The organism is Streptomyces sp. NPDC006339 (genome assembly GCF_040612775.1).
Taxonomy (GTDB): Bacteria; Actinomycetota; Actinomycetes; order Streptomycetales; family Streptomycetaceae; genus Streptomyces.
The window spans coordinates 1-55,389 of the sequence record NZ_JBEXQW010000005.1 but is presented as its reverse complement, the minus strand read 5'-3'; the positions used below and the strand labels follow the sequence as shown (position 1 = coordinate 55,389).

The 55,389-nt window shown below is 72.9% G+C and carries 55 protein-coding genes, 1 tRNA gene and 1 pseudogene (1 of these 57 only partly in view); 36 read left to right on the top strand and 21 right to left on the bottom strand.

Annotated features, from left to right (window positions below):
• The 8 genes from ABZ135_RS05405 to ABZ135_RS05370 all read left to right on the top strand — a co-directional run.
• Positions 1 to 136, top strand: partial view of an ABC transporter ATP-binding protein gene (locus ABZ135_RS05405; RefSeq protein ID WP_356692016.1) — the 3' portion only. 923 nt of this gene lie to the left of the window's left edge; only the last 136 of its 1,059 coding nucleotides appear in the window; the start codon falls outside the window, past its left edge; it ends in the stop codon at positions 134 to 136.
• Positions 129 to 1,235, top strand: coding sequence for a dipeptide ABC transporter ATP-binding protein (locus ABZ135_RS05400; protein ID WP_356692014.1), 1,107 nt, complete (start codon positions 129 to 131; stop codon positions 1,233 to 1,235). The genes ABZ135_RS05405 and ABZ135_RS05400 overlap by 8 nt, the downstream gene beginning before the upstream one ends.
• A gap of 143 nt (positions 1,236 to 1,378) precedes the next feature.
• Positions 1,379 to 3,004, top strand: a complete 1,626-nt coding sequence (locus tag ABZ135_RS05395) for an ABC transporter substrate-binding protein (protein WP_356692012.1) — start codon at positions 1,379 to 1,381, stop codon at positions 3,002 to 3,004.
• Positions 3,005 to 3,109: 105 nt separating this feature from the next.
• Entirely contained in the window at positions 3,110 to 4,033 is a 924-nt protein-coding gene (locus ABZ135_RS05390; RefSeq protein ID WP_356692010.1) for an ABC transporter permease, read from the top strand.
• Positions 4,026 to 5,030, top strand: coding sequence for an ABC transporter permease (locus ABZ135_RS05385; RefSeq protein WP_356692008.1), 1,005 nt, complete (start codon positions 4,026 to 4,028; stop codon positions 5,028 to 5,030). The genes ABZ135_RS05390 and ABZ135_RS05385 overlap by 8 nt, the downstream gene beginning before the upstream one ends.
• 4 nt (positions 5,031 to 5,034) lie before the next feature.
• Positions 5,035 to 6,018, top strand: coding sequence for an ABC transporter ATP-binding protein (locus ABZ135_RS05380; protein ID WP_356692006.1), 984 nt, complete (start codon positions 5,035 to 5,037; stop codon positions 6,016 to 6,018).
• On the top strand, positions 6,011 to 7,150 hold the full coding sequence (locus tag ABZ135_RS05375) for a dipeptide ABC transporter ATP-binding protein (protein WP_356692004.1): 1,140 nt from the start codon (positions 6,011 to 6,013) through the stop codon (positions 7,148 to 7,150). Before ABZ135_RS05380 ends, ABZ135_RS05375 begins: the two co-directional genes overlap by 8 nt.
• 201 nt (positions 7,151 to 7,351) lie before the next feature.
• Positions 7,352 to 8,302 carry a hypothetical protein gene (locus ABZ135_RS05370; protein WP_356692002.1) on the top strand — a complete coding sequence of 317 codons (951 nt, stop codon included), beginning with the start codon at positions 7,352 to 7,354 and terminating at the stop codon, positions 8,300 to 8,302.
• On the opposite strand, the gene ABZ135_RS05365 is transcribed toward ABZ135_RS05370, so the two are convergent.
• The gene (locus ABZ135_RS05365) at positions 8,303 to 10,486 is read right to left on the bottom strand and encodes an alpha/beta fold hydrolase (RefSeq protein WP_356692000.1); all 2,184 of its coding nucleotides are present in this window, start codon (positions 10,484 to 10,486) and stop codon (positions 8,303 to 8,305) included.
• A gap of 167 nt (positions 10,487 to 10,653) precedes the next feature.
• Here ABZ135_RS05365 and ABZ135_RS05360 point away from each other — a divergent pair, with 167 nt between their 5' ends.
• From ABZ135_RS05360 to ABZ135_RS05340, 5 genes are all read left to right on the top strand, one after another.
• A complete protein-coding gene (locus ABZ135_RS05360) occupies positions 10,654 to 10,848 on the top strand; it encodes a hypothetical protein (protein ID WP_345485825.1) in 195 nt (64 codons plus the stop codon).
• A 41-nt stretch (positions 10,849 to 10,889) separates the two neighbouring features.
• Entirely contained in the window at positions 10,890 to 11,816 is a 927-nt protein-coding gene (mshB, locus tag ABZ135_RS05355; protein WP_356691998.1) for an N-acetyl-1-D-myo-inositol-2-amino-2-deoxy-alpha-D-glucopyranoside deacetylase, read from the top strand.
• Positions 11,813 to 12,193 (top strand): DUF6113 family protein, encoded by a 381-nt coding sequence (locus ABZ135_RS05350; protein WP_356691996.1) that lies wholly within the window; start codon positions 11,813 to 11,815, stop codon positions 12,191 to 12,193. Before mshB ends, ABZ135_RS05350 begins: the two co-directional genes overlap by 4 nt.
• Positions 12,194 to 12,367: 174 nt before the next feature.
• Complete coding sequence (locus ABZ135_RS05345; RefSeq protein ID WP_356691994.1) at positions 12,368 to 14,452, top strand: hypothetical protein; 2,085 nt, start codon at positions 12,368 to 12,370, stop codon at positions 14,450 to 14,452.
• 170 nt (positions 14,453 to 14,622) lie between these two features.
• Positions 14,623 to 14,700: transfer RNA gene (locus tag ABZ135_RS05340), tRNA-Trp, on the top strand.
• Positions 14,701 to 14,720: 20 nt separating this feature from the next.
• Here ABZ135_RS05340 and ABZ135_RS05335 read toward each other — a convergent pair.
• Positions 14,721 to 15,560 (bottom strand): transglutaminase-like domain-containing protein, encoded by an 840-nt coding sequence (locus tag ABZ135_RS05335; protein ID WP_356691992.1) that lies wholly within the window; start codon positions 15,558 to 15,560, stop codon positions 14,721 to 14,723.
• Complete coding sequence (locus tag ABZ135_RS05330) at positions 15,557 to 16,558, bottom strand: GNAT family N-acetyltransferase (protein WP_356691990.1); 1,002 nt, start codon at positions 16,556 to 16,558, stop codon at positions 15,557 to 15,559. The genes ABZ135_RS05335 and ABZ135_RS05330 overlap by 4 nt, the downstream gene beginning before the upstream one ends.
• A 112-nt stretch (positions 16,559 to 16,670) precedes the next feature.
• Here ABZ135_RS05330 and fdxA point away from each other — a divergent pair, with 112 nt between their 5' ends.
• Entirely contained in the window at positions 16,671 to 16,991 is a 321-nt protein-coding gene (gene fdxA, locus ABZ135_RS05325; RefSeq protein ID WP_010474859.1) for a ferredoxin, read from the top strand.
• A gap of 82 nt (positions 16,992 to 17,073) precedes the next feature.
• Positions 17,074 to 18,168, top strand: coding sequence for a succinyldiaminopimelate transaminase (gene dapC / locus ABZ135_RS05320; protein WP_356691988.1), 1,095 nt, complete (start codon positions 17,074 to 17,076; stop codon positions 18,166 to 18,168).
• 198 nt (positions 18,169 to 18,366) lie between these two features.
• On the opposite strand, the gene ABZ135_RS05315 is transcribed toward dapC, so the two are convergent.
• Positions 18,367 to 18,780 carry an ATP-binding protein gene (locus ABZ135_RS05315; protein ID WP_356691986.1) on the bottom strand — a complete coding sequence of 138 codons (414 nt, stop codon included), beginning with the start codon at positions 18,778 to 18,780 and terminating at the stop codon, positions 18,367 to 18,369.
• A 376-nt stretch (positions 18,781 to 19,156) separates the two neighbouring features.
• Positions 19,157 to 19,708, bottom strand: coding sequence for a PadR family transcriptional regulator (locus ABZ135_RS05310; protein ID WP_356691984.1), 552 nt, complete (start codon positions 19,706 to 19,708; stop codon positions 19,157 to 19,159).
• 112 nt (positions 19,709 to 19,820) lie between these two features.
• Here ABZ135_RS05310 and ABZ135_RS05305 point away from each other — a divergent pair, with 112 nt between their 5' ends.
• On the top strand, positions 19,821 to 21,461 hold the full coding sequence (locus ABZ135_RS05305) for a carboxylesterase family protein (RefSeq protein WP_356691982.1): 1,641 nt from the start codon (positions 19,821 to 19,823) through the stop codon (positions 21,459 to 21,461).
• A gap of 107 nt (positions 21,462 to 21,568) precedes the next feature.
• On the opposite strand, the gene ABZ135_RS05300 is transcribed toward ABZ135_RS05305, so the two are convergent.
• Positions 21,569 to 22,498, bottom strand: a complete 930-nt coding sequence (locus ABZ135_RS05300) for a hypothetical protein (RefSeq protein ID WP_356691980.1) — start codon at positions 22,496 to 22,498, stop codon at positions 21,569 to 21,571.
• A gap of 38 nt (positions 22,499 to 22,536) precedes the next feature.
• Between ABZ135_RS05300 and dapE the strand changes: the two genes are divergently transcribed.
• Both dapE and ABZ135_RS05290 read left to right on the top strand, forming a co-directional pair.
• Positions 22,537 to 23,643, top strand: coding sequence for a succinyl-diaminopimelate desuccinylase (dapE, locus tag ABZ135_RS05295; RefSeq protein ID WP_356691978.1), 1,107 nt, complete (start codon positions 22,537 to 22,539; stop codon positions 23,641 to 23,643).
• Positions 23,644 to 23,727: 84 nt separating this feature from the next.
• Positions 23,728 to 24,477 carry a TIGR00730 family Rossman fold protein gene (locus ABZ135_RS05290; protein WP_356691976.1) on the top strand — a complete coding sequence of 250 codons (750 nt, stop codon included), beginning with the start codon at positions 23,728 to 23,730 and terminating at the stop codon, positions 24,475 to 24,477.
• 72 nt (positions 24,478 to 24,549) lie between these two features.
• On the opposite strand, the gene folP is transcribed toward ABZ135_RS05290, so the two are convergent.
• Entirely contained in the window at positions 24,550 to 25,410 is an 861-nt protein-coding gene (gene folP / locus ABZ135_RS05285) for a dihydropteroate synthase (RefSeq protein WP_356691974.1), read from the bottom strand.
• A gap of 113 nt (positions 25,411 to 25,523) precedes the next feature.
• On the opposite strand from folP, the gene ABZ135_RS05280 reads away from it, so the two are divergent.
• The gene (locus tag ABZ135_RS05280) at positions 25,524 to 25,844 is read left to right on the top strand and encodes a hypothetical protein (RefSeq protein WP_356691972.1); all 321 of its coding nucleotides are present in this window, start codon (positions 25,524 to 25,526) and stop codon (positions 25,842 to 25,844) included.
• Complete coding sequence (locus ABZ135_RS05275; RefSeq protein ID WP_356691970.1) at positions 25,841 to 26,431, top strand: DNA-3-methyladenine glycosylase I; 591 nt, start codon at positions 25,841 to 25,843, stop codon at positions 26,429 to 26,431. Before ABZ135_RS05280 ends, ABZ135_RS05275 begins: the two co-directional genes overlap by 4 nt.
• Positions 26,432 to 26,446: 15 nt before the next feature.
• Here the strand turns inward: ABZ135_RS05275 and ABZ135_RS05270 are convergent, their stop codons facing one another.
• On the bottom strand, positions 26,447 to 27,250 hold the full coding sequence (locus ABZ135_RS05270; protein WP_356691968.1) for an enoyl-CoA hydratase-related protein: 804 nt from the start codon (positions 27,248 to 27,250) through the stop codon (positions 26,447 to 26,449).
• A gap of 43 nt (positions 27,251 to 27,293) precedes the next feature.
• Here ABZ135_RS05270 and ABZ135_RS05265 point away from each other — a divergent pair, with 43 nt between their 5' ends.
• The gene (locus tag ABZ135_RS05265) at positions 27,294 to 27,437 is read left to right on the top strand and encodes a hypothetical protein (RefSeq protein ID WP_356691966.1); all 144 of its coding nucleotides are present in this window, start codon (positions 27,294 to 27,296) and stop codon (positions 27,435 to 27,437) included.
• Between the two features lie 93 nt (positions 27,438 to 27,530).
• Positions 27,531 to 27,698, top strand: coding sequence for a DUF3117 domain-containing protein (locus ABZ135_RS05260; RefSeq protein ID WP_006346801.1), 168 nt, complete (start codon positions 27,531 to 27,533; stop codon positions 27,696 to 27,698).
• A 134-nt stretch (positions 27,699 to 27,832) separates the two neighbouring features.
• Here ABZ135_RS05260 and ABZ135_RS05255 read toward each other — a convergent pair whose 3' ends face one another.
• Positions 27,833 to 28,513 (bottom strand): class I SAM-dependent methyltransferase, encoded by a 681-nt coding sequence (locus ABZ135_RS05255; protein WP_356692320.1) that lies wholly within the window; start codon positions 28,511 to 28,513, stop codon positions 27,833 to 27,835.
• Positions 28,514 to 28,654: 141 nt separating this feature from the next.
• Here ABZ135_RS05255 and sigE point away from each other — a divergent pair, with 141 nt between their 5' ends.
• The 5 genes from sigE (at position 28,655) to ABZ135_RS05230 (ending at position 33,277) form a co-directional block, all read left to right on the top strand.
• Positions 28,655 to 29,413 (top strand): RNA polymerase sigma factor SigE, encoded by a 759-nt coding sequence (gene sigE, locus ABZ135_RS05250; RefSeq protein ID WP_356691964.1) that lies wholly within the window; start codon positions 28,655 to 28,657, stop codon positions 29,411 to 29,413.
• The gene (locus ABZ135_RS05245) at positions 29,410 to 30,117 is read left to right on the top strand and encodes a zf-HC2 domain-containing protein (RefSeq protein ID WP_356691962.1); all 708 of its coding nucleotides are present in this window, start codon (positions 29,410 to 29,412) and stop codon (positions 30,115 to 30,117) included. Before sigE ends, ABZ135_RS05245 begins: the two co-directional genes overlap by 4 nt.
• A gap of 85 nt (positions 30,118 to 30,202) precedes the next feature.
• On the top strand, positions 30,203 to 32,065 hold the full coding sequence (locus ABZ135_RS05240) for a trypsin-like peptidase domain-containing protein (RefSeq protein WP_356691960.1): 1,863 nt from the start codon (positions 30,203 to 30,205) through the stop codon (positions 32,063 to 32,065).
• Positions 32,066 to 32,156: 91 nt separating this feature from the next.
• Positions 32,157 to 32,600: a sec-independent translocase gene (locus ABZ135_RS05235; RefSeq protein WP_356691958.1), complete on the top strand. Its 444-nt coding sequence runs from the start codon at positions 32,157 to 32,159 to the stop codon at positions 32,598 to 32,600.
• Positions 32,601 to 32,674: 74 nt separating this feature from the next.
• Positions 32,675 to 33,277, top strand: a complete 603-nt coding sequence (locus ABZ135_RS05230; RefSeq protein WP_356691956.1) for a hypothetical protein — start codon at positions 32,675 to 32,677, stop codon at positions 33,275 to 33,277.
• Between the two features lie 78 nt (positions 33,278 to 33,355).
• Here ABZ135_RS05230 and ABZ135_RS05225 read toward each other — a convergent pair whose 3' ends face one another.
• From ABZ135_RS05225 to ABZ135_RS05215, 3 genes are read right to left on the bottom strand one after another with little or no spacing between them, the layout of a single operon-like run.
• Positions 33,356 to 34,489: an Mrp/NBP35 family ATP-binding protein gene (locus tag ABZ135_RS05225; protein ID WP_356691954.1), complete on the bottom strand. Its 1,134-nt coding sequence runs from the start codon at positions 34,487 to 34,489 to the stop codon at positions 33,356 to 33,358.
• Between the two features lie 44 nt (positions 34,490 to 34,533).
• Positions 34,534 to 35,112, bottom strand: a complete 579-nt coding sequence (locus tag ABZ135_RS05220) for a DUF1003 domain-containing protein (RefSeq protein ID WP_356691952.1) — start codon at positions 35,110 to 35,112, stop codon at positions 34,534 to 34,536.
• The gene (locus ABZ135_RS05215; protein WP_356691950.1) at positions 35,105 to 36,385 is read right to left on the bottom strand and encodes a CBS domain-containing protein; all 1,281 of its coding nucleotides are present in this window, start codon (positions 36,383 to 36,385) and stop codon (positions 35,105 to 35,107) included. Before ABZ135_RS05215 ends, ABZ135_RS05220 begins: the two co-directional genes overlap by 8 nt.
• 221 nt (positions 36,386 to 36,606) lie before the next feature.
• Here ABZ135_RS05215 and ABZ135_RS05210 point away from each other — a divergent pair, with 221 nt between their 5' ends.
• Positions 36,607 to 37,440 carry a hypothetical protein gene (locus ABZ135_RS05210; RefSeq protein WP_356691948.1) on the top strand — a complete coding sequence of 278 codons (834 nt, stop codon included), beginning with the start codon at positions 36,607 to 36,609 and terminating at the stop codon, positions 37,438 to 37,440.
• 39 nt (positions 37,441 to 37,479) lie between these two features.
• Here ABZ135_RS05210 and ABZ135_RS05205 read toward each other — a convergent pair whose 3' ends face one another.
• The gene (locus tag ABZ135_RS05205) at positions 37,480 to 37,992 is read right to left on the bottom strand and encodes a hypothetical protein (RefSeq protein WP_356691946.1); all 513 of its coding nucleotides are present in this window, start codon (positions 37,990 to 37,992) and stop codon (positions 37,480 to 37,482) included.
• Positions 37,993 to 38,138: 146 nt separating this feature from the next.
• On the bottom strand, positions 38,139 to 39,281 hold the full coding sequence (locus tag ABZ135_RS05200; RefSeq protein WP_356692318.1) for a magnesium and cobalt transport protein CorA: 1,143 nt from the start codon (positions 39,279 to 39,281) through the stop codon (positions 38,139 to 38,141).
• 435 nt (positions 39,282 to 39,716) lie between these two features.
• Here ABZ135_RS05200 and ABZ135_RS05195 point away from each other — a divergent pair, with 435 nt between their 5' ends.
• From ABZ135_RS05195 to ABZ135_RS05180, 4 genes are all read left to right on the top strand, one after another.
• Positions 39,717 to 40,307, top strand: coding sequence for a suppressor of fused domain protein (locus ABZ135_RS05195; protein WP_356691944.1), 591 nt, complete (start codon positions 39,717 to 39,719; stop codon positions 40,305 to 40,307).
• Positions 40,308 to 40,516: 209 nt separating this feature from the next.
• On the top strand, positions 40,517 to 41,155 hold the full coding sequence (locus ABZ135_RS05190) for a DUF6758 family protein (protein WP_356691942.1): 639 nt from the start codon (positions 40,517 to 40,519) through the stop codon (positions 41,153 to 41,155).
• Between the two features lie 214 nt (positions 41,156 to 41,369).
• A complete protein-coding gene (locus ABZ135_RS05185) occupies positions 41,370 to 42,230 on the top strand; it encodes a PHP domain-containing protein (protein ID WP_356691940.1) in 861 nt (286 codons plus the stop codon).
• Between the two features lie 198 nt (positions 42,231 to 42,428).
• Positions 42,429 to 43,034 carry a MarC family protein gene (locus ABZ135_RS05180; protein ID WP_356691938.1) on the top strand — a complete coding sequence of 202 codons (606 nt, stop codon included), beginning with the start codon at positions 42,429 to 42,431 and terminating at the stop codon, positions 43,032 to 43,034.
• 141 nt (positions 43,035 to 43,175) lie between these two features.
• On the opposite strand, the gene ABZ135_RS05175 is transcribed toward ABZ135_RS05180, so the two are convergent.
• Positions 43,176 to 43,328 carry a hypothetical protein gene (locus ABZ135_RS05175; protein ID WP_356691936.1) on the bottom strand — a complete coding sequence of 51 codons (153 nt, stop codon included), beginning with the start codon at positions 43,326 to 43,328 and terminating at the stop codon, positions 43,176 to 43,178.
• A 204-nt stretch (positions 43,329 to 43,532) separates the two neighbouring features.
• Here ABZ135_RS05175 and ABZ135_RS05170 point away from each other — a divergent pair, with 204 nt between their 5' ends.
• Positions 43,533 to 44,366, top strand: coding sequence for an NYN domain-containing protein (locus tag ABZ135_RS05170; protein WP_356692316.1), 834 nt, complete (start codon positions 43,533 to 43,535; stop codon positions 44,364 to 44,366).
• On the opposite strand, the gene ABZ135_RS05165 is transcribed toward ABZ135_RS05170, so the two are convergent.
• Complete coding sequence (locus ABZ135_RS05165; RefSeq protein ID WP_356691934.1) at positions 44,284 to 45,228, bottom strand: alpha/beta hydrolase; 945 nt, start codon at positions 45,226 to 45,228, stop codon at positions 44,284 to 44,286. The two genes, ABZ135_RS05170 and ABZ135_RS05165, sit on opposite strands and share 83 nt — an antisense overlap.
• Before the next feature lie 642 nt (positions 45,229 to 45,870).
• Positions 45,871 to 48,717, bottom strand: a complete 2,847-nt coding sequence (locus tag ABZ135_RS05160; RefSeq protein ID WP_356691932.1) for a DEAD/DEAH box helicase — start codon at positions 48,715 to 48,717, stop codon at positions 45,871 to 45,873.
• A 492-nt stretch (positions 48,718 to 49,209) separates the two neighbouring features.
• Between ABZ135_RS05160 and ABZ135_RS05155 the strand changes: the two genes are divergently transcribed.
• Positions 49,210 to 49,941 (top strand): ferritin-like fold-containing protein, encoded by a 732-nt coding sequence (locus ABZ135_RS05155; protein ID WP_356691930.1) that lies wholly within the window; start codon positions 49,210 to 49,212, stop codon positions 49,939 to 49,941.
• Between the two features lie 56 nt (positions 49,942 to 49,997).
• Here ABZ135_RS05155 and ABZ135_RS05150 read toward each other — a convergent pair whose 3' ends face one another.
• The 4 genes from ABZ135_RS05150 to ABZ135_RS05135 form a co-directional block, all read right to left on the bottom strand.
• Positions 49,998 to 50,267, bottom strand: coding sequence for a hypothetical protein (locus tag ABZ135_RS05150; RefSeq protein WP_356691928.1), 270 nt, complete (start codon positions 50,265 to 50,267; stop codon positions 49,998 to 50,000).
• 179 nt (positions 50,268 to 50,446) lie between these two features.
• Positions 50,447 to 50,674, bottom strand: a complete 228-nt coding sequence (locus tag ABZ135_RS05145; RefSeq protein WP_345485791.1) for a DUF3107 domain-containing protein — start codon at positions 50,672 to 50,674, stop codon at positions 50,447 to 50,449.
• A 183-nt stretch (positions 50,675 to 50,857) separates the two neighbouring features.
• A complete protein-coding gene (locus tag ABZ135_RS05140; RefSeq protein ID WP_356691926.1) occupies positions 50,858 to 51,517 on the bottom strand; it encodes a TetR/AcrR family transcriptional regulator in 660 nt (219 codons plus the stop codon).
• Between the two features lie 243 nt (positions 51,518 to 51,760).
• Entirely contained in the window at positions 51,761 to 51,979 is a 219-nt protein-coding gene (locus ABZ135_RS05135; RefSeq protein WP_356691924.1) for a hypothetical protein, read from the bottom strand.
• Positions 51,980 to 52,122: 143 nt separating this feature from the next.
• On the opposite strand from ABZ135_RS05135, the gene ABZ135_RS05130 reads away from it, so the two are divergent.
• Entirely contained in the window at positions 52,123 to 53,112 is a 990-nt protein-coding gene (locus tag ABZ135_RS05130; protein WP_356691922.1) for an alpha/beta hydrolase, read from the top strand.
• Positions 53,113 to 54,398: 1,286 nt separating this feature from the next.
• A pseudogene (locus ABZ135_RS05125) lies at positions 54,399 to 55,205 on the top strand (DUF3152 domain-containing protein); the annotation flags it as partial.
• Between the last annotated feature and the right edge of the window lie 184 nt (positions 55,206 to 55,389).

Genomic DNA, 55,389 nt, shown 5'->3' with positions numbered 1-55,389 from the left:
CCCGCGCTGCCCCAAGGCGACCGACCTCTGCCGTACGGAGATCCCGGCGCTCGCGCCGGTCACCGAGCAGGACGGGGCCGAGCTGCCGGGCCGCAAGAGCGCCTGCCACTTCTGGAAGGAGACGATCCATGGCTGAGCTGAGCAAGACGAACGAGGCCGGGGGCGTGTCCGAGGCGGAGGCCGTAGCCGCCATCGAGGCTCCGGTCGAGCGCGGTGAGCCGATTCTCCAGGTCCGCAACCTGAAGAAGCACTTCCCGCTCACCCAGGGCATCCTGTTCAAGAAGAACGTCGGCGCGGTCAAGGCCGTGGACGGGGTCTCCTTCGACCTCTACCAGGGCGAGACCCTCGGCATCGTGGGCGAGTCCGGCTGCGGCAAGTCCACCGTCGCCAAGCTCCTGATGAACCTGGAGAAGGCCACCGCGGGCGAGGTCTTCTACAAGGGCCAGGACATCACCCGGCTGTCCGGCCGCGCGCTGAAGGCCGTGCGCCGCAACATCCAGATGGTGTTCCAGGACCCGTACACCTCGCTGAACCCGCGCATGACGGTCGGCGACATCATCGGCGAGCCCTTCGACATCCACCCCGAGGTGGCCCCGAAGGGCGACCGGCGCCGCAAGGTGCAGGAGCTGCTCGACGTCGTCGGTCTGAACCCCGAGTACATCAACCGCTACCCGCACCAGTTCTCCGGCGGTCAGCGCCAGCGCATCGGCATCGCCCGCGGCCTCGCGCTCAACCCGGAGATCATCATCTGCGACGAGCCGGTCTCGGCCCTGGACGTGTCCGTCCAGGCCCAGGTCATCAACCTGATGGAGAAGCTCCAGGACGAGTTCAACCTCTCCTACATCTTCATCGCGCACGACCTGTCGATCGTCCGGCACATCTCGGACCGCGTGGGCGTGATGTACCTGGGCAAGATGGCCGAGATCGGCACGGACACCCAGATCTACGACCACCCGACCCACCCGTACACGCAGGCGCTGCTCTCCGCGGTGCCGGTGCCGGACCCGGAGGCCCGCGCGCACCGCGAGCGGATCATCCTCACCGGTGACGTGCCCTCGCCGGCCAACCCGCCGTCGGGCTGCCGCTTCCGCACCCGCTGCTGGAAGGCGCAGGACAAGTGCGCCACCGAGGTCCCGCTGCTCGCGGTCCCGGAGCGCTTCGTCGGCCAGGACACCCCGGCCGCGCACGAGTCCGCGTGCCACTTCGCCGAGGAGAAGGCGGTTCTCGCCGTCTGATCCGGCCGGTCCGTCAGGGCCCCCGGCACCCCGTGAGGGTGCCGGGGGCCCTTGCGTTCATCCGGACGCCGTAAAAGTGCACTCCCCTCCATATCGGGTGATATTGGGCCCTAAGTCAGACTGAGGACATCGGGAGGCACTCCATGCGCGGAGCCACGCACGCCAAGTGGGCCGCTCTGGCCACCGCCGTCGCCCTCGCGGCGACCGCCTGCGGCGGGGGCGGCGACAGCGGCGGCGGGGGCGCGGACGGCGTCGTGTCCTCCTCGTGGGGCGACCCGCAGAACCCGTTGGAACCGGCGAACACCAACGAGGTGCAGGGCGGCAAGGTGCTGTCCATGATCTTCCGCGGGCTCAAGCAGTACGACCCGAAGACCGGCGAGGCCAAGGACATGCTCGCCGAGAGGATCGAGACGACCGACTCGACGAACTTCCGCATCACCCTCAAGGACGGCTGGACCTTCTCCAACGGCGAGAAGGTCACCGCGAAGTCCTTCGTCGACGCCTGGAACTACGGCGCGCATCTGAAGAACAACCAGAAGAACGCCTACTTCTTCGGCTACATCGAGGGCTACGACAAGGTCCACCCCGACAAGGGGCAGCCGACCGCCGACACCATGTCCGGCCTCAGGGTCGTCGACGACCGGACCTTCACCGTCAAGCTGACGCAGAAGTTCTCCACCTTCCCCGACACCCTCGGCTACGCGGCCTTCGCCCCGCTGCCCCGGGCCTTCTACGACGACCACGCCGGCTGGCTGTCCAAGCCCATCGGCAACGGCCCGTACACCGTCGACTCCTACTCCAAGGGCTCGCAGATGGTCCTCAGGAGGTGGGACGCCTACCCCGGCACCGACAAGGCCCAGAACGGCGGCATCACCCTCAAGGTCTACACCGACAACAACACCGCCTACACCGACCTGACGGCCGGCAACCTCGACCTCGTCGACGACGTCCCCGCCTCCCAGCTCAAGAACGTCTCCGCCGACCTCGGCGACCGGTACATCAACACCCCCGCCGGCATCATCCAGACCCTCGCCTGGCCCTTCTACAAGCCGGAGTTCAACAAGCCCGGCCAGGAGAAGCTGCGCAAGGGCCTGTCGATGGCCATCGACCGCAAGCAGATCACCGACACGATCTTCCAGAAGACCCGCACCCCCGCCAAGGACTGGACCTCCCCGGTCCTCGGCGCCGACGGCGGCTACAAGGAACTCTGCGGCGAAGCCTGCGAGTACAACCCCACCGAGGCCAAGAAGCTCGTCGCCGAGGCCGGCGGCATCCCCGGCGGCACGCTGAGGATCTCGTACAACGCCGACACCGGCTCCCACAAGGAGTGGGTGGACGCCGTCTGCAACTCCATCAACCGCGCCCTCGGCAACAACAACGCCTGCGTCGGCAGCCCGGTCGGCACCTTCGCCGACTACCGCAACCAGGTCACCACCCAGAAGCTGAACGGGCCGTTCCGGGCCGGCTGGCAGATGGACTACCCGCTCATCCAGAACTTCCTCCAGCCGCTCTACTACACCAACGCCTCGTCGAACGACGGCAAGTACTCCAGCCCCGAGTTCGACAAGCTCATCGACGACGCCAACGCCGAGACCGACACCAAGAAGGCCGTCGAGCTCTTCCAGCGCGCCGAGGAAGTCCTCCGCGACGACATGGGAGCCATCCCGCTCTGGTACCAGAACGGCAGCGCCGGCTACTCCGAGCGCGTCGAGAACGTGTCCCTGAACCCCTTCAGCGTCCCGGTCTACGACCAGATCAAGGTCAAGTGACGCCCCGGCGGGCCGAGCGGGCCTGACAGGTCGGCGGCGTACGGCCCGGCCCCGCGGACCCCCGCGCCGGGCCGTACGCCTTCCTCGCCCTCTTTGGAGGTTTCCGTGGGTCGTTACGTGATCCGGCGGCTGCTGCAGATGATCCCGGTCTTCTTCGGCGCCACCCTGCTGATCTTCCTGATGGTGAACGTGATGGGCGACCCCATCGCCGGGCTGTGCGGCGACCGCCAGTGCGACCCGGCGACCGCCGCCCAGCTCAAGAAGGAGTTCGGCCTCGACAAGCCGGTCTGGCAGCAATACCTGACCTATATGGGCAACGTCTTCACCGGGGACTTCGGCACCGCCTTCAACGGCCAGCCCGTCACCGAGCTCATGGGCAACGCCTTCCCGGTCACCATCCGGCTCACCATCGTCGCGATCCTCTTCGAGATCGTCATCGGCATCACCCTCGGTGTCGTCACCGGCCTGCGCCGCGGCCGCCCCGTCGACACCACGGTCCTGCTGCTGACCCTGGTCGTCCTCTCCGTCCCCACCTTCGTCACCGGTCTGCTCATCCAGCTCCTCCTCGGCGTGAAGTGGGGCTGGATCAAACCCGCCGTGTCGCCGGAGGCCGCCTTCGGCGAGCTCATCGTCCCCGGCCTCGTCCTCGCCTCGGTCTCCCTCGCGTACGTCACCCGGCTCACCCGGACCTCCATCGCCGAGAACAAGCGCGCCGACTACGTCCGCACCGCCGTCGCCAAGGGACTGCCCCGCCGCCGGGTCATCACCCGCCACCTGCTGCGCAACAGCCTCATCCCCGTGGTGACCTTCATCGGCGCCGACGTCGGCGCGCTCATGGGCGGCGCCATCGTCACCGAACGGATCTTCAACATCCACGGCGTGGGCTACCAGCTCTACCAGGGCATCGTCCGCCAGAACACCCAGACCGTCGTCGGCTTCGTGACCGTCCTCGTCCTGGTGTTCCTCCTGGCCAACCTGCTGGTCGACCTCCTGTACGCCGTACTCGACCCGAGGATTCGCTATGCCTGAGCAGCCGCACGACCCGTACCACGAGGAGGGGGCCGCCATCGCCGCGACCGGAGCGGGCGGGGCCGTGGACCTCGCCATGGACGAGGGGGAGACCCTCGAACAGCGTCCATCAGCCGCCTCCGGCGGCCCGCAGGGCACCGGCGCCGACAAGAAGCCGCGCTCGCTGTGGTCCGACGCCTGGCACGACCTGCGCCGCAACCCGGTCTTCATCGTCTCCGCCCTCGTCATCCTCTTCCTGGTCGTCATCTCCCTCTGGCCCTCGCTGATCGCCTCCGGCGACCCGCTCGACTGCGACCTGTCCAAGGCCCAGGAGGGCTCCCAGCCCGGCCACCCCTTCGGCTTCAACGGCCAGGGCTGCGACGTCTACACCCGCACCGTCTACGGCGCCCGCACCTCCGTCACCGTCGGCGTCTGCGCCACCCTCGGCGTCGCGGTCCTCGGCAGCGTGCTCGGCGGACTCGCCGGCTTCTTCGGCGGCGCCTGGGACGGCTTCCTCTCCCGCGTCACCGACGTCTTCTTCGCCATCCCCGTCGTCCTCGGCGGCCTGGTGCTGCTGTCGGTGGTGACCAGCTCCACCGTCTGGCCCGTCATCGGCTTCATGGTGCTGCTCGGCTGGCCGCAGATCTCCCGCATCGCCCGCGGCGCCGTCATCACCGCCAAACAGAACGACTACGTCCAGGCGGCCCGCGCGCTCGGCGCCTCCAACTCCCGGATGCTGCTGCGCCACATCACCCCCAACGCGATCGCCCCCGTGATCGTCGTCGCCACCATCGCGCTCGGCACCTACATCGCCCTGGAGGCCACCCTGTCGTACCTCGGCGTCGGCCTGAAGCCGCCGACGGTCTCCTGGGGCATCGACATCTCCTCGGCCTCGCAGTACATCCGCAACGCCCCGCACATGCTGCTGTGGCCGGCCGGCGCGCTCGCCGTCACGGTGCTCGCCTTCATCATGCTCGGCGACGCGGTGCGCGACGCCCTCGACCCCAAGCTGAGGTAGGGCCATGCTGCTCGAAGTCCGCGACCTGCACGTGGAGTTCCACACCCGCGACGGGGTGGCCAAGGCGGTCAACGGCGTCACCTACTCCGTGGACGCGGGGGAGACCCTCGCCGTGCTCGGCGAGTCCGGCTCCGGCAAGTCCGTCACCGCCCAGGCCGTCATGGGCATCCTCGACATGCCCCCGGGGCGGATCACCGGCGGCGAGATCCGCTTCCAGGGCCAGGACCTGCTGACCCTCAAGGAGGAGGAGCGGCGGAAGATCCGCGGCGCCAGGATGGCGATGATCTTCCAGGACGCGCTGTCCTCGCTCAACCCCGTCATCAGCGTCGGCGACCAGCTCGGCGAGATGTTCGAGGTGCACCGCGGGATGTCCCGCAAGGACGCCCGGGCCAAGGCCGTCGAACTGATGGACCGGGTCCGCATCCCCGCCGCCAAGGAGCGGGTCGGGCAGTATCCGCACCAGTTCTCCGGCGGCATGCGCCAGCGCATCATGATCGCGATGGCCCTCGCCCTCGAACCCGACCTGATCATCGCGGACGAGCCCACCACCGCCCTCGACGTCACCGTCCAGGCCCAGGTCATGGAACTGCTCGCCGAGCTCCAGCGCGAACTCAACATGGGCCTGATCCTGATCACCCACGACCTCGGCGTGGTCGCCGACGTCGCCGACAAGATCGCCGTGATGTACGCCGGCCGGATCGTCGAGCACGCCCCCGTCCACGAGATCTACAAGGCACCCGCTCACCCCTACACCCGGGGCCTGCTGGACTCGATCCCGCGCCTGGACCAGAAGGGCCACGAGCTCTACGCGATCAAGGGCCTGCCGCCCAACCTGCTGAACATCCCGCCCGGCTGCGCCTTCAACCCGCGCTGCCCGCTCGCCCAGGACGTGTGCCGCACCGACGTGCCGCCGCTGTACGACGTCACCGAATCGCCCGTGCCGCGCTCCAGCGCCTGCCACTTCTGGAAGGAGTGCCTCCATGGCTGAGGCGATTCTCCAGGTCCGCGACCTGGTCAAGCACTATCCGCTGACCCAGGGCGTCCTCTTCAAGAAGCAGGTGGGCGCGGTCAAGGCGGTCGACGGCGTCGACTTCGACCTGGCCGCGGGCGAGACCCTCGGCATCGTGGGCGAGTCCGGCTGCGGCAAGTCGACCGTGGCGAAGATGCTGGTCAACCTGGAGAAGCCGACCGCGGGCTCCATCTCGTACAAGGGCGAGGACCTCACCAAACTGTCCCCCCGGGCGCTCAAGGCCGTGCGCCGCAACATCCAGATGGTCTTCCAGGACCCGTACACCTCGCTGAACCCGCGCATGACGGTCGGCGACATCATCGGCGAGCCGTACGAGATCCACCCCGAGGTCGCGCCCAAGGGGGACCGGCGCCGCAAGGTGCAGGAGCTGCTCGACGTCGTCGGCCTCAACCCGGAGTACATCAACCGCTATCCGCACCAGTTCTCCGGCGGCCAGCGCCAGCGGATCGGCATCGCCCGGGGGCTGGCGCTGCGGCCCGAGATCATCGTCGCCGACGAGCCGGTCTCCGCCCTCGACGTCTCCGTCCAGGCGCAGGTGGTGAACCTGCTCGAACGGCTCCAGAACGAGTTCAGCCTGTCGTACGTCTTCATCGCGCACGACCTGTCGATCGTCCGGCACATCTCCGACCGGGTCGGCGTCATGTACCTCGGCCGGATCGTGGAGATCGGCACCGACGCCGAGATCTACGACCACCCGACCCACCCCTACACCCAGGCGCTGCTGTCCGCCGTCCCGGTGCCGGACCCCGAGGCGCGCGAGCACCGCGAGCGGATCATCCTGACCGGCGACGTGCCCTCCCCGGCCAACATCCCCTCCGGCTGCCGCTTCCGCACCCGCTGCTGGAAGGCCCAGGAGCGGTGCGCCCTGGAGGTCCCGCTGCTCGCCGTCCCGGCCGTCTTCCGGCTCACCGACTCCCCGGCGCGGCACGACTCGGCCTGCCACTTCGCGGAGGAGAAGCAGGTGGTGCCGCCGGAGGAGCGGCCGGGCGAGCCGCCAGAGGCGCCGCCGGGACCCGCACCGGCGGGCGGGCCGGGCGGGCCGAAGGACGGGCCCGGGAGCGGATCGGATCCTGGATCCCACATCCCTTAACGCCCAGGCAACTTCATCGAATTGGATCCGATATACGAGAACGGGACGCTCAACAGCGTACGGCCGTGCGGGTGCCGTAGGCCGGCCGGAGCGCACCATGCCGCCCCGGCCGGCCGCCCCCCGCACCCGACTTGACGCACCCGCACCGCGCATATGCGGAACCGCTTGTCTCGGCCGTGGGCGACCGTGAGTATCGGCCCCGTGACTGTGACACGAACGGCACGTCTCACCGGCGCCGCCCTGTGCGCCGCGCTCGCCCTCGTCATCGTCGTCTGGCTGCTGCGCGACCTCGCCGCCTTCGGTCCGACCACCGAACTCCTCTGGTACTGGGCCGGCGACCACCGCTTCCAGAGCCGTCACAGCACCGCGACCTCCCTGGTCGACGCGCTGCTGGTCCTCGTCTACGCCGCCACCGCGGTCGCCGCGGCGCGCTCCCCGCTCGCCGCCTCCGCGTTCACCGTGACGGGACTCACCACCCTCGCGTTACGGCTTCCCGGGCTGTGGGCCTCGAGCGTCGAGGTCCTCCTCGTCACCCTCCTCAGCCTCGCCCTCGCCGCCGGACTCGTCGTCACCGCCGCCGCGGGCCGCCAGGACGACGGCCCGGACGCCGAGACCGGCACCGGCGGCCGGGAGGCGCCCGGACGCCCCCGCACCGGCCCGGCCGTCGCCGCGGGAGTCCTGTGCGCGCTCGCCGCCCTCCTGTGGGCCGGCTGGGAGCTCCGCTGGGCCACGCTGCTCCCGCCCGAGCACACCGTCAGCCGCTTCACCGGCGGACGCACCCTCATGCTGCCCGCCCTCGCCGTCCCGCCCGCCTGGCTGAACACCGTCCTCGTCCTGCTCCTCCTCGCCGCCGCCGCGAGCGCCTTCGCCCGCGCCCGCCCGACCCGCCCCCTCGGACTGCTCGCCGGGCTGCTGCTCGCGGGCGTCGGAGCGACCGGAACCGCCGCCGCGCTGCGCCCGGACCGGCACACCTACGCCACCGAGCAGGACCTCTCCTCCCTGGCGTACGACCTCGGCTCCCTCTTCTCGCTCCTCGCCGGCCTCGCCGTCCTCCTCCTGCTCGCCCGGCCGGCCCACCCGCGCCGCGTCCCGTACCGCCCCGCCGCCGCCCGCCCCCCGGCCCCGCCCGCCCAGCCGCCGCCCGGCTGGTGATCAGGCCGGGGGCCGCGCCAGACCCAGCGAGCGGCGCAGGAAGTCGACCTGGAGCAGCAGCAGGTTCTCCGCCACCTGCTCCTGCGGGGTCATGTGCGTGACGCCCGACAGCGGCAGCACCTCGTGCGGCCGGCCCGCGGCGAGCAGCGCGGAGGACAGCCGCAGGGTGTGCGCCATCACCACGTTGTCGTCGGCCAGACCGTGCACGATCATCATCGGCCGGGCCGGCAGCCGCGGCTCGGTCAGCCCCTCGTCGGTCAGCAGCGAGTTGGCGGCGTAGACCTCCGGCTCCTCGTCCGGACGGCCCAGGTACCGCTCGGTGTAGTGCGTGTCGTACAGCCGCCAGTCCGTCACCGGGGCGCCCACCACGGCCGCGTGGAACACATCGGGCCGGCGCAGCGCCGCGAGCGCGGCGAGATAGCCGCCGAACGACCAGCCCCGGATCGCCACCCGCCCGAGGTCCAGCGGAAAGCTGTCGGCCAGTGCCCGCAGCGCGTCGACCTGGTCGTCGAGGGACCGGACGAAGTCACGGCTGATCGACTTCTCCCAGGCGGGCGAGCGGCCCGGCATGCCGCGCCCGTCGGCGACGATCACCGCGAAGCCCTGCTCGGCGAACCACCGCGAGGTCAGGTGCGGATTGTGCGCGGCGGTCACCCGCTGGCCGTGCGGACCGCCGTACGGGTCCATCAGCACCGGCAGCGGCCCGTCCCCCTCCGTCCACCCCGACGGCAGCAGCACCGCGCACGGGATCCGGCGCTCGCCCGCCTCCGTGAGCCGCACCCCGGCGGAGAGCCCGGGCGTCCGCGCGTACGAGGCGACCTCGGCGACCCGCTTCCCGTCGCGCAGCACCCGCGTGACGCTCCCCGGCACGTCCGGCCGGGCGGAGACCAGGACCGTCACCGCGCCGGAGCGCACCGCCCCGTGCACCCCGGCGCCCTCCGAGATCCGCTCCACGCCCGGCCCGTCGCCGTCCAGGCGCACCCGGTACACATGGATCTCACCGGTCTCGCGGGCCTCGGCCGTCTCACCGGCCGACGCCGAGATCAGGACATCTTCCGTCCCCACGTCCAGGACCGCCCGCACGTGCAGCCGGGCGTCCGTCAGGACCCGGTCCCCGACGGCGAGGACCCGCGCGCCGCCCTCGCCCCGCTGGTCCTCGACCCGCACCAGCCGCCCGTCCGCCGTCCAGGCCGGCACGCCCGTGAAGAGTTCCAGCCACACCGGATCCTCCTCACGGCGCACCGTCCGCGTCGCCCCCGAGTCCGGGTCGACCGTGAGGTACGCCTGCGAGCGCTGGTCGCGCGCCTGGACGAGGAGCAGCGGGGGCCCGTCGGCCGACCAGTGCACCCGGGCCAGATAGGGGAAGGCGTCCCGGTCCCACACCACCTCGGTGCGGTTTCCGGCCAGATCCACCACGAAGAGCCGCACGTCCGCGTTGGCCGTCCCCGCCGCCGGGTACGCGACCGCCTGCGGCTCCCGGTCCGGATGCGCCGGATCCGCGATCCACCAGCGGCGCACCGGCCGTTCGTCCACCCGCGCGACGAGGAGCCGGTCCGATCCGGGGCTCCACCAGAAGCCGCGGCCGCGGTTCATCTCCTCCGACGCGATGAACTCCGCCAGCCCGTAGCCGACCCCCTCCGCTTCCGCTTCCGGCCCGGCCAGCACCCGGTCGCCCGTGCCGTCCGCCCCGGTCACCCGCAGCGCCCCGCCCGCCACGTACGCGACGAGCCGCCCGTCCGGCGACGGACGCGGGTCCACCACGGGCCCCGGCACCGGCAGCTCGCGCGCCGTGCCCGCCCGCAGCTCCGCCGTGAAGAGCCGCCCGGACAGCGCGAACGCCGCCAACTCCACGGCGGCGTCCACCGCGTAGCCCACGATCCCGCCCGAGCCCTCCCGCGCCCGCTCCCGGCGCGCCCGCTCCTCGGCCGACAACTCCTCGACGGCACCGGCGAGCAGCACCTCCGGATCGGCCGCGAGCCGCTCCGCCCCCGTCTCGAGATCGAGCACCCAGAGCCGGTGCGAGCGGTCGGTCCCGGCACCGGCGGGCCCCGATCCGGACCGGACGAACACCACGCGTCCGCCGTCCGGCGAGACCGTGAATCCGCGCGGCGCGCCGAGCGTGAAGCGCTGCGTCCGCGCGTACTGGCGGGGGAAGGACACCGATTCGTCTCGTGGCGAAGTCATGTGACCGAAACTAGCGTCCGTGCGCCCCCTCATGCCCCCGTACACCGATCGATGCGATGGCACGGATAGTTATGATCCGTAGCGCTAGGTGGGTAGGCATCCACCAGGCACATGCCAACCGAACGTCCGACCGAAGAAGTCCGACCGAAATGTGGAGGTGAACCGCCGTGGCACTCTCGATTTCGGTGGTTGTGCTGCTGGCGATCGTCGTCTTCCTGTTGATCCGGAAATCCGGACTCAAGGCCGGACACGCGGCGGTCTGCGCGCTCCTGGGGTTCTACCTGGCGAGCTCGTCCATCGCCCCGTCCATCAGCACGCTGACCACCAACGTGGCGAGCATGATCGGTGGCCTCAAGTTCTGACCTGGCCGAGCGTCGGCGGCCCCGCCTCGTAGGGTGGGGCCATGACGGATCTCCCCGCCCGTCGTCTGCTCCTCGTGCACGCGCACCCGGACGACGAGTCGATCAACAACGGCGTCACCATGGCCCGGTACGCGGCCGAGGGCGCCCTCGTGACGCTGGTGACCTGCACCCTGGGCGAGGAGGGCGAGGTCATCCCGCCCGAGCTCGCCCACCTGGCGCCGGACCGGGAGGACCGGCTCGGCGACCACCGCGTCGGCGAACTGGCCGCCGCGATGGAGGAGCTGGGCGTCACCGACCACCGCTTCCTCGGCGGCCCCGGGCGCTTCCGCGACTCCGGGATGATGGGCGTCGAACAGAACCGCCGCGAAGGCGCCTTCTGGAACACCGACGTCGACACCGCCGCCCCCCACCTCGTCGCCGTGATCCGCGAGACCCGCCCCCAGGTCCTCGTCACCTACGACCCCGACGGCGGCTACGGACACCCCGACCACATCCAGGCCCACCGCGTCGCCATGCGCGCCGCCGAGCTCGCCGCCGATCCCGCGTACCGGCCCGACCTCGGCCCCGCCCACACCATCGCCAAGATCTACTGGAACCGCGTGCCGCGCTCCGTCGCCGAGGCCGGCTTCGCGCGGCTGCGCGCCGAGGGCTCGGTCTTCCCCGCGGACGCGGAGATCGGCGACGTCCCCGGGGTCGTCGACGACTCCCGCGTCACCGCCGAGATCGCCGGCGAGGACGCACCCGCCGATACGGACGCGGAGGGCGACCGGCCCTCGTACGCGGCCCGCAAGGCCGCCGCCATGCGCGCCCACGTCACCCAGGTCGCCGTCGACGGCCCCTTCTTCGCCCTCTCCAACAACCTGGGCCAGCCCCTCTTCACCACCGAGTACTACGAGCTCGTCCAGGGCACGCCCGGCGCACCCACGGGCGAACGCGAGACCGATCTCTTCGCCGGAGTCGCCGAATGACCGCCCACCAGCACGCCGACCCGCTGCCCGCCCCCGCCGTCCGCTACGTCTGGTACGGGGTGCTCCTCGTGCTCGGGGCCGTCGTCGGCGCCGCCGGCTCGCTGGTCCAGGCCGCCTGGCCGCCCGCCGGGTTGCTCCTCGCGCTGCTCGCCTCCGCCGGCCTCTTCTACGGCGGCCTGCGCGCCACCGCCACCCAGCTCGGCGTCGGTGCGGCGGGCGGCGGCTGGCTCGTCGCCATCGTGCTGCTCAGCTTCGGACGGCCCGAGGGCGACGGCCTCTTCGGCGGCGGCCTCGGCGAGATGGTCTACCTCCTCGGCGGCATGGCCGTCGCTGTGATGTGCGCCACGATGATCCGGCTGCCCCGGCCGGCCCCGTGAACAGCGGGACTTGACTCCGTACTGTCTTGACTTCGGCCGGAATGCCCCTGGCGGATCCACGCCGGGTCGGGTGCGGATCGGCGGCGGCCAGTATGGTGGTGCGCGCCGCCGACCGCCCGGATCACCACGAGCATCAGCAAGAGCGGGCGGCGGAGCCAACCGGGAGATCCTGCTTTGAGTCGTGAAACTGGTCGAGAGACTGACAGTTCGTCCTCCGGCGCCCAGCCGCGTGGTGGGGCGGCGTACCCCTCGGGCACTCCGCCGTACGGCCTCCGCGGAGGCCAGGAGATCGCCGCCGACGCGGCGGCCGCCTCCGCGCCGCCGGAGGAGCCCAAGACCGAGACCACGCTGACCACCCGTATCCGGATCAACATCCCGGGTTCGCGTCCGATCCCGCCCGTGGTCGTCCGCAAGCCGGTCGGCGACACCCAGGCCGGAGCCGAGGCGCAGGGCCAGGGCCGGCGCGAGGGCCAGGGACAAGGACAGGGACCGGCCGTCGCGCCGCCGGCCGCCGCCGAGCCGGCGCGGCCCGCCCCGGCGTCCGCTCCCGTGCCCGCGCCGGAGCCGGAGCCCCCGGCCCCGGCCGAGCCGGCCCAGGCGGACGACAAGCCGACCAGCGACTGGTTCGCCCCGCGCAAGCCGTCCGCACCGGCCAAGCCCGCCCCGGCGCCCGCGCCCCCGCCCGCCGCGGGGCCGGCCCCGGCCGCCCCCGGCCCGGGCGCGGGACCCGCCCCGTCGGCCCCCGCCCCGGCCACCGGCTTCGCGGGCTCGGCCGCCGACGGCGTCCCGTCGGCCTCCACCACCCAGAGCATGCCGGTCGTCACCCCGCTGACCGGCGGTGCCGGCCACACGCCCGCCGCCGGTACCCCCCGCTTCGACGGCCCCGGCTCTCCCGCGAACCCGCTCTACGACGCCGGCCCCGGCCACACCCCGGCCGCCGGCACGCCCGTCGTCGACATCGCCGGCGCCCCCGTCGGCCCGACCACCGGCCCCGTCACCGGCGGCAGCCCGGTCGTCGGACCCGACCACCCCCGGGGCGCCGCGCCCCGCGGCTCGGTGCCGCCCCGCATGTCCGACGACACCGCGATCCTCACGCCGCAGCCCCCGGCCCCGGTGCCGGGCCCCGTCGGCGGCGGCGGGCACGTCTCGGGCTCCACGCTCACCAGCGGGATGCCCGTCGTCCCGCCCTCCGGGCCCGACCTGACCCCCCGTATCCCCGAGCGCGACCACTCCGCCGACCCGGCCGAGGCCGCGAACCCGGCTCCGGCCCCGGCCCCGCGGCCCGCGCCGGCCGCCACGGCCAGGCCCGTGAAGAAGCGCTCCAAGCTGGTCCTCGCCTGTGTCGGCGTCTTCGGCCTCGCCGGTGTCGCCTACGGCGCCGGACTCCTCCTCAACCACTCCGACGTCCCCAAGGGCACCACCGTCCTCGGCGTCGACATCGGCGGCGGTACGAAGGAGGAGGCCGTCACCAAGCTGGAGTCGGCCCTCGGCAAGCGCGCCAACGCGCCGCTCCAGCTCGACGTCGGCGGCAGGAAGGCCGAGCTGGCCCCCGAGAAGGCGGGCCTCGCCCTGGACGCCCAGGAGACCGTGCGCGCCGCCGCCGGCAGCGACTACAACCCCGTCTCCGTCATCGGCTCCCTCTTCGGCGGCGAGCGCGTCGCCCAGCCCGTCTTCCCGGTCGACGAGGAGAAGCTGGGCGTGGCCCTCACCGACCTGGCCGGCACCTCCGGCTCCGTCACCGAGGGCAAAATCGTCTTCTCCCCGGGCAAGGTCACGGCCGTCGAGGGCAAGCCGGGCAAGGGCCTGGACGTCCAGCGCTCGATGATCGCGGTCAAGGACGCGTACCGCGCCCAGGTGGAGACCGGCCGGCCGAACACGGTCGAACTGCCCGTCGTCACCCGGCAGCCGACCATCACCAAGGCCGAGCTCGACCGGGCGATGGAGGAGTTCGCCGAGCCCGCCATGTCCGGCATCATCACGATCAAGGCCGGCTCGAAGCAGATCGACTTCGGCCCGGCGCGGTCCCTGCCGAAGATCCTCTCCATGAAGGCCGTCGACGGCCGCCTGGTCGAGGTCTACGACAAGAAGGCGATCGAGGAGCTCCTCGACGGCGTCTTCGACGGCATCATGATCACCAAGGCCGACGGCACCAAGCACGAGGTGTCCGCCGACGACGTGGCCTTCGTGATGCGCGACGCCCTGCGCGGCAAGACCAAGGCCGAGCGTACGAAGACGATCGACCTGAGCGGCGAGGGCTGACGGACCCCGCTGCGGTCCGTCGCGTCCGCCGCGCTGCGAGCGATCGAGGAGCCCCGCCCGGGACCACCGGGCGGGGCTCCTCGTGTCTCCACCTCTCCACCTCTCCGCGTCTCCGCGTCTCCGCGTCTCCGCGTGCCGCGCCCGGCGGACCTCTAGGCTTGCTCCCGGGGGCGGGGCCGTAGCGCAGAGGTCGACGCGCGTGGTCTCCAAAACCGCGAGGACGCCGGTTCGTATCCGGCCGCCCCGCCCTCGCCTCCGGGCCGGGCTCTCAGTTCAGCAGCGCCCGGGCCGCCTTCGCCTGGCGGCGGATGCTCTCCGCCGCGCTCGGCTCCACCGCGTCCATCACGGTCGCGTACGCCTCCATCTCCGCCGCCCCCGTGAGGAAGTCGCCGCGCTGGACGAGCAGCTCCGCGCGCTCGTAGCGGAGGCGGGCCGGGTGGGAGGGGAGCAGGAGGGAGAGCTCCACGGCCCACAGGGCGACGTCGGAGCGCTCGGGGCGGGCGGAGGCCCAGGCGCGGATGTTGTTCAGGACGCGCAGCACGATCGCCGCCGGGGTGGCGGGACGCAGCATCGACGGGTCGAGGGCCTCGCCCGTGGCTCCCGCGACGAGGAGCTCCGCGTCGGAGGCGGTCATCGCCCGGCCGCCGGCGAAGGGGTCGGCGAGCCGCAGGTCCGCGGGGTCGCCGAAGCCGACGACGAAGTGGCCGGGCAGGCCGAGGCCGTAGACGGGGGCGCCGGCCCGGCGGGCGACCTCCATCCACACCACGGACAGCAAGATCGGCAGGCCGCGCCGCCGCCGCAGCACCTCGTGCAGCAGGGACGACTCCAGGCGCTGGTAGTCGGCGGGCACGCCCAGGAAGCCCTCGCGCCGGCCGAGGAGCTCGGCGAGCGCCGCGACCCAGGCGTCGGCGCCGCGCCCCGCGCCGTAGGGCAGCAGCCCGGCGAGCCGGTCCAGTTCGATCTCGGCGGCGTCCAGGTCCGCCTGGGTCACCGACGGGTCGGCCACCGCGCCGACGAGCAGGCACAGCCGGGCGAGGTCGGGCCGCTCGGACCTGGCCTCCTCCGCGAACTCCCGCCGCCAGTCGGTCACGTCGCCTCCGTCGGTCACGCGTCCGTCCAGCGGTAGTGGTGATAGTGGTGGTGCACGGTGAAGCCCATCCCGTCGTACAGCGCCCGGGCGCCGTCGTTGTCCGACTCCACCTGGAGCCAGGCGGCCGAGGCGCCCTCGTCCAGGGCCCGGCGGGCGAGCGCGGTCATGACGGCCGTCGCCAGACCGCGGCGCCGCAGGCCGGGATCGACCTCCACGGCCAGGAAACCGGCCCAGCGGCCGTCGACGACACAGCGGCCGATCGCCGCCGGTATGTCTTCCGTGCCCGGTACGGAAGCGAACCACACACTCGGGCCGCTGCCGAGGACCTTCAGGACGTGCGGGCCGGGTTCGCCGAAGCGCTGGTAGCGGCGCATCCAGTCGTCGTCGACGGAGCGGGAGAGCCGGACGGCGTCGACGTCGGCGTCGAGGTCCCCGACCGGCGCGAGCGACGCGATGCGCAGCTCGGCCGAAGCCTCCCGGACCCAGCCGCGCCGCTCCAGGTCGGCGGACAGCAGCTCCTGGGCTCCCTCGGCGCCCGTCGCCGTCTGGATGTACGCGGGCAGGCCGCGGGCCGCGTACCAGTCCCGTACGCGCTCCAGGGCGGCGTCCAGCGGAAGTCCGGCATCACCGAGCGGCAGCACCGAGTTGGCCCGCCGGGTGAATCCGGCGGCGGCGCGCAGCGTCCATTCGCCCAGGGTCTCGCTCTCCATCGGCTGCCAGGCGCGCGCGGCGACCCGGGCGAGCTCCGTGAAGCCGGCGGAGGGGCCGCGCCGGCGGGCCGGGGCGGCGGGGACGACCTTGCCCGCGGCGAGCGCGGATTCCGCGATGCGGACGACCTCACCGGTCCGGCGTGTGATCAGCAGCACACCCTTGTCCCATGATGTGAGAACCCCGACCGCGTCGGTGAATCTCCCGCCCGCCGCACCCGAGTCCGTCACGTACCGAACTGAGACACGTTTTCCCACGTCAGCAGCGGTCATGCGGACTTCGAGGCGTCCTCCACCGGTGAATTCCACAGCTTCTGAGCCCCTCCTGTTCGGATCGTCCCCGAGAACGGAGATACTAGGGGCGGGCATCGACGACGCCGCGCTCCCGCGCAGACCAGCCCTACCGAGGAGGAACGACAGCGTGACCTACGTCATCGCGCAGCCTTGTGTCGACGTCAAGGACAAGGCGTGCATCGAGGAGTGCCCCGTCGACTGCATCTACGAGGGCCAGCGGTCCTTGTACATCCACCCGGACGAATGCGTCGACTGTGGGGCCTGTGAGCCGGTCTGCCCGGTCGAGGCGATCTTCTACGAGGACGACACTCCGGAGGAGTGGAAGGACTACTACAAGGCGAACGTCGAGTTCTTCGACGAGCTCGGCTCGCCCGGTGGTGCCTCCAAGCTCGGCCTGATCGAGCGCGACCACCCCTTCATCGCCGCCCTGCCGCCGCAGAACGGCTGATCATTCGCCCTCGGTCCCGTACGGCCTCGCCGCTGTACGGGACCGACGCGTTTTCCGTACGTACGAGGAAGTGAGCCAACTCGTGAGCGCAGTCTCTTCGCGCCTGCCCGTCTTCCCCTGGGACAGGCTGGAGCCGTACAAGAAGACGGCGACGGCCCATCCGGACGGGATCGTCGACCTGTCCGTGGGCACGCCCGTGGACCCGGTGCCGGCGCTGATCCAGGACGCCCTGGTCGGGGCGGCGGACTCGCCGGGCTATCCCACGGTGTGGGGCACGAAGGAGCTCAGGGACGCGCTCACCGACTGGTGCGAGCGGCGCCTCGGCGCCACCGGCTTCGCCCACGAGAACGTGCTGCCGGTGGTCGGCTCCAAGGAGCTGGTGGCCTGGCTGCCGACGCAGCTCGGCCTGGGGCCCGGGGACAAGGTCGCCTACCCGCGGCTCGCCTACCCGACCTACGAGGTCGGCGCGCGGCTGTGCGGCGCGGAGCCCGTCGTCTACGACGACCCGACCCGGCTCGACCCGGCGGGGCTCAAGCTGCTGTGGCTGAACTCGCCGTCCAACCCGACCGGCCGGGTCCTCGGCAAGGACGAGCTGCGGCGGATCGTGGTCTGGGCGCGCGAGCACGGCGTGCTGGTGTTCTCGGACGAGTGCTACCTGGAGCTGGGCTGGGAGGCTGACCCCGTCTCCGTGCTGCACCCGGACGTCTGCGGCCGCTCGTACGAGGGGATCGTCGCCGTCCACTCCCTGTCCAAGCGCTCCAACCTGGCGGGCTACCGGGCGGCGTTCGTCGCGGGCGACGCGGCCGTCCTCGGCGAGCTGCTCCGGATCCGCAAGCACGGCGGCATGATGACGGCCGCCCCGGTGCAGGCCGCCACCGTCGCGGCGCTCGGCGACGACACGCACGTGGCGGAGCAGCGGGCCCGCTACGCGGCCCGCCGGGCCGCCCTGCGCGGGGCCCTGGAGGCGCACGGCTTCCGGATTGAGCACAGCGAGGCCAGCCTCTACCTGTGGGCGACCCGGGACGAGCCGTGCTGGGACACGGTGGCCTACCTGGCGGAGAAGGGCATCCTGGTGGCGCCGGGTGACTTCTACGGCGAGGCCGGCGAGCGGTTCGTACGGGTGGCGTTCACGGCGACGGACGAGCGGGTCGAGGCGGCCGTGAAGCGCCTGGGCTGAGATCGGATCGGATCCAATATCCCGGATCCAATATCCCGGATCCGATATCCACGATCCCGGCCATGGGATCCAATATCCACGATCCCGGCCATGGGATCCAATATCCACGATCCCGGACATGGGATCCGATATCCACGGACGGACAGGCCGAGGGCCCGGGGGCGGTGCTCCCGGGCCCTCGGCTGTACGCGGCGGTGGTCAGCCGCCGATCGGCAGGCCGCCCATCAGGCCGGCGCCCGGCAGGGCACCGGTGTTGGGCAGGCCGCCGCCCAGGGCGCCGGCGGCCGGGGCCTCGGCGGACTCGGTGGCCGCGCCGGCGGTCCGGCCGAGGACCTCGCCCGCGCCGCCGGCGGGGTCGCCCGCGAGCTGCTGGGTGGCCGGGACGGCCGTGTCGACGGCCTTGCCGCCGGTCTCGCCGACGACACCGGTCGCGGAGTCGACGGCGGAGTCCGTGGCGGCGGTGTCCAGGGCGGACAGACCCGGCAGGCCGCCGGTCGGGGCGAGGGAGTGGTCCAGCGCGCTCGCGGAGCCGGCCGCACCGACCACGGGGGCTGCTCCGGCCGCGACGAGCAGGGCGGCGCGGGCGATCCGACGGGTCAGGGGGAGGGACATGGTGCTCCTTCGACGGAGAGGACGATGACGCGGTGACAACCGGCCCCGGGGAGGGGAAGGTTGCGGATGCCGAAGGTAAAGACTGAGTAATGCGTCGTATTGTCGGGCGGGGAGGAAACCGGACGAACGCGTCCATGCGTCGCACGGTGCCGAACCGTCACTTCCCTTGCCCCGCAAAGGCATTGCCGTGACATGACAGCCCGCTGAAAAGGTCACCGGAAAGCTTCCCGCCACACCGGCCGCATGACACGTCCGGGTGACAGCCCGTACGGCTGCGCACCCGTGGATCCGATGCCGCCGCGCAGGCCCGGGCCGCGTGGCCGCCCGTCCGGAAGATGATCAGGGCCTGGGGGTGGGGGCGTGAGGGACGGGTGCGTCAGGTCGTCAGTTCCTCGAGGATTTCTTCCAGCCAGCGCACGTGGGACAAAAGGGCGCGCCCCTTGCCGTCGTGGACGTGGTCCAGGAGGCGCACCATGCGGGTGCGGTCGATCCCCGGCAGCCAGGGCTCCTCGCGGATGTCCCGGTCGAGGAAACGCTCGTACTGGGCGCGGCGTGCGTCCAGTTCCGTGCGGACGAGAGCGATCCGCTCCTCCTCGGTGAGGAAGACGGTGAAGAGGTAGCGCATCAGGAACTCGGGGTCGGCCGGGTCCGGAGAAGGGACGTACGGCTCCGCGAGCCGTCGGCGCAGCTCGTGTCCGCCCGCTTCCGTCAGCCGGTAGACCTTGGCGTCCGGGCGCCCCTGGTTGCGCTCCAGGGTGTAGTCGATCCAGCCGTCGGCGCGCATCCGGTTCAGGGTCCGGTAGATCTGGCTCTGCTGACCGGGCAGGCCGGTCATGCGGCCCATCTCGCTGGCCAGCCATCGCTTCAGGTCGTAACCGGTACAGGGACGCATGGCCACGAACCCGAGCAGAACGTGCTCGAGCTTCATTCCCCTTCACCGACCTCCCGCATATGGCACTAGTCACCTATGGCGCTAGGCACCTATCCTCTGGCCACGCACGCCACGCCACGCAACGCCACGCCAGCCCGGAGGAGACCCTATGCCACTGACCTCGAGACCCCCGCTGCGCGCACGAAGAGCAGGACGCGCAGGTCAGAGCGCGCTGGCGCTGATGCTGGCGCTCGTCGCCACCTGGCTGACCCCGGCGCCGTCCCAGGCCGCGGGGGACCGGCCGGCGGACCGGTCGCCGACGGTGCACACCACCAACGGCTGGGTCCGCGGCCAGGCCACCGCCGACGGCCACCGGTTCCTGGGCGTCCCCTACGCCCAGCCGCCCACCGGCGAGCGGCGCTGGAAGGCGCCGCTGCCCGCGCGAGCCTGGCGCGGCGTACGGGATGCCACCCGGTACGGCGACTATTGCGCGCAGAACACGTACTGGGCCCCCGGCTTCGAGGAACGCCACACCACCGAGGACTGCCTGACGGTCAACGTCTACACCCCGCCCGGCGGCCGGCAGCACGGAGACCGGGGCCGGCTGCCCGTCATGGTCTGGGTGCACGGCGGCGGCAACGTGGGCGGCGCCGGTCGTGACATCGTCCCCGACGAGTTCGCCCGCCGTACCCACACGGTGGTCGTCACCTTCAACTACCGCCTCGGCGCCCTGGGTTTCCTCACCCTGCCGGACACCTCGGGCAACTTCGCCCTCCTCGACCAGCAACTGGCCCTGCGCTGGGTCCAGGGCAACATCGGCCGCTTCGGAGGTGATCCCCGCCGGGTGACCCTCGCCGGTGAGTCGGCCGGCGGCCGTGCCGTGTGCACGCAGTTGGCCTCGCCGGCCGGCCGCGGCCTGTACCGGGCCGCCATCATCCAGAGCGGCGCCTACGACGACTGCGCCGGCATCCCGCGGAAGCAGGCCGTCGAAGCCGGCCTGGCCTTCGCCGCCAAGGTGGGGTGCACCGATCCCGGCACCGCGTCCGCCTGCCTGCGCTCCAAGCCCGCCGCACAGATCCTGGACGCCCAGCAGGACACGCGGAGCTGGGGCTACACCGTCGGCGGCGCCGGGCTCCCGCGCCAGCCCGCCGAAGCCTTCGCCACCGGAGAGGCCGTACGCGTCCCCGTCATGAACGGCGCCAACAGCAAGGAGGGACTGGTCTTCGCGTACGACTCCTTCGACCGCTGGGGCAGCCCCCTGACCGCCGACGCCTACCCGCAGGCCCTCATCGACGCCTTCGGACAGGAGGCCGGCACCCGCGCCCTGGACCGCTACCCGCTCAGCGCCTACGAGCGGCCCGCCTACGCCTACGCCGCCGCCTTCGGCGACCGCCTCTTCGCCTGTCCGGCGCTGCGCGTCAACCCGCTGCTCGCCGGACGCGGACGCGTCTACGCCTACGAGTTCGCCGACCGCACGTCACCGCTCTTCGCCTCCCTCCCGCAGAACACCGGCTTCGACTTCGGCGCCACCCACGCCGCCGAGCTGAACTACCTCTTCAAGCCCTACGGCCGCAGCGCGGAGCTCAACGCCGAGCAGCGCGCGCTGTCCCGGCAGATGATCGCGTACTGGGGCTCCTTCATCCACGGCGACGCCCCCAGCGCCGCCGGCCAGCCCGCCATGCCGGAACAGGGCTCCCAGCCCGGCCGCGTACTCCGCTTGCGTACGAGCAGCGCCGGTGGCAACGCCACCACGGCCGAACTGCCCGGTGAGCACCACTGCGACCTGTGGGACCCGGAGACGTCCGGCTAGGACCCATGCCGAGCGAGACCACCGGTTCCGCTGCTCCGCCGTCCCGGCCCGGCCGGGACGGCGGACAGGAGGGGCAACCCCCGCCCGCTGCATCCTCGGCGCAGGACCTAGCGCGCCAGCCGGATCCGGACCGCCGTGCCGTCCGTGCCCTTCGGGCCCGCCGGCTCCCACGCGCCCGAGGCGTCGTCGGCGACCCACACCCGGTCCCCGTACGCGACCTCGGCGATGCGCAGCTCGTCCGCCCGCGCCACCGCCCACTGGGCCAGCTCCCAGCCGCGCCGCTCCCGCGCGCCCCGGGAGTCGCGCACCGGGACGGACAGCTCCACCGCCGGTGCCGCGCCCGCGTTCGCACCGGCCGCGCCGGCGCCCTTCGGCGCCTGCCTCGGCGCCGTCTCCTCGCCGAAGGCCCGCACCAGCTCCGTCCGGACCCGCGCCGGATCGCCCGGCCGGCCCTCCTGGACGTCCGCCGTGCAGATCAGCGAGGCCGGCGCCCGGCCGGTCAGCGCCGCCGACAGCAGCGTCGCGTCCGGCTCGTGCTTCGCGTACGCCTGCGGGAAACCGCTGCGCTGCACCTTCTGCGCCGCCACCGTCAGCGGCAGCCGCGAATACCCCGGAACCTTCTCCAGGCCCTCGTAGAACTTCCCCGACGAGTAGACAGGGTCCAGGATCTGCTCCGGCGTCCCCCAGCCCTGCGAGGGCCGCTGCTGGAACAGGCCGAGCGAGTCCCGGTCGCCGTGCTCGATGTTGCGCAGCGCCGACTCCTGGAGCGCCGTCGCCAGCGCGATCGTCACCGCGCGCTCCGGCAGCCCCCGGCTGGTGCCCACGGCCGCGATCGTGGCCGCGTTCGACGCCTGCTCGGGAGTGAACTCGTACCGGTTCGCCCCGCTTCCGATGCTGCACCGGGGCGCACCCTTGCTGCCCGTGACGTAGTGCACCGCCACGTAGGCGACCAGGCCGAGGAGCACGGCGAACGCTGCCACGAGCCGGGCGGGACGACCACGGCGGGCGGGACGGGGGAGACGGCTGGGCTCGGACACGCGCCCCACCGTACTGGAGGCCGCGTTAGGGTCGGCACATGGCTGACACCGCTCCTCTCAGTGCCCCGCTGAACGCCTCTCTGGACCTCTCGCTCGACGGCGCCGCGCTGACCGCCGCCCTGGTCGACTTCCCCTCCGTCAGCGGAACCGAGAAGCCGCTCGCCGACGCGATCGAGCGGGCCCTGCGGGCCCTGCCGCACCTCACCGTCGACCGCCACGGCAACAACGTCGTCGCCCGCACGCACCTCGGCCGCGACGAGCGGGTCGTCCTCGCCGGACACATCGACACCGTCCCCATCGCCGACAACGTGCCCTCCCGGCTCGACGAGGACGGCGTCCTGTGGGGCTGCGGCACCTCCGACATGAAGTCGGGCGTCGCCGTCCAGCTCCGGATCGCGGCCACCGTGCCCGAGCCCAACCGCGACCTCACCTTCGTCTTCTACGACAACGAGGAGGTCGCCGCCCACCTCAACGGCCTCGGCAAGATCGCCGAAGCCCACCCCGACTGGCTCGCCGGCGACTTCGCCGTCCTCCTCGAACCCTCCGACGGCCAGGTCGAGGGCGGCTGCCAGGGCACCCTGCGGGTCAAGCTGCGCACCGAGGGCGAGCGGGCCCACTCCGCGCGCTCCTGGATGGGCTCCAACGCCATCCACTCCGCCGCGCCGATCCTCGCCCGCCTCGCCGCCTACGAGCCGCGCAAGCCGGTCATCGACGGCCTGGAGTACCACGAGGGCCTCAACGCGGTCGGTATCGAGGGCGGCGTCGCCACCAACGTCATCCCCGACGAGTGCGTGGTCACCGTGAACTACCGCTACGCCCCCGACCTCTCCCCGGAGCAGGCCGTCGCCCACGTGCGGGAGGTGTTCGCCGACTGCGGCGTCGCCGAGTTCGTCGTCGACGACGAGAGCGGCGGCGCCCTGCCCGGCCTCTCCCACCCCGCCGCCGCGGCCTTCATGAAGGCGGTCGGCGGCAGCGCCCACCCCAAGTTCGGCTGGACCGACGTCGCCCGCTTCAGCGCGCTCGGCGTCCCGGCGGTCAACTACGGCCCGGGCGACCCGCTGTACGCGCACAAGCGCGACGAGCACGTGCACGTCGAGCGCATCCACCACTGCGAGGCACGCCTCCGCGACTGGCTGACCGGCTGATCCCCGTCATTTCGCTTCTCGTCACCTCCGTGGACCTACCCTGACCGGACCGGAAGATCAGTGGAACGGTGAAAGGAGCGGGCCATGGGTGTACCCGAGGAGCCGAGGAAGCCGGAGGAGCAGCGACTGGGACCGGTGCTCAGGCGCCGTGAGCAGATCCAGCCCGGCACCACGGACCAGCGTCTGCTCGACACCGAGGGCGACTCGGAGTGGGTGCACACCGACCCCTGGCGGGTCATGCGCATCCAGTCCGAGTTCGTCGAGGGCTTCGGCGCCCTCGCCGAACTGCCGAGCGCGATCAGCGTCTTCGGATCGGCGCGCACCAAGCCGGACTCGCCCGAGTACGAGGCCGGCGTCCGCATCGGGCGCGCGCTCGTGGAGGCCGGCTTCGCGGTGATCACGGGCGGCGGCCCGGGCGCCATGGAGGCGGCCAACAAGGGCGCCAGGGAGGCCAAGGGCGTCTCGGTGGGTCTCGGCATCGAGCTCCCCTTCGAGCAGGGCCTCAACCCGCACGTCGACATCGGCGTGAACTTCCGCTACTTCTTCGTCCGCAAGACGATGTTCGTGAAGTACGCGCAGGGCTTCGTCGTCCTGCCGGGCGGCCTCGGCACCCTCGACGAGCTCTTCGAGGCGCTGACCCTGGTCCAGACCCGCAAGGTCACCCGCTTCCCGATCGTCCTCTTCGGTACGGAGTACTGGAAGGGACTCGTCGACTGGCTGCGCGACTCGGTCGTCGCGGGCGGCAAGGCGTCCGAGCACGACCTGCTGCTCTTCCACGTGACGGACGACGTGGACGAGGCCGTCAGCCTGGTGACCAAGGAGGTCGGCCGCTAGGGCGCGCGGGGGAAGGGGCGGGGGTGCCGCCGCTCGGCGCCCCCGCTCCGGCCGGCTCCGGCCGCCCCGGGGCTACGCGAGCCCGCGCCGGGCCACCGCCGGCGGACGGTGACCCGCGATGGACGCCACCATGTCCAGGACCTGCTTCGTCTCGGCCACCTCGTGCACCCGGTACACCTGCGCGCCGAGCCACGCGGAGACCGCCGTCGTCGCGAGCGTCCCCAGGACCCGCTCCTTCACCGGCCGGTCGAGCGTCTCGCCGACGAAGTCCTTGTTGGACAGCGACACCAGCACCGGCCAGCCGGTCCGCGTCATCTCGCCGAGCCGGCGGGTCGCCTCCAGGCTGTGCCGGGTGTTCTTCCCGAAGTCGTGCCCCGGGTCGATCATGATCCCGTCGCGCCGCACGCCGAGCGCGACCGCACGCTCCGCGAGACCGACCGTCACCCGCAGGATGTCGGCCATCACGTCCTCGTACGCGGTCCGGTGCGGCCGGGTCCGCGGCTCCACCCCGCCGGCGTGGGTGCACACCAGCCCCGCGCCGTACTTCGCGGCGACCTCAGCGAGCCGCGGATCGACCCCGCCCCACGCGTCGTTGAGCAGGTCCGCGCCCGCCTCGCACACCGCCTCGCCGACGTCCGCACGCCAGGTGTCCACGCTGATCACCACGTCCGGATGACGGCGGCGGACCTCGGCCACGAAGCCGACCGTGCGGCGCGCCTCCTCCTCGGCGGTGACCTCCTCGCCGGGACCCGCCTTGACCCCGCCGATGTCGATGATCGCCGCGCCCTCGGCGACGGCCTGCTCGACCCGGGCGAGCGCCGGCTCGTCGCGGAAGGTCGCCCCCCGGTCGTAGAAGGAGTCCGGGGTCCGGTTCACGATCGCCATGATCACCGGCTCGTGGGGCCCGAATTCACGCCGTCCCAAGCGCAGCATCCCTTATGTCCTCCCTCGCGGCCGGTCGGCTGCCTCGTCTGCGACCCTAACTGTCGGTGGCGCATGGCACGATCGGCACGGGACGTTTTCCGAGGACCGGGAGAGGCGCGCACGTGTTCTGGTTTCTGCTGATCACGATGGTCGTGGTCGTCGCGGCGGTCACCCTGGCGGTGGTCGGCGGCGGCGACGGCGAGGTGCTGCCCGAGGTGGCGCCCGAGCAACTGGTGGACCCGCTCCCCGCGACCCGCCCGGTCGTCCAGGCCGACGTCGAGACGCTGCGGCTCCCGGTCGCCGCCCGGGGCTACCGGATGGCGGACGTCGACGACGTCCTCGGCCGGCTGGGCGCCGAGCTCGCCGAGCGGGACGCCCGGATCGCGGACCTGGAGGCGGCCCTCGCGGGCGGCCGGCCGCAGGGCGAGGAGGACGGCGCGTGAGCCACGGCGGGGCGATCGCGGGGCCGGACGGCCTGCCGCGCTGCCCCTGGGGCCTGTCCACCGAGGACTACGTGGCCTACCACGACGAGGAGTGGGGCCGCCCGGTCCACGGCGACGACGCGCTGTTCGAGCGGCTCTGCCTGGAGGCATTCCAGTCCGGTCTGTCGTGGATCACGATCCTGCGCCGCCGCGAGGGCTTCCGGAAGGCGTTCGCGGGCTTCAAGATCGCCGAGGTGGCCCGGTTCACCGACGCCGACCGCGAGCGGCTGCTCGCCGACGAGGGGATCATCCGCAACCGGGCCAAGATCGACGCCACCCTCGCCAACGCCCAGGTGCTCGCCGAGTGGGCCCCCGGCGAGCTCGACGCGCTGATCTGGTCCTACGCGCCGGATCCGGCGACCCGCCCGGCCCCGGCCGTGATCGGCGAGGTCCCGGCCGTGACGGACGAGTCGACGGCCCTGTCCAAGGCGCTCAAGAAGCGCGGCCTGCGCTTCATCGGCCCGACGACGGCGTACGCGCTGATGCAGGCGTGCGGCCTGGTCGACGACCACCTGACCGGCTGCGTCGCCCGCGGCGCCGGGCGCTGACCCCAGGAGAAGCGACTAGCGGCCGAGATACTGCGGCTTCTCCTTGGCGATGAAGGCCCGCACGGCGATCGTGTGGTCCTCCGACGCACCGGCCTTCGTCTGGAGCTCGTCCTCCTTCTCCAGGGCCTCGGCCAGCGAGTGGTCCGCGCCGTACGCGAGGGACTCCTTCAGGGCCGCGTAGGCGACGGTCGGGCCCTCGGCCAGCGTGCGGGCCACCTTCGCGGCCTCCTCGGCGAGCGCGTCCGCCGGGACCAGCCGGTTCACGATGCCCAGCTCGTACGCCTCCTGGGCGCTGATCGAGCGGGGGAAGAGCAGCAGGTCGGCGGCGCGGCTGCGGCCGATCAGGCGCGGCAGGGTCCAGGACATGCCGGAGTCGGCGGTGAGGGCCACGCCGGCGAAGGAGGTGTTGAAGGAGGCGGTGTCCGCCACCACCCGGTAGTCGGCGGCGAGCGCGAAGCCGAAGCCCGCCCCGGCGGCGACGCCGTTCACAGCCGCGACGACCGGCTTGGCCATCCCGGCGAGCGCGCGGACGATCGGGTTGTAGTGGTCCCGGACCGTGTTCATGGTGTGGTTCGTGCCGGATTCCTGGTCCTGGAGCAGCAGTCCGACGTGCTCCTTCAGGTCCTGGCCCACGCAGAAGGCCCGGTCGCCCGCCGCGGTCAGCAGCACCGCCCGTACGGCGGGGTCGGCGGCGGCGGCCTCGGCGGCGTCGCGCAGGGCGACCTTCGCCGCCACGTTCATCGCGTTCATGGCCTCCGGGCGATTGAGGGTGATGGTGGCGAGCCCGTCGCTCACCTCGTACAGCACCGTGTCGGCCATCGCGTGATCCCTTCGCGTCCTCGGTCGTCTGACCTTGCTCAGCATGGCGGAGATCACCCCTTCCGCACATGTGAGCTGCGTCAAAGAATCATCACCCCTCGACGGAGGGGTGGCGGCGAAGTATCGCAGGCGGATCGGCGAAATGTATGGCTTTGTGAAAGCGCGTTGCGGAAGCGATGCCACCTGATGTTGGTCATCGGGTCCTGTGATGCGGGATAATGACCCTGAAGCAATCGTGTTCGATGCTGACGATGAGCTGGTTTCAGGAAGGGGAACGAGCATGGCGGCCATGAAGCCGCGGACGGGTGACGGCCCGCTCGAGGTGACCAAGGAGGGGCGGGGCATCGTCATGCGCGTTCCGCTCGAAGGCGGCGGCCGGCTCGTGGTCGAGCTGACCCCGGACGAGGCCGAGGCGCTCGGTGACGCCCTGAAGCAGGTCGTCGGCTGACACTTCCTTGTCGCGTATTTCCACTTCTGCCCCGGTACGGTACCCACCGCACCGGGGCAGAAGTGCATCGGGGGACCGGATCGTGATCAGGGGTGTGGGCCGGACCGTCGGCCGGGCCGGGGCCGGGCTGAGGCTCAGGCGCCCCTGCGGACCGCGCACAGCAGGCCGTCGCCCACCGGCAGCAGGGTCGGCAGCAGCTCCCGGCTCTCCCGCACCGTCCGCAGCAGCTCGCGTATCCGCTGCACCTCGGCCGGCTGGGCCGCCGAGTCCACCGTGCGGCCGTCCGCGAAGACGCCCTCGAAGCAGACCAGACCGCCCGGACGCAGCAGGCGCAACGATTCAGCGAGGTAGTCCAGGAGCTCGAGCCGGTCACCGTCGCAGAAGACGAGGTCGTAGCCCCCGTCCGCGAGCCGGGGCAGCACCTCGAGCGCCCGCCCCGGGATGAACCGCGCCCGGTTGCCCGCGAAACCCGCCGCGCGGAACGCCGCCTTCGCGTGCGCCTGCCGCTCCGGCTCCATGTCCACGGTGGTCAGCACCCCGTCCGGGCGCATCCCGAGCAGCAGATAGATCCCCGACACGCCGGTGCCCGTACCGATCTCGGCCACCGCCTTGGCGTCCGCCGTCGCGGCCAGCAGACGCAGGGCCGCACCGGTCCCCGGCGACACCGAGGGCACCCCCGCCTCCCGTGCCCGCTCGCGGGCCCAGCGGAGCGCTTCGTCCTCGGCGACAAAGGCGTCGGCGAACGCCAAGCTCGTCTGCCGGTTGGCGGTAATGGCCCTCTCCTGTTCCCGTCGTGGACGCCGTAGTTGACGCAGGCGTCGACTGTATCCGCTGCGCGCGGGAACCCGCAGATGGGACCGCGCGTTCACAGGGACAGGAAGCGAGGCGGATCGCCGGCCCCGGCCGGCCCAAATTCGCGTAAAGATTCTTATCCGGAGCTAACGGGCGAGGTGGCTATGGTAGGGGCTCCACTGGACACCACCAGAGCCGACAGGGGAGGTGCGGCTGCGCCTGTGACCAGGCGAGGAGCGCTCCGACGCCTCCTCAGGTCGGCAGGTGAGCCGAAATCCGTGACCGACACCGCTGACCGTTTCCGCACCGCCGACTCCGCACCCACCACCGCGACCTTCGCATCGGATGCGGAATCGCAGGCGTGGACTCCTCCTAGCTGGGAGGAGATCGTCAGCACGCACAGTGGTCGGGTCTACCGCCTCGCCTACCGCCTCACCGGCAACCAGCACGACGCCGAGGACCTCACCCAGGAGGTCTTCGTCCGCGTCTTCCGCTCGCTGTCCTCCTACACGCCGGGCACGTTCGAGGGCTGGCTGCACCGCATCACCACGAACCTGTTCCTGGACATGGTCCGCCGCAAGCAGCGGATCCGCTTCGACGCGCTCGCCGACGACGCCGCCGAGCGGCTGCCCAGCCGCGAGCCGTCCCCGCAGCAGGCGTTCAACGACACGCACTTCGACGCCGACGTGCAGCAGGCCCTGGACACCCTCGCGCCCGAGTTCCGCGCCGCGGTCGTCCTCTGTGACATCGAGGGCCTCTCCTACGAGGAGATCGCCGCGACCCTCGGCGTGAAGCTCGGCACCGTCCGCAGCCGTATCCACCGCGGCCGCTCCCACCTGCGCAAGGCCCTCAAGCACCGGTCGCCCGAGGCACGCGCGGAGCGGGCGCTGGCCACCGTCGGCTGGGAGGGCGGAGCGGCGTGAGTGGCACCAGTCCGTCCGCGCGCCCCGGGAAACAGGGGCTCGCGGAACAGCACCTCGGGGACCGGCTCGCCGCGCTCGTCGACGGCGAGCTCGGCCACGACGCCCGGGAACGGGTCCTCGCCCACCTCGCCACCTGCCCCAGGTGCAAGGCCGAGGCGGACGCCCAGCGCACCCTGAAGAGCGTCTTCGCGTCCACCGCGCCCCCTCCGCCCTCGGAAGGGCTGCTGGCACGCCTCCAGGGGCTGCCGGGGGGACCGCATGACCAGGGGGGACCCTTCGACGACCTGCTGCGCCGGGGCGGAGTGCCCTCCGACGGCTTCGCCACGGCGACGCCCGTCACCCCGGACACCGGCTTCCGTATCCACGAGGTCGGTGACCGCTCCCCGTGGCGGGGACGGCGCTTCGCCTTCGCGGCGGCCAGCGCGGTCTCCTTCGCCGCGATCGCGCTGAGCGGCACCCTGTCCCTCGACACCTCGCGCGGCGGCCAGGGCACCGGCAGCAACGTCACTCCGCTGCGGGCGCCGGCCACCTTCGCGTCCGGCTCGCGCCGCGAGCAGCCCCCGGAGGCCGCGCCTCCGACGGTCGTTCCGGCCCGGCTCGAACTGTCCCCGTTCGTACGGCCGGTCAGCCCGGCCCTCCGGCTCTCCTTCGGACCCGCCCCGGCGCCGACCCCGGCCCCGGCACCCAGCCCCTCCCCTCGCTGAGCGGCGACCTGGTTGAATCCAGGGGCAGGGGCGCGCCGTCGACGATCCGAGCGGCGCGGACAGGGTCATCTGTTGCGGGGAGAGCATGAAGAACGGGAAGCCGACCTGGTGGAGCCGGCCGTCGTCCACACCGACCACGCCGCCCGGCGCACCCGCCGACCAGGCCGGGGACAGCGACTTCACCCTCGCGGCCCCGGTCCCGGCGCCCGCGGCCGAGGTTCCCGCCGCCGGGGCGACGCCCGCGCCCGCCGGGGGGACGCCCGCGCCCGCCGGGGCGACGCCCGCGCCCGCCGAGGCGACGCCCGCGCCCGCCGGGGGAGAGTCCGCGCCCGCCCCGGACGGCGCTGAGCCGCAGCCCCAGCCGCAGCCGGCGCCCGAGGCGGGTCCCGAACCGGGCCCCCAGCCCGCGCCCGTACCGCTGCGGAAGGCACCGCAGCCGGCACCGCACACGGCCCCGTCGGCAGCACCGGAAGCGGCGCCCGAACCAGGTCCCGCGCCCGCCTCCGTACCGACGCAGTCGGCACCGCAGGCGGCACCCCAGTCGGCGCCGGAAGCGCAGGGCCCTGAGACGGGCTCGGCCCCCGCGCCCGTAGCGCCGCAGGCGGCACCGCAGCCGCTGCACACGCCCGACCCGTACCGGACGCCGCCCTACGGCGAGCCGGGGCCGTGGGCGCCCGCGCCTCCGGTCCAGCGGCCCGTGCCGGCGGGGCCGCCCGCCGTCCCGCCGGTCGCTCCGGTGCCCGTGGCCGCCCAGGCGGCGGCCACGCCGCCCGGGGCGCCGGTCTACGACCCGTGGGGTGTCCAGCAGGGACCGGCCGAGGGCGCTGCGGCCAAGAAGCCCCGGCGCGGCCTCGCGCTCGTCGCCGCGCTCGCCTTCGCCCTCGTCACCGGCGTCATCGGCGGCGGCGTCGGCGCCTACGTCGAACGGCACGGCGGCATCACCACCGTCGAGCTGCCCCAGGCCGGCCCCGCGAACTCCGGCCGCGCGCCCGACAGCGTCGCCGGGATCGCCGCCCGCGCCCTGCCCTCCGTCGTCACCATCCACGTCAGCGGTGCCGGGTCCTCGGGCACCGGCACCGGCTTCGTGCTCGACACCCGCGGCCACATCCTCACCAACAACCACGTGGTGGACGCCGCCGCCTCCTCCGGCGAGATCTCCGTCACCTTCAGCAACGGCGACTCGGTCCGCGCCAAGCTCATCGGCCGTGACACCGGCTACGACCTCGCCGTGATCCAGGTCACCGGCGTCTCCGGCCTCAAGCCGCTGCCGCTCGGCGACTCCGACGGCGTGCGCGTCGGCGACCCCGTCGTCGCCATCGGCGCCCCCTTCGACCTGTCCAACACCGTCACCTCCGGCATCATCAGCGCCAAGGAACGCCCGATCACCGCCGGCGGCGAGAAGGGCGACGGCAGCGACATCAGCTACGTCGACGCCCTCCAGACCGACGCACCGATCAACCCCGGCAACTCCGGCGGCCCGCTGGTCGACTCCCAGGGCCACGTCATCGGCATCAACAGCGCCATCCGGGCCGCCGGAAACGGCTCCGGCGGCGAGGGCGGCACCCAGTCCGGCTCCATCGGCCTCGGCTTCGCCATACCGATCAACCAGGGCAAGCGTGTCGCCGAGGAGCTCATCAACACCGGCAAGGCCAGCCATCCCGTCATCGGCGTGAGCCTCGACATGCAGTACAACGGCGACGGCGCCCGGGTCGGCGACAAGGGCAAGGGCGGCACCGCGTCCGTCACGCCCGGCGGCCCCGCCGACAAGGCCGGCGTCCGGCCCGGCGACATCATCACCAAGGTCGACGGCCAGCGCGTCCACAGCGGCGAGGAGCTGATCGTCAAGATCCGCGCCCACCGCCCCGGCGACCGCCTCGAACTGACCCTGACCCGCGACGGCAAAGAGCAGACCAAGACGTTGACGCTCGGTTCCTCCTCCGGCGCCTAGCCGCCATGTGGAGGACACCACGTGGTACCCGTCCGACAGTTTCGGCGGGTACCGTGGACCGGGCCCGGGAACGGCGTGAAGGAGCTACAGGGTGTTCAGCGACATAGGCGCGCTCGAGCTGGTGACGCTCGTGGTCCTCGCCGTGCTCATCTTCGGCCCCGAGAAGCTGCCGAAGGTCATCCAGGACGTCTCCCGCTTCGTCCGCAAGGTCCGCGAGTTCTCGGACAGCGCCAAGCAGGACATCCGCAACGAGCTCGGCCCGGAGTTCAAGGACTTCGAGTTCGAGGACCTCAACCCCAAGACCTTCATCCGCAAGCAGCTCGCGGAGAACGAGGACCTGAAGGACCTGAAGGAGCTCCGCTCCACCTTCGACCTCAAGAAGGAGATGAACGACGTCGCCGACGCCGTCCACGGCCGCGAGTCCTCCCCGGCGCCCGCCGTTCCCACGGCCGTCAACGGCAGCCCCGACCTGCTGAAGAAGCAGGACAAGAAGGACGGCGACGAGCGCCCGCCGTACGACGCGGACGCCACCTGACGACGGCCTGTCACCGCCCCACTGCGTATCGGTGGCTATCCTCGCTCTGTTGACGGAACGAGGAGGCGGCCGAGATGAAGACGACGAGTCGGGTGGAAGCCGACGGCTTTCTACGCGCACCCTTCGCCTGGTACGGGCTGGACGAGGCGTTCACCGGACCGCGCCGGCTCATGCAGATCGGCACGGCGGCGGACGGCACCGTCCAGTACGGCTCGATGGGCCACGGTGACGAGCCGTCGATAAAGTCCGAGACCGGCGGCGCGGAGAAGGAGCGGTTCGCCGTCGTGGTGACCGTCGCCGCCAACCCCGTACGCCGCACCGGCGACGGCACCGGCGTCCTGGAGGCCACCTCGGTCTCCTCCGCCGCCTGGCTGGCCGGCTCGGGACTGCTCGCCCACACCTGGCCCGCGCAGCTCGACCACACCCTGCGCGACAACTGGCTGGACCAGCAGACCGAGACGGCCTTCGAGCTGGCCGACGACCTCGACGGCCCCGCCTGGTCCACACTCTCCCTGCCGGTGGACGGCGTGCCGATGCCGTTCCACTACCGCGAGTCCGAGTTCGGGTGGGTCCTCGCGGGCTCGGCGCCGGGCGTGCACCTCGGGGCGTACGGGCGCGGGATGAGCGCGTACGGCCTCGGCTTCGCCCAGGTGAAGGACCTCAGCGCGTACGCCTGACGGAGACATGCGAAAGGGGCACCCCGGACGGGGTGCCCCTTCTGTCACAAACTGCTCGGAGCGCGTCCGGCGCCCCGCTCAGAACTTGTTGCGCGGCGTGATGCCCAGGCTCATGCCCGACAGACCGCGCTGACGGCCGCCCAGCTTGCCGGCGATGGCCCGCAGGGCCGCGCCCGCCGGGGACTCGGGGTCGGTCAGGACGACCGGCCTGCCGTCGTCGCCGCCCTCACGCAGGCGGACGTCGATCGGGATGGAGCCGAGCACCGGGACGCTCGCGCCGGTGGTCTTCGTCAGGCCGTCGGCGACCTTCTGGCCGCCGCCCGTGCCGAACACGTCGACGATCTCGTCGCAGTGCGGACACGGCATGCCCGACATGTTCTCCACGACGCCGACGATCTTCTGGTGCGTCTGCACGGCGATCGAACCGGCCCGCTCGGCCACCTCGGCCGCCGCCTGCTGCGGGGTGGTGACGACCAGGATCTCCGCGTTCGGCACCAACTGCGCGACCGAGATCGCGATGTCACCGGTGCCCGGCGGCAGGTCGAGCAGGAGGACGTCCAGGTCCCCCCAGTACACGTCGGCGAGGAACTGCTGGAGCGCGCGGTGCAGCATCGGGCCGCGCCACACCACCGGCGCGTTGCCCGGGGTGAACATGCCGATCGAGATGACCTTCACGCCGTTCGCCGACGGCGGCATGATCATGTTCTCGACCTGGGTCGGACGGCCGTCCACGCCCAGCATGCGCGGCACGCTGTGGCCGTAGATGTCGGCGTCCACGACACCGACCTTCAGACCGTCGGCGGCCATGGCCGCCGCCAGGTTGACCGTCACCGACGACTTGCCCACACCGCCCTTGCCGGAGGCCACCGCGTAGACGCGGGTCAGCGAGCCCGGCTTGGCGAAGGGCACCTCGCGCTCGGCCGTGGTGCCGCGCAGCGCCGCCGCGAGCTCCTTGCGCTGCTCGTCGCTCATCACGTCCAGCGTGACGTCGACGCCGGTGACGCCCTCGACGCGCGAGACCGCCTCCGTCACGCGCTGGGTGATCGTGTCACGCATCGGGCAGCCGGAGACGGTGAGGTAGACCGTGACGGCGACCGTGCCGTCGTCACCGATCTCCACCGACTTCACCATGCCGAGCTCGGTGATCGGTCTGTTGATCTCGGGGTCGTTCACCGTCGCCAGTGCTTCGAGCACCGCGTCTTCCGTAGCCATACGGACGATGGTACGGCGCCGACCACCGGCGCCGGAAAGCCCTGTCAACGGTCGGGTACGTCACTGTGCCGATCGCCGTCCCCCGGGAATAGATCGCGGCGCTCCCCGTCCCGTGCTTCCAGCTCCTTCAGCATGTCCTGGAGCTCCGACCGCATCCAGTCCCGCGTCGCCACCTCGCCCAGACCCATCCGCAGCGCCGCGATCTCCCGCGTCAGGTACTCGGTGTCGGCGATCGACCGCTCGTTCTGCTTGCGGTCCTGCTCCAGATTCACCCGGTCCCGGTCGTCCTGCCGGTTCTGCGCCAGCAGGATCAGCGGAGCCGCGTACGAGGCCTGCAGGGACAGCGCGAGGGTCAGGAAGATGAACGGGTACTCGTCGAACTTCAGCGACGGCGGAGCGAAGACGTTCCACAGCACCCACACGACGATCGTCAGGGTCATCCAGACCAGGAAGCGCCCGGTCCCCAGGAAACGGGCGATCCGCTCCGACAGCCGCCCGAACGCCTCCGGGTCGTACTCCGGCAGCAGCCGCGGCCGCCGGATCCGGGGCTGGTCGAGCCGGATCCGCGGCAGCGTCCGCTCCCGGTCCCGCTCGCGATCCCGTTCCTGCGTGCGCTCAGCCACCGGCCACCCCCTCCTCGTGAAACTCCGTCTCGCGCCAGTCGTCCGGCAGCAGGTGGTCGAGCACGTCGTCCACCGTCACCACCCCGAGCAGCGAAGCGCTCTCGTCCACCACCGGCGCGGCCACCAGGTTGTACGCGGCGAAATAGCTGGTGACGGCCGGCAGCGGGGTGTCCGGGGCCAGCGGCGGCAGATCGCTGTCCACGAGCGCGCCGACCAGCGTGAACGGCGGGTCCCGCAGCAGCCGCTGGAAGTGCACCGTGCCCAGGTACTTGCCCGTCGGCGTCTCGTCCGGCGGCCGGCACACGTACACCTGCGCGGCGAGCGCGGGGGAGAGGTCCTGCTGCCGCACCCGGGCGAGCGCGTCGGCGACGGTGGCGTCCGGGCGCAGCACGATCGGCTCCGTCGTCATCAGACCGCCCGCGGTCCGCTCCTCGTACGCCATGAGCCGGCGCACGTCGGCCGCCTCCTCCGGCTGCATCAGCGTCAGCAGCCGCTCCTTGTCCTCCTCCGGCAGCTCCGAGAGCAGGTCGGCCGCGTCGTCCGGGTCCATCGCCTCCAGGACGTCGGCGGCCCGCTCCTCCTTCAGCTTGCCCAGGATCTCGATCTGGTCGTCCTCCGGCAGCTCCTCCAGGACGTCGGCGAGCCGGTCGTCGTCGAGGGCGGCGGCGACCTCGGCCCGGCGCTTCGGGGAGAGGTGGTGCAGCACGTTCGCCAGGTCGGCGGGGCGCAGCTTCTCGAAGGTGGCGACCAGGTTCTCGGCGCCCTGGCCGTGCTCCTCCAGGGAGAAACCGGTGACGGCCGACCACTCCACGGTCAGCGTCTCGCCCTTGCGGCGCAGCGCGCCGCCCTTGCCGCGCCGCACGAAGACCTTGTCGATCTCCCAGTCGCGGCGGGCGGGCAACTGCTGGATGGCCACGTCGAGGACGGTGACCTCCTCGCCCTCGCGCCCGTCCGGCTCGACCAGCCGCACCCGGCGGTCGAGCAGCTCGCCCAGCACCAGGCGTTCGGTCGGGCGCTGCTCGAAGCGGCGCATGTTGACCACGCCGGTGGTGATGACCTGCCCGGACTCGACACCGGTGATCCGGGTCATCGGGACGAAGACCCGGCGGCGCGACAGCACCTCGACGACCATCCCGAGCAGCCGCGGCGGCCTGCGGCCGACCCGCAGCATGGCCACCAGGTCCCGGACGCGGCCGACCTGGTCGCCGACGGGGTCGAAGACGGGAACCCCCGCGAGGTGGGAGACGAAGATCCGGGGGGCGCCTGCCGCCATGCCACGCGCCTCCTCGGTGCCGCACGATTCGGGTCGATGTCGGGCCGTCGTCCCGCTTGCGGGTTCAGGCTAGCCCGTGCCGGTGCGCCGCGCTTCGGCAGAGCGCCCGTCCGGCTGCCTGCGGGATCGCCTTCCGGCCCGGGTACGCTGCGGTCTGCCGTCCCCACCGGCACCCGGCTTCCACCGACCTGTCCCCCCACCGACCCGAGAGGCGCGCCCAGGTGACCGTTCTCCGTTCGTCCTCGCGCATCCGCGGGGCCGTCCTGCCGCTGGCGCTGAGCGCCGGTCTCCTCTCGGCGCTGACCGCCTGCGCGGCCGACCCGGACGAGGGGACCAACGGCGTCGGGCGGCTCGACGCGACGGCCATCGAGCAGAAGGCCCAGTCGGCGGCGGACGCGGCGAAGGCGGTACGGCTGTCGGGCACGCTGGTCAGCAAGGGCGGCACGTACAAGCTGAACATGCGCCTGAAGCAGGACGGCGCCTCCGGCTCGGTGACCACGAAGAACAGCACCTTCGAGCTGCTGCGGGTGGGCGAGGCGCTCTATCTGAAGGCCGACGCGGCCTTCTGGGAGCACGAGGACACGCCGTCGAAGAACCCGTCGGGCTCCGGCTCGGGCTCCTCCGACACGCGGACCGGCTCGGAATCGGGCTCGGAGTCGGACTCGGATTCGGGCTCGGACGCCGGTTCCGAGGCCGCCGACAAGCTCGACGACAAGTACGTGAAGGTGCCGGAGGACGACCCGGCGTACAAGCAGTTGCGCGGCTTCACCGACATGGACCTGCTGCTCGACGGGCTGATCGGACTGCACGGTGACGTCGTGAAGGGCGACTACGACAAGATCGGCGGCATCCGCACGGTCAAGGTCAAGGGCGGCGAGGACGGCGAGGGCGGCTCCCTCGACGTCTCCCTCCAGGGCACCCCGTTCCCGCTCCGCTTCGCACGCGCCGGCGGCGCCGGCGTGGTGATCCTGTCCGAGTGGGACAAGGACTTCCCGCTGGCCGAACCGTCGAAGAGCCAGACCGTCGACTACGGCAAGCAGCTCCCCCGCACGTAGGCAGTGGGCGTTCGCCCGCACGGAGGCCGTGGACGCGGTCTAGCCCTTGCGGCGCTTCTTGAAGAGCAGCTTCGGCAGGCCGGCCGGGATCGGGTGGCGGGTGATGCCGGGGGAGGGCAGCGGTGCCGCGGCCAGCGAGCCGTCCGGCAGGTCGGTGGTCGACGACCGCGGCTCCAGGCGCACCACCCGGCACTCGCGGGCCCAGCGCTCGGGCATGGCTTCGCCGTCGGACGCGTTGAGTCGCTTGCCCTTCAGCTCGGCGACCGCCGCGTCCCACTCCTCGGTGCCGGGCGGCACCTCGCGCACGGCGGCCGTCCAGGCGACGATCCGGCCGCCCTTGTCCTTGCTGCGGACGGTGACCTCGGCGGTGCCGCCGTCGACCAGGCCCGGCAGCGGCTGCTCGCCGGGTCCGTCGCCGACGACATGCGCGGCGCCGTCGTGCCAGACGTGCCACAGCGCCCGGGCGGCCGGGACCTGGCCCCGTACCCAGATGAGGCCGGACTTCTTGGTGGCCTCCTCGACGAGGGCGGGCCCGAGCGACAGATCGGTCATGGCCGAAGCCTATCGACAGCGGCCGGCCCGACAGCCGGCCGGAGCGGCCGGTGCCGGTACCGGAGCCACACAGCCGGTGCCGGAGCCGGAGCCGGAGCCACGGCCGGAACCGGAGCCGTAGCCGACGGAGGAACCGCCCCCGGCGGCTACAGCCAGCCGTTGCGCTTGAGGGTGCGGTGGATGGCGAAGCAGATGACCGCGATGCCGCCGAGCACCATCGGGTAGCCGTACTTCCAGTGCAGCTCCGGCATGTGGTCGAAGTTCATCCCGTAGACCCCGCAGACCGCCGTCGGGACGGCGACGATCGCCGCCCACGAGGTGATCTTGCGCATGTCCTCGTTCTGCGCGACGGTCGCCTGCGCCAGGTTGGCCTGGAGGATCGAGTTGAGCAGCTCGTCGAAGCCGACGACCTGCTCCTGGACGCGGGCGAGGTGGTCGGCGACGTCACGGAAGTACTTCTGGATGTCCGGATCGACCAGCCGCATCGGCCGCTCGCTGAGCAGTTGCATCGGACGCAGCAGCGGGGTGACCGCCCGCTTGAACTCCAGGACCTCGCGCTTGAGTTGGTAGATCCGGCCGGTGTCGGCACCTCGCGTGGAGCCCTTCGCGGGCGGCGAGAAGACGTCGATCTCGATCTGGTCGATGTCCAGCTCGACGGCGTCGGCGACCGCGATGTAGCCGTCGACGACGTGGTCGGCGATGGCGTGCAGGACCGCGGACGGGCCCTTGGCGAGGAGCTCCGGCTCGCCCTGGAGGCGGTGCCGGAGGTTGCGCAGCGAGCCCTGGCCGCCGTGCCGGACGGTGATGACGAAGTCGGGGCCGGTGAAGACCATCACCTCGCCGGTCTCCACGACCTCGCTGGTGGCGGTGAGTTCGGTGTGCTCGACGTAGTGGATCGTCTTGAAGACGGTGAAGAGCGTGTCGTCGTACCGCTCCAGCTTCGGCCGCTGGTGGGCGTGGACGGCGTCCTCGACGGCGAGCGGGTGCAGCCCGAACTCGGCGGCGATACCGGCGAATTCGGCCTCGGTCGGCTCGTGCAGGCCGATCCACGCGAAGCCTCCGCTCTCGCGTACCTGGCGCATCGCGCCGCGCGGCGTGAGGCACGCCCGGTCGTCGACCCGGCGGCCGTCGCGGTAGACGGCGCAGTCGACGACGGCGGTGGCGGCCGTGGGGTCGCGGGTGGCGTCGTAGTTGGCGTACGGCGAGCTGCCGGCGCCGGGGCCGGTCTTGCGCAGGGGGTGCCGCAGGGAGGGGCGGACGGCGGCGCGGAGGTCGCGGATCATCGACATGGCGTGCTGCTCCTTCACGGAGAGGCCGTCGGCGAGCATGGCACAGCCCGGAATGGGGACGTGGGGCTACGTCGTCCACAAAGCGGGCGGCACCGCGGATTCGCGATGACGGCGTTCGCTACAGACAGGCAAAAAAGAGGTGTGCTCTTCCGTCGTGCGCGATGCCGGAGAGGAGGGGGCGGCCGTGGCTCAAGCTGCCGGATCCCGGGTCACCGAGGGGAGGAACGCACCGGGCTCGGGTGCGGTGCGGCGGAAGAGCGGCTGGTACTGCCCGATCGACTTCGATCCATCGCAGTCCCACCTCCTCCGGCCGGTCCCTGGTGAGGGATGACGTGTGACGAGCAGTCGGGAATCCCGACCAGTGGCCAAGACTATCAGCCGACTGAGGGTCAATCCCTTCCTTTGCCCGTTCCGTACGCGCTTTATGCTCGCCGCATGGGAGAAATTCTTGCGCTCGTCGAGGCCCGGCTCCGTACGGCCTTCGGCGAGCCGGACGCACGGGCCGCGGTCACCTTCCTAGGCACCGACCGGATCGAGGTGCTCCGCTTCCTCGACGCCGAGGCGGGTCTCGTGCGCTACGCGACCCTCGGCATGTCCGCCCAGCCGATGGCCGACCCGACCGCCGTGCTCGCCGACCCGGTGAAGGGTCCGCGCGCCGAGCTGGTGCTCTCCGTACGGGTCGGGCTCGCCGACACCGACAAGGTGCTGCGGCCGCTCGCGGTGCTCGCCGCCACCCCTCAGGTGGAGGGCGTGGTCGTGGCCCCCGGCGCCTCCCTCGACGTGGGTGAGCCGCTGTGGCCGGGCGCCCCGTTCAGCTCGGTGCTCGTCGCCGAGTCGGGCGGTCTGGTGGAGGACCTGGAGCTGGACGAGCCGATGGATCCGGTGCGCTTCCTGCCGCTGCTGCCGATGACGTCGAACGAGGCGGCGTGGAAGCGGGTGCACGGGGCGCAGGCCCTGGAGGAGCGCTGGCTGGCGAACGGCACGGATCTGCGCGATCCGCTGCGCAGGTCCGTGCCGCTGGACTGAGCCGGAGCGGGACGCGCGGGATCCCGACCGGGCGGGACCGGGCGGGACCAGACCGGGCCGGAGTGGGCAGGACCGGACCGGGCCGGCCGAGCCCGCCCGTTCGCTGTTCGAGCCCGGAGGGGGACCGAGGGTGAACGGCTCCGGCCGGACGGGTGATCATCCGTGATCGTCCTTGACGCGAGGCTCCGGTGGTAGGACCGTTGAGCCCTATGAGGGGCGAACCCAGTTGCCCGAAGTGCGGTGGCCGGGTCAGGGCGCCCGGTCTCTTTGCCGACTCGTGGCAGTGCGACGTGCATGGCTCGGTGCATCCGCTGCAGCCCGTGATCCCGCCCAGCGTCGAGGCCCTCGGTGTCGTGGTGCACCGGGCCCACGTTCCGGTGTGGATGCCGTGGCCCCTACCCGTCGGATGGCTCTTCACCGGGGTCGGGTACGCCGGTGACGACCGCAGCGGCGGTCGCGCGACCGCCGTCGCCTGCTCGGGTCCCGGTCCGCTCGGCGGCATCGGTGAGCTGCTGCTGGTCGCCGAGGAGCTCGGCGTCGGCCTCGGCGCCCGGTACGCGGGCATCGACGGACCCGATCCGGGGCCCGGGATGTCGATCGACAAGCCGCCGCAGGTCAAGGTGCTGGCCGCAGGCCGGCCCACCCCACTCTGGCACGTCAACGGCGCCCCGCAGGACCGCGCGGTCTTCGCGGGCGAGGCCCGCGGGCTGTGGCTGTGGGCGATCGTCTGGCCCGAGCAGTCCGGTCTGCTGATGTACGACGAGCTGGTCCTGACCGACCTGCGGGACGCGGGCGCGGAGGTCGAGCTGCTGCCGTGCGGCGCGCTGACCCCGAGACTGCTGACCTAGGGGCGGGCGTAGAGCCGTAGCACTGTACGGGCCGTGCGAGCCGTGCGAGCCGTGCGAGCCGTGCGAGCCGTGCGAGCCGTGCGGGCTGTGCGGGTCGTAGGGGGCGTGCGGGCCGTAAGGGGCGACGGGTCGGCCGGAACCGTACGGGCGTGTTCGATTCGCCCGTTATGCTGGAGCGTCCCCACCGTCCGCCCCGAACCAGGAGTCCCGCGTCGTGCGCATCGATCTGCACACCCACTCCACGGCCTCGGACGGTACGGACACCCCGGCCGAGCTGGTGCGCAAGGCCGCCGCCGCCGGGCTCGACGTGGTCGCCCTGACCGACCACGACACCACGCGCGGTCACGCGGAGGCGGTCGCCGCCCTGCCCGAGGGGCTGACCCTGGTCACCGGGGCCGAGCTGTCCTGCCGCCTGGACGGCGTGAGCCTGCACATGCTGGCGTATCTCTTCGACCCGGAGGAGCCCGCCCTCGCCGCCGAGCGCGAGCTGGTCAGGGACGACCGGGTGCCGAGGGCACGTGCGATGGTCGGCAAGCTGCAAGAGCTCGGCGTGCCCGTCACCTGGGAGCAGGTCGCCCGGATCGCCGGCGACGGCTCCGTGGGCCGCCCCCATGTGGCGGAGGCCCTCGTCGAGCTGGGCGTCGTGCCGGACGTCTCCGGCGCCTTCACGGCCGAGTGGCTCGCCGACGGCGGCCGCGCCCACGTGCAGAAGCACGAGCTGGACCCGGTCGACGCGATCCGCCTGGTCAAGGCCGCCGGCGGAGTCACCGTCTTCGCCCACCCGCTGGCCGTCAAGCGTGGCGAGTGCGTGCCGGAGTCCGCGATAGCCAGGCTGGCCGAGGCCGGTCTCGACGGCATCGAGGTCGACCACATGGACCACGACGAGCCGACCCGGGCGCGCCTGCGCGGCCTGGCGAAGGAGCTCGGGCTGCTGACCACCGGCTCCAGCGACTACCACGGCAGCCGCAAGACCTGCGCCCTCGGCGACTTCACCACCGACCCCGAGATCTACGGCGAGATCACCCGCCGCGCCACGGGCGCCTTCCCGGTGCCGGGCGCCGGCGGACGCGCCTAGTCAGGCGCCGGTCCGTCCGGTTCGCCGCCGGTTCCTCCGGCTCACCGCCGCTCCGTCCGACCCGTCACCCGCCCACGGGTGACGGGCACGCGCGTGATCGGCGCGCGTTTCCACTGTGCCGGGCCCCGCCCTGCACGCGCTCCGGAACCCCCAGTTCCGGATGTTCTTGTACACCCCTTTCCCGCAAGGCCCTTCACCGTGTTCGACGTCGCCGTCTTCGGCTCGCTGTTCCTGACCCTCTTCGTGATCATGGATCCCCCCGGGATCACCCCGATCTTCCTGGCCCTCACCTCCGGCCGCGCCGCGAAGGTGCAGCGCCGCATGGCCTGGCAGGCCGTCGCCGTCGCCTTCGGCGTCATCACCGTCTTCGGCATCCTGGGCCAGCAGATCCTCGCGTACCTGCACGTCTCCGTGCCCGCCCTGATGATCGCGGGCGGTCTGCTCCTGCTGCTCATCGCGCTCGACCTGCTCACCGGCAAGACCGACGAGCCCAAGCAGACCAAGGACGTCAACGTCGCCCTCGTACCGCTGGGCATGCCGCTGCTCGCCGGTCCCGGCGCCATCGTGTCCGTCATCCTCGCCGTGCAGCACGCCGACAGCGCCGCCTCGCAGGTGTCCGTGTGGACCGCCATCGTCGCCATGCACGTGGTGCTCTGGCTGACCATGCGCTACTCGCTGGTGATCATCCGGGTCATCAAGGACGGCGGCGTGGTCCTGGTGACGCGCCTCGCCGGCATGATGCTCTCCGCGATCGCCGTGCAGCAGATCATCAACGGCGTGACGCAGGTGATCCAGGGGTCCTGAGGCCGGCTCGCGAGACCGGTCCCTCGAGGCCGGTTCCCCGAGGCCCGCGCTCGCGGACACACCACTGCGCCCCCGTACGGATTCCGCTCTGCGGAGTCCGTGCGGGGGCGCGGTGTGTCTGTGTGCGGTACCGACGCGGCGTTACGAGGCCGTGCTGTCGGCCGGACGGATCCAGATGCGCTGGCCGATCGAAGCGGCCTGCCGCACGATCCCGTTGACGGAGGCGGCGTCCACGACGGTTCGGTCGACGGGCGTACCGTCGATGTCGTCGAGTCGCAGGATTTCGAAGCGCATGGGCTTCTCCCTTCGTCTGAGTTGATCCTCCTGGTGGAGAACTGCGTTACGTATGGGTACAACGGGATGCATCCTGCAAACATTCCCTACGCTAAGGAAATTTTTTGGATGACTAACTACTCACCGGTAGAGCCGCCGGTAGGGAATGACGGGCCGGGAGAGATCGTGGCCCGCCTGGAGCACACCAATGAGCTCCTGCGGCGGATGCTGGCCGAGGTGGCCAGGACCCCTTCTACCCACGCCATCTTCGTCGACGCGGGTTACGTCTATGCTTCCGCCGGATTGCTGGTCGCGGGCACCGAGGACCGGCGCAACTTCGACCTCGACGCCGAGGGCCTCATCGACGCCTTCATCGACACCGCCCGCACGATCTTCGCCGACAGCAGGCTGCTGCGCGTCTACTGGTACGACGGCGCCCGGCGCCGCATCCACACCGCCGAACAGCAGGCCGTCGCCGAACTCCCCGACGTCAAGGTCCGCCTCGGCAACCTCAACGCCAACAACCAGCAGAAGGGCGTCGACTCCCTCATCCGCACCGACCTGGAGTCCCTCGCCCGCCACCGCGCCATCAGCGACGCCGCCCTCGTCGGCGGCGACGAGGACCTCGTCTCCGCCGTCGAGGCCGCCCAGGGCTACGGCGCCCGCGTCCACCTGTGGGGCATCGAGGCCGCCGAGGGAAGCAACCAGGCCGAGCCGCTGCTCTGGGAGGTCGACAGCCGGCGCGTCTTCGACCTCGACTTCTGCCGCCCGTACGTGACCCGGAAGCCGGTCACGCTGTACGAGAACGAGGGCGAGCCCCCGCCCTCGCGCGACGAGGTCCGCTTCGTCGGCGCGCAGATCGCCGCCACCTGGCTCGCCGAACGCGGCCGCGAACGGCTCGCCGACCTCCTGCCCGGCGCCCCCTATCTGCCGGGGTCCGTCGACCAGGACCTCCTCGTGGAGGCCGAACGGCTCCTCAGCCGGTCCCTGCGAGGCCACGCCCCGCTGCGCCGGGCGCTGCGGGACGGCTTCTGGCAGCACCTGAAGACGCAGTACTGACCTGGGCCGCCAGGTCCCAGAACGCGGTGAGCCGGGCGGCCAGCTCCTCCGGATGCGACACGTTGGGGGAGTGCCCGGCGCCCACCAGCACGGTGTGGTGCGCGCCGGTGAGGGCGGCCGCCGCCGCGAGCGCCGCCGTCGGCCAGACCATCTCCTCGTCGCCGTACGCGATGTGCAGCGGCATCGGCAGCGCGGCGAGGGCCGCCGTGCCGTCCGGATCGCCCAGCAGCAGCCGTCCGGCGCCCGACAACTGGGCGATCCGGGTGGTCATCCACCGCCGGCGCAGGAAGGCCACGATCTCCGGCGGGTCCGTCACGTCCGGTTCCTCGCCCCGGCTGTCCAGCCACCGGGTCGCCCGCCACACCTGCTCCTTGGGCAGCAGCGCGAGGGCGCCGCGCAGCGCCCGTACCCGCACCCGCTGCGGCCGGTTGACCCGTCCCGGACCCGAGGACAGCAAGGTCAGCGAGACGAAGGCGTCCGGCGCGAGCTCCGCCGCCGCCCGGGCGACCAGACCGCCGAACGAGTGGCCGAGCAGATGCACCGGCCCGTCACCGAGCGCGGCCGCCTGCGCCACCACGTCGAGCGCGAGCGCCCTGCGCCGGTACGCGGCCCGGCCGCGCGGCCCGGGCGTCTCGTGCTGCCCGCGCCCGTCGACGGCGACCGCGCGGTACCCCGCCTCCCCGAGCGGGCCGAGCAGCGCGAGGAAGTCCTCCTTGCTGCCGGTGTACCCCGGCAACAGCAGCACGGTCCCGCGCGCCGCCCCGACCGCCTCCCTGTCGAGCACGGCGAACCCGCCCCGCGCGGTGACGAGCCGATAGGCACGCGTACGCGGCGGCAACGCCAGGGACCGGGGCTTGCTCATACAGGGACTGTAACCGGATCCCCGCGTACCGGGCGGGGGTGCTGGGGGGCGCGAGGGGAGCGGGGACGGGCGCGGGGTGGCCGCGGTCGTGGGGGTGGGTGCGCGGTGGATGCGGGGTGGGCGCCGGGCGGTCGGGGCGCGGTGCCGGGGCGGCTGCGGGCCGGGCTTCCCGGCCGGGCCGATGCGGGCGCGGGGAGGGTGGGGCCTTACGGGGTGCGGTGGGGCTCCGGGCGGCCGGGCGCCGTTTCGCTGGCGCGTGGGGACCGCCGTGGTGGGTCGGCGGTACGGGCGCCGTTTCGGTGGCGCGTCGGGACCGCCGTGATGGGCTGGCGGTATGGGCGCGGGCGCGGTACGCGTGGGGACCGCCGTGATGGGCGGGCGGTACGGGCGCGGGCGCGGTGGCGCGTGGGGTCCGCCGTGGTGGGTCGGCGGTACGGGCGCGGGCGGGTGGCGCGTCGGGACCGCCGTGTTGGGCTGGCGGTTCGGGCGCTGTCGGTGGCGCGTCGGGTCCGCCGTGGTGGGTCGGCGGGACGGGCGCGGGCGCGGTGGCGTGCTGAGGGACGGGGCCGGGTACCGGGTGTCGGACGCAGCGCGGCCCGGGCCCTCGGGGGAGGGACCGGGCCGCGGGGGCGCGCTCGGGGCTTATGCCTCGGCCGGGGTCTCCGGCTGGGCGGCGACCTTCTTGGCGGTCCGCTTGCGCGGTGCCTTCGGGACCTCGGGCGTCTCGGCCGTCTCGGCGACGGCCTTCTTGGTCGTACGACGACGGGTCGTCGTCTTCGGCTCCGACGCTTCCGGCGCCTCGGCCACGACGGCCTTCTTGGCGACCCGCTTGCGCGGGGCCTTCGGTGCGGCCTCGGTGACGGGCGCCTCGGCGGCCGTCTCGGTGACGGACTCGGCGGCCTTCTTGGCGGCGCGCTTGCGCGGGGCCGCCTTCTTGGGCGCCTCGGCCTCGGCCGGCACCTGGGCGGTGTCGATGGCCTGCTCGGCGACGGCCTTCTTGGCGGTCCGCTTGCGCGGCGCCTTGGGCGCGGCCTCGGCGGCCGGAGCCTCGGAGGCGGTCTCGGTGACGGGCTCGGCGGCCTTCTTGGCGGTCCGCTTGCGCGGGGCCGCCTTCTTCGGCGCCTCGGCCTCGACGGCAGCGGCTGCGGCCGGCTCGGCGGCGGGTGCCGCGGCCTCGACGATCACCACGGCCTCGGCGGCCGGGGTCGAAGTGACCGGGCTCGACACCCGACGGGTCGCCCGGCGGCGGACCGGCTTCGGCTCCTCGACCGGGGCGGCCGGCGCGGCCGGGGCCTCCGGCTCCTGCGGAGCCTCGACGGGCGCGGCCACGACCGCGGTCGTGGCCGGACGCGTGGCGCGGCGACGCTGACGGGGCGCCGCGGCGGCCTGCGCCGGCACGGCGGCGACGGTGGCCTCGGGGGCGACGATGGCCTTCCTCGACTCCTTCAGCCCCTTCGGCTCCTCGGTGACCTGGGCCGGAACAGCCGGAACCGTGGCGGCGGCCAGCGCGGCGGCGGCCGTCTCGACGGTCTGGAAGGTCACCGTGTCCTCGGCGGGACGCGGACGCACCCGACGGCGGCGCGGGGCCGGCGTCTCGACCGGCGCGGCCACGGCGACGGAGCCGGAGCCCGCCGCCACGGACCCGCTCGCCTCGGGGCGCGAGCCACGGCCGCCACGGCGGCGGCGCGGGGCGGCCTCCGGGGCCTGGGCCGGCTCGGCGGGCGTCTCGACGGCGGGGGAGGTCCGCTTCCGGGTGCGCGGGGCACGCGGCTCGTCCGGCGTCTCGACCACGGGGGCCTCGACGACCGGCGCCTCGGCGGCCGGGGCCTCGACGGCGGGGGTCTCGGCGACCGGGGCCTCGGCGGCCGGGGCCTCGACCACCGGGGTCTCGGCGGTCGGCGTCTCGGCGGACCGGGAACGGCCGCGGGTACGGGTGCGCCGCGGGGCGGTCTCCGTTTCCTGCTCCGGGGCCTCGGCGGCCGGGGCGGCCTCGGCTGCGGGCTCGACGGCGGTCGGCTGCGCGCCGGCCACCGGGATGCCCTGGCCCGTACCGCCGCCGCTGCCGCGGGTACGGCGGCGGCGCGGGCGGCGCGGGGTCGCCGACGTGTCGTCGGCGTCCGGGCCGGCGGCCGGGGCCGGGGCCGGAGCGGTGGTGGGGGCGGCGGGCTGCTCGACGGCGTCCGTGGCGGTCGAGCCGCCACGGGTGCGGCGACGCTGGCGCGGGGTCCGGGTGCGCTCCGGGCGCTCCTCGGTCCGCTCCGGCTTGTCCTGGCGCGGGCCACGGCCGCGGCGGCCGCCCGGCTCGCCCAGGTCCTCGAGCTCCTCCGCGTCCAGACCCGCCCGGGTCCGCTCGGCGCGCGGCAGGATGCCCTTGGTGCCCTCGGGGATGTCGAGCTCGGCGTAGAGGTGCGGCGAGCTGGAGTACGTCTCGACCGGGTCGTGGAAGTCCAGCTCGAGCGCCTTGTTGATCAACTGCCAGCGCGGGATGTCGTCCCAGTCGACCAGCGTGATCGCCGTACCGCTCGCGCCCGCGCGGCCGGTGCGGCCGATGCGGTGCAGGTAGGTCTTCTCGTCCTCGGGCGTCTGGTAGTTGATGACGTGCGTGACGCCCTCGACGTCGATGCCGCGCGCGGCGACGTCGGTGCAGACGAGCACGTCGACCTTGCCGTTGCGGAAGGCGCGCAGCGCCTGCTCGCGGGCGCCCTGGCCCAGGTCGCCGTGGACCGCGCCCGAGGCGAAGCCGCGACGCTCCAGTTGCTCGGCGATGTCGGCGGCCGTGCGCTTCGTCCGGCAGAAGATCATCGCGAGCCCGCGGCCGTTGGCCTGCAGGATGCGGGAGACCATCTCCGGCTTGTCCATGTTGTGCGCGCGGTAGACGTGCTGCTTGATGTTGGCGACGGTCACGCCCTCGCCCTCGGGCGAGGTGGCGCGGATGTGCGTCGGCTGCGACATGTAGCGACGGGCCAGGCCGATCACGGCGCCCGGCATGGTCGCCGAGAACAGCATGCTCTGGCGCTTCGCCGGCAGCATGTTCATGATCTTCTCGACGTCCGGCAGGAAGCCGAGGTCGAGCATCTCGTCCGCCTCGTCCAGGACCAGCGCCTTGATGTGGGAGAGGTCGAGCTTGCGCTGGCCGGCCAGGTCGAGCAGACGGCCGGGGGTGCCGACGATGATGTCGACGCCCTTCTTCAGGGCCTCGACCTGCGGCTCGTAGGCGCGGCCGCCGTAGATGGCGAGGACCCGCACGTTGCGCACCTTGCCGGCGGTCAGCAGGTCGTTGGTGACCTGCTGGCACAGCTCGCGGGTGGGGACGACGACGAGCGCCTGCGGGGCGTCGGTCAGCTTCTCGGGCTGCGCCCGGCCGGCCTCGACGTCCGCCGGGACGGTGACGCGCTCCAGGAGGGGGAGGCCGAAACCGAGGGTCTTGCCCGTGCCGGTCTTGGCCTGGCCGATGATGTCGGCGCCCGAGAGGGCGACCGGAAGGGTCATCTCCTGGATGGGAAAGGGGGAAACGATGCCGACGGCTTCCAGGGCCTCGGCGGTCTCGGGAAGAATCCCGAGGTCTCGGAACGTAGTCAGGGTGCTGCCTCTTCTGTGAGACGCGGCCGCGAGGCGAACGAAGGGGGTCTCACCGTGCCGGGAACCTCCGGCGGGATCGGGAAAGATCTCCACCGGGTGGCGCGGGACCACTGCCGTCGCTCGAGCGTCGTGCCGCTGAGGGACCCTTCGGCGGGCCGCCGGAAGGGCTGTCGGGCCGGAGCCGATCGGGCCACCGACCGGGCATCCTCATTCATGAGTCGGCCCACGGAGTACGTCCGAACGTGCGAAAGCATGTCCGCATACTCAGCAGGCGCATTACCACTGTACCCCGGAATCGTGCATGTGTGTTGGGAGAAATCCCGACGAGGCCACCGTCACACCGTGCGGGCACGCGCCGACCGGCACCCGGGGCGGTCGGCCGAGCGGGCTATTGTGCGCTTCATGGAGACGCCTGACAACGCCACACCCACCGGTATCGCCGCCCAGGACTGGGCCACGGCCTCCGCCGTGCCGCAGTATCGCGCCGCCGTGATCGACCTGCTCGGCGCGCTGGCCTACGGGGAGCTCGCGGCCTTCGAGCGGCTGGCCGAGGACGCCAAGCTGGCGCCGACCCTCGCGGACAAGGCGGAGCTGGCGAAGATGGCCTCCGCCGAGTTCCACCACTTCGAGCGGCTGCGCGACCGGCTCGCGGCCGTGGACGCGGAGCCGACGACGGCGATGGAGCCGTTCGCCAGGGCGCTGGACGACTTCCACCGCCAGACCGCCCCGTCCGACTGGCTCGAGGGCCTGGTCAAGGCGTACGTGGGCGACTCGATCGCCAGTGACTTCTACCGCGAGGTCGCGGTCCGGCTCGACGCCGACACCCGCGCGCTCGTGCTCTCCGTCCTCGACGACACCGGTCACGGCAACTTCGCCGTGGAGAAGGTCCGCGCGGCGATCGACGCCGACCCCCGGGTGGGCGGTCGCCTCGCGCTGTGGGCCCGCCGGCTGATGGGCGAGGCGCTGTCGCAGGCGCAGCGCGTGGTCGCCGAGCGCGACGCGCTGTCGACGATGCTGGTCGGCGGTGTGGACGGGATGGCCGCGGGCTTCGACCTCGCGGAGGTCGGCCGGATGTTCTCCCGTATCACCGAGGCGCACACCAAGCGGATGGCCGCGCTCGGCCTCGCGGCCTGACACGGACACGGACGGACACGGACGGAGACGGGGGCGCGGGTCTTCGGACCGCCGTCTCAGACCGCCGCTGATCGGCGCAGTCGGCGCGAGGCCGGACGGAGCAGCAGCGAGAGCAGCACCGCCGCCACCGCCACGGCGCCGGTCAGGGTGGCGAGGAAGTGCCCCGGTCCGAGGGCGCCATGGGTCACCAGGGCGCCGAAGACCGCGCCGAGCGAGCCCGTGACGAGGACCAGGCTGCGTGCGGGGAGGCGGCCGGAGAGCCGATGCACGGCGGCCCAGGCCAGGGCGAAACCGAGCAGAGCGGAACCGAGGGCTTCCAGGAACACGGCGGATCACCTCGCGTGCGGTGCGGGGCGGGCAGTTCGGTCACACCCGTCCTACCCGATCGCTCGTGAGGACAATCCTCCCGTACCCCCTGACGTGGGAGGACGACGCGGAGCACGGCGAAGGCCCGGTGGAACGAGTCCACCGGGCCTTCGCCGTCTGTCGGATGTCGCTCTGTCACTCAGAGCGCGCCGAAGCCCACCCGGCGCACGGCCGGCTCACCGATCTCGATGTACGCGATCTTCTCGGCCGGCACCAGGACCTTGCGGCCCTTCTCGTCCGACAGGCTGAGGAGCTGCGCCTTGCCGGCCAGCGCGTCGGACACCGCGCGCTCCACCTCCTCGGCGGACTGCCCGCTCTCCAGAACGATCTCCCGGGGCGCGTGCTGCACGCCGATCTTGACCTCCACGGCTATGTCCCTCCGAACGGTCAGTTGTGCGCGTGGGTCCCGCGCCTTACTGGCACACATTAGCCCGGTGAGGGGACCGAGACGGCGCGCTCACGGAACGCCAGGAGCGAACAGCGCGCCCGGAACGAGCGGCACCCCGAAGACCCGCGACACGGGCGGCCGAGCGCCCGCGCGCGGTCGGCCTCAGTGGCCCTCGGCGTTCAGTTGCCCCTCCGCAGGGTGCAGCGGGAAGCCGGCGATACCGCGCCAGGCGAGCGAGGTCAGCAGGGCCACCGCCTTGTCACGCGGCACCGGCGACTCGCTGGAGAGCCAGTAGCGGGCGACGACCTGGGACACGCCGCCGAGCGCCACGGCGAGGAGCATCGACTCGTCCTTCGACAGGCCGGTGTCCTCGGCGATCACGTCGGAGATCGCCTCCGCGCACTGCAGCGAGACCCGGTCGACGCGCTCGCGCACGGCCGGCTCGTTGGTCAGGTCCGACTCGAAGACGAGGCGGAAGGCACCGCCCTCGTCCTCCACGTACGCGAAGTAGGCGTCCATCGTGGCCGCGACCCGCAGCTTGTTGTCGGTGGTGGACGCCAGAGCGGTGCGCACCGACTGGAGCAGGGCCTCGCAGTGCTGGTCGAGCAGGGCGAGGTAGAGCTCCAGCTTCCCGGGGAAGTGCTGGTAGAGCACCGGCTTGCTGACGCCGGCCCGCTCGGCGATGTCGTCCATGGCGGCCGAGTGGTACCCCTGGGCGACGAACACCTCCTGGGCGGCGCCGAGGAGCTGGTTGCGTCGGGCACGGCGCGGCAGGCGCGTGCCCCGAGGGCGTGCTGCCTCTGTCTGCTCGATGGCGCTCACGCCGCCTCCCAAAGATCGATCCATGCGCGCATTGGCGTCGCGCCGCCATCGTACTTTTGGGTAACCCGGCTGTGCGCGGTGCGACCGCAGAATTTCACGGACCGGACGCCCGGGGCGAGAGGCGACGGGCAATGAGATCGTCATGCAATCGAACCGGGCGGGGGAGGCCGCGAGGGCTACTCGGCGGTAGCCCCCGCCCCGGCCTTTTCCCTGGTCCGCGCACGGGTCGGCCGGCGTCCCGCGTCAGCGGTAGTCGTCCTCGTCCAGTGCCACCACCCGGGCCTGTTCCACCGCGTCCGCGTCGTTCGCCGACTCGTGCGGCAGCCGGTGGAGCGGCTCGTCCTCGAGCGGCTGCAGGTCGGTGTGCTGCTCGGCCGCGTCGGCCTCCGGGATCTCCTCGTCGAGCACCTGGGCGTCCTCTTCCTCGGCGAATGTGTCCGGCTCGGTCGGGTCGGCGGTCATGCGGTTCCTTCCGGGGGAGCGGTCCGCGGGTCCTGTCCGATGACCCTCACCTCCGAGCGTAGGAGTTACTCCGCCGCGCCGCACCCGATCCTGTGATGCCACCCACACGCGGCCGGGCGTGATCGTCTCGTAATATCGCTGCCATGCCCTCGACCGAGCTGCCGGAAACCCGGACCGCCGCCGCGCCGCCCGCGACCCGGTCCCGCACCGTGCGCGTCGCCGACGGCGAGCGGCTGCGTTCCGTCACGCTGCCCGGACTGACGCTGACCGTGCGCTGCCGGCCCGGTGACCGGCCGGGACTCCCGCCCGCCCTGTACGTGCACGGGCTCGGCGGCTCCTCGCAGAACTGGTCGGCCCTGATGCCGCTGCTCGCCGACGTGGTCGACGGCGAGGCGGTCGACCTGCCCGGCTTCGGCGCCTCGCCGCCGCCGGACGACGGCAACTACTCCGTCACCGGACACGCCCGCGCGGTCATCCGCTTCCTCGACGCGGCCGGCCGCGGCCCGGTGCACCTCTTCGGCAACTCGCTGGGCGGCGCGATCGTCACCCGCGTCGCCGCGGTGCGGCCCGACCTGGTCCGCACCCTCACCCTGGTCTCCCCGGCCCTCCCGGAGCTGCGCGCCCAGCGCACCGCGTGGCCGACCGCCCTGCTTGCGCTGCCCGGGATAGCGCCGCTCTTCGCGCGGCTGACGAAGGACTGGACGCCCGAGCAGCGGGTCCGCGGCGTCATGGCGCTCTGTTACGGGGACCCCGGCCGGGTCACCGACGAGGGGTTCCAGCACGCCGTCGAGGAGATGGAGCGGCGTCTCGAGCTGCCGTACTTCTGGGACGCGATGGCGCGCTCCTCGCGCGGCATCGTCGACGCGTACACGCTGGGCGGCCAGCACGGGCTGTGGCGGCAGGCCGAGCGGGTCCTCGCGCCGACGCTGCTCGTCTACGGCGCGCGGGACCAGCTCGTGTCGTTCCGGATGGCGCGCCGGGCCGCCGCCGCGTTCCGCGGCTCGCGCCTCCTGACGCTCCCGGACGCCGGGCACGTCGCGATGATGGAGTATCCGGAGACCGTCGCGGCAGCGGTACGAGAGCTGATCGCCGACGCCGCGCACGCGGCGCCGGCGGCCGAAGGCGGGAGCTGAGCCGGACCGTGGGACGACATAGTCGCAAGGGCCCCGCCGCCCCGGTGCCCGACACCGACCCGGCACCGAGCACGGGGACGGGACGCCGCAGGCGAGCGGACGGCCGGCCCCCGAACCCGTACGACCCGCAGGACCCCGCCGCCCCGGGGGGCTACGACACCCCGACGCACGGCACACCGGTCTACGGGACAACGGCGGAGGGCGCGCCGTTCTACGGGAACCCGCCCCAGGGCGCCCGGGACCAGGCCGCATCGGCTTACGGGGCACAGCGCCAGGGCACCCGAGGCCAGGCCGCACCGGCTTACGGATCTCCTGCCCAGGACACGCCGCCGCAGGGCACCTCGCGCCACGGCGCCCGAGGCCAGGCCGCACCGGCTTACGGATCTCCTGCCCAGGACACGCCGCCGCAGGGCACCCCGCGCCACGGCGCCCGAGGCCAGGCCGCACCGGCTTACGGATCTCCCGCCCAGGACACGCCGCCGCAGGGCACCCCGCGCCACGGCGCCCGAGGCCAGGCCGCACCGGCTTACGGATCTCCCGCCCAGGCCGCGCCGTCTCAGGGCACCCCGCGCCACGGCACCCGGGACCAGGCCGCGCCTTCATACGGGACCCCCGCCCAGGGGACCCCGACGCAGCGTCCGCCTCGCCACGGCGCCCCGGACCAGGGCGCCCCCTTCTCCGGGACTCCGGCTCACGGCACCCCGGTCCACGGGACCGCGCCGCAGGGCTCGCCGCGCCAGGTCGCCCGAGGCCAGGCCGCACCTTCTTACGGAACTCCCGCCCACGGCACGCCGTCCCAGGGCACCCCCCGCCACGGCGCCCGGGGCCAAGGCGTACCCGCTTCCGGGGACGGCACCCCCGCCCACGGGACTCCGCTCCACGACACCGCTGCCCAGGGCACCCCGCCCCACGGCACCCCCCGCCACGGCGCCCGGGACCAGGCCGCACCGGCGTACGGCAACGGCACCCCGCCCCACGGCACGCCTCGCCATGCCGCGCCCGGCGCGGCCGCGTCGCCGCATGACACGCCGGTGCACGGCACGCCCCGCTATCAGGGGACGAGCGACTCCACCGCCGGCGGGGCCTCCGTACGCGGTGGGCATCCGGTTCATGACGAGGGCGCGGCCTCGGTGCGGGCCGCCGGGCCCTTCATTCCCGGGCCGCGCCGGGCGCCGGGGCCCTCGGCGCCGCGGCCGGGCGAGTCCGGCGAGGCGGGGGACGCGGGCGGTACGGCGGCGGCCGACGGGGCGTCCGAGGAGCGGAAGCCCGCCCGGTCCGGCGGGACGGGCCGGACCCTCACCGGTATCGCCGCGGCGGCGATCACCACCGTCCTCGCGGTCGTCGTCGCCGGCCAGGTCGTCGAGCGCGAGAGCGGCGGCGGGGCCAGGCCGCAGGCGGCCGACGGGCCCGCCGACCGGGTCGGCGCGGAGAGCCCCGCGTCGCGGTCCGACGAGCGGGCCGCCCCGGCGAAACCCGTGCCCGCCGCACCGCCCTCGTACGAGCAGCTCATGGCCCGCCAGTTCCCGATGGACCCGGAGATGAAGGGGTCCGGCCGGTTCGACGCGGTGCCCGGATTCGACCGGGCGCCGGGCAAGGGCCGCAAGATCCGCTACCGGGTCGACGTCGAGCAGGGGCTCGGCCTCGACGCGGCGCTGTTCGCGCAGGCCGTGCAGAAGACCCTCAACGACCGGCGGAGCTGGGCCGGGAACGGCGCGATGACCTTCGAGCGGATCTCCTCCGGGGAGCCGGAGTTCGTCGTCACCCTGGCCAGCCCGGGGACCACCGGCGACTGGTGTGCCAAGTCCGGTCTGGACACCACGATCGACAACGTGTCCTGCGACTCCGCCTCCACCCAGCGCGTGATGATCAACGCGTTCCGCTGGGCGCGCGGCTCCGAGACCTTCGGGCCGCAGGCCATGCTCGCGTACCGCCAGATGCTCATCAACCACGAGGTCGGCCACCGGCTCGGGCACAGCCACGTGACCTGCCGTACGCCGGGCGCGCTCGCCCCCGTGATGCAGCAGCAGACCAAGTCGCTCGACATCGACGGCGTCAAGTGCCGGCCGAACCCCTGGGTGCACCCGGGGAATTGATCCCCCGTCGGGCCGGCGCCCTGCTCTCCCTCCGCCACGGCCTGACCCTGCGTGACCGAACCGCCTCGTAGCGCGACAGAACGCGACCGTGGGGCGAAAGTTACGTGCATTCACCCCTTCCGGTGGTGCGACGCCGCCGGGCACTGATCCTCTTCGCCCTGCCCGCCCTGCTGCTCGTCATCGC

Coding starts and splice junctions, on each gene's coding strand:
- ABZ135_RS05400 (WP_356692014.1), top strand. CDS start 129: ATGGCTGAGCTGAGCAAGACGAACGAGGCCGGGGGCGTGTCCGAGGCG.
- ABZ135_RS05395 (WP_356692012.1), top strand. CDS start 1,379: ATGCGCGGAGCCACGCACGCCAAGTGGGCCGCTCTGGCCACCGCCGTC.
- ABZ135_RS05385 (WP_356692008.1), top strand. CDS start 4,026: ATGCCTGAGCAGCCGCACGACCCGTACCACGAGGAGGGGGCCGCCATC.
- ABZ135_RS05380 (WP_356692006.1), top strand. CDS start 5,035: ATGCTGCTCGAAGTCCGCGACCTGCACGTGGAGTTCCACACCCGCGAC.
- ABZ135_RS05375 (WP_356692004.1), top strand. CDS start 6,011: ATGGCTGAGGCGATTCTCCAGGTCCGCGACCTGGTCAAGCACTATCCG.
- ABZ135_RS05365 (WP_356692000.1), bottom strand. CDS start 10,486: ATGACTTCGCCACGAGACGAATCGGTGTCCTTCCCCCGCCAGTACGCG.
- mshB (WP_356691998.1), top strand. CDS start 10,890: ATGACGGATCTCCCCGCCCGTCGTCTGCTCCTCGTGCACGCGCACCCG.
- ABZ135_RS05350 (WP_356691996.1), top strand. CDS start 11,813: ATGACCGCCCACCAGCACGCCGACCCGCTGCCCGCCCCCGCCGTCCGC.
- ABZ135_RS05315 (WP_356691986.1), bottom strand. CDS start 18,780: ATGTCCCTCCCCCTGACCCGTCGGATCGCCCGCGCCGCCCTGCTCGTC.
- ABZ135_RS05310 (WP_356691984.1), bottom strand. CDS start 19,708: ATGAAGCTCGAGCACGTTCTGCTCGGGTTCGTGGCCATGCGTCCCTGT.
- ABZ135_RS05305 (WP_356691982.1), top strand. CDS start 19,821: ATGCCACTGACCTCGAGACCCCCGCTGCGCGCACGAAGAGCAGGACGC.
- dapE (WP_356691978.1), top strand. CDS start 22,537: ATGGCTGACACCGCTCCTCTCAGTGCCCCGCTGAACGCCTCTCTGGAC.
- ABZ135_RS05290 (WP_356691976.1), top strand. CDS start 23,728: ATGGGTGTACCCGAGGAGCCGAGGAAGCCGGAGGAGCAGCGACTGGGA.
- folP (WP_356691974.1), bottom strand. CDS start 25,410: ATGCTGCGCTTGGGACGGCGTGAATTCGGGCCCCACGAGCCGGTGATC.
- ABZ135_RS05270 (WP_356691968.1), bottom strand. CDS start 27,250: ATGGCCGACACGGTGCTGTACGAGGTGAGCGACGGGCTCGCCACCATC.
- ABZ135_RS05265 (WP_356691966.1), top strand. CDS start 27,294: ATGGCGGAGATCACCCCTTCCGCACATGTGAGCTGCGTCAAAGAATCA.
- ABZ135_RS05260 (WP_006346801.1), top strand. CDS start 27,531: ATGGCGGCCATGAAGCCGCGGACGGGTGACGGCCCGCTCGAGGTGACC.
- sigE (WP_356691964.1), top strand. CDS start 28,655: ATGGTAGGGGCTCCACTGGACACCACCAGAGCCGACAGGGGAGGTGCG.
- ABZ135_RS05240 (WP_356691960.1), top strand. CDS start 30,203: ATGAAGAACGGGAAGCCGACCTGGTGGAGCCGGCCGTCGTCCACACCG.
- ABZ135_RS05230 (WP_356691956.1), top strand. CDS start 32,675: ATGAAGACGACGAGTCGGGTGGAAGCCGACGGCTTTCTACGCGCACCC.
- ABZ135_RS05225 (WP_356691954.1), bottom strand. CDS start 34,489: ATGGCTACGGAAGACGCGGTGCTCGAAGCACTGGCGACGGTGAACGAC.
- ABZ135_RS05215 (WP_356691950.1), bottom strand. CDS start 36,385: ATGGCGGCAGGCGCCCCCCGGATCTTCGTCTCCCACCTCGCGGGGGTT.
- ABZ135_RS05205 (WP_356691946.1), bottom strand. CDS start 37,992: ATGACCGATCTGTCGCTCGGGCCCGCCCTCGTCGAGGAGGCCACCAAG.
- ABZ135_RS05200 (WP_356692318.1), bottom strand. CDS start 39,281: ATGTCGATGATCCGCGACCTCCGCGCCGCCGTCCGCCCCTCCCTGCGG.
- ABZ135_RS05195 (WP_356691944.1), top strand. CDS start 39,717: ATGGGAGAAATTCTTGCGCTCGTCGAGGCCCGGCTCCGTACGGCCTTC.
- ABZ135_RS05190 (WP_356691942.1), top strand. CDS start 40,517: ATGAGGGGCGAACCCAGTTGCCCGAAGTGCGGTGGCCGGGTCAGGGCG.
- ABZ135_RS05175 (WP_356691936.1), bottom strand. CDS start 43,328: ATGCGCTTCGAAATCCTGCGACTCGACGACATCGACGGTACGCCCGTC.
- ABZ135_RS05170 (WP_356692316.1), top strand. CDS start 43,533: ATGCTGGCCGAGGTGGCCAGGACCCCTTCTACCCACGCCATCTTCGTC.
- ABZ135_RS05165 (WP_356691934.1), bottom strand. CDS start 45,228: ATGAGCAAGCCCCGGTCCCTGGCGTTGCCGCCGCGTACGCGTGCCTAT.
- ABZ135_RS05160 (WP_356691932.1), bottom strand. CDS start 48,717: ATGACCCTTCCGGTCGCCCTCTCGGGCGCCGACATCATCGGCCAGGCC.
- ABZ135_RS05155 (WP_356691930.1), top strand. CDS start 49,210: ATGGAGACGCCTGACAACGCCACACCCACCGGTATCGCCGCCCAGGAC.
- ABZ135_RS05135 (WP_356691924.1), bottom strand. CDS start 51,979: ATGACCGCCGACCCGACCGAGCCGGACACATTCGCCGAGGAAGAGGAC.
- ABZ135_RS05130 (WP_356691922.1), top strand. CDS start 52,123: ATGCCCTCGACCGAGCTGCCGGAAACCCGGACCGCCGCCGCGCCGCCC.